The sequence below is a fragment of the Arthrobacter sp. P1_D4 genome, from assembly GCF_056406115.1.
The window spans coordinates 1-49995 of record NZ_JBFUAU010000023.1 but is presented as its reverse complement, the minus strand read 5'-3'; the positions used below and the strand labels follow the sequence as shown (position 1 = coordinate 49995).

General features: G+C 67.8%; 45 protein-coding genes. 29 read left to right on the top strand and 16 right to left on the bottom strand.

Translation table 11 applies throughout. The annotated features are described in order from the left end of the window. From AC1D0A_RS19755 to AC1D0A_RS19735, 5 genes are all read left to right on the top strand, one after another. The coding region (locus AC1D0A_RS19755) for an LCP family protein (protein ID WP_476946603.1) at positions 1 to 923 on the top strand (923 nt) is incomplete at its 5' end. Between the two features lie 27 nt (positions 924 to 950). Then, positions 951 to 3167, top strand: a complete 2217-nt coding sequence (locus AC1D0A_RS19750; RefSeq protein ID WP_476946602.1) for a S9 family peptidase — start codon at positions 951 to 953, stop codon at positions 3165 to 3167. A gap of 245 nt (positions 3168 to 3412) precedes the next feature. Continuing rightward, complete coding sequence (locus tag AC1D0A_RS19745) at positions 3413 to 4195, top strand: peptidoglycan-binding protein (protein ID WP_476946601.1); 783 nt, start codon at positions 3413 to 3415, stop codon at positions 4193 to 4195. Between the two features lie 7 nt (positions 4196 to 4202). Further along, complete coding sequence (locus AC1D0A_RS19740; RefSeq protein WP_476946600.1) at positions 4203 to 6725, top strand: hypothetical protein; 2523 nt, start codon at positions 4203 to 4205, stop codon at positions 6723 to 6725. 478 nt (positions 6726 to 7203) lie between these two features. Next, positions 7204 to 7830 (top strand): dihydrofolate reductase family protein, encoded by a 627-nt coding sequence (locus AC1D0A_RS19735; RefSeq protein WP_476946599.1) that lies wholly within the window; start codon positions 7204 to 7206, stop codon positions 7828 to 7830. A gap of 87 nt (positions 7831 to 7917) precedes the next feature. Here AC1D0A_RS19735 and AC1D0A_RS19730 read toward each other — a convergent pair whose 3' ends face one another. Together AC1D0A_RS19730 and AC1D0A_RS19725 are read right to left on the bottom strand one after the other, a co-directional pair. Further along, a complete protein-coding gene (locus AC1D0A_RS19730) occupies positions 7918 to 8481 on the bottom strand; it encodes a GNAT family N-acetyltransferase (RefSeq protein WP_079554917.1) in 564 nt (187 codons plus the stop codon). 60 nt (positions 8482 to 8541) lie between these two features. Further along, positions 8542 to 9711, bottom strand: a complete 1170-nt coding sequence (locus AC1D0A_RS19725; protein ID WP_476946598.1) for an acetate kinase — start codon at positions 9709 to 9711, stop codon at positions 8542 to 8544. Positions 9712 to 9933: 222 nt separating this feature from the next. Between AC1D0A_RS19725 and AC1D0A_RS19720 the strand changes: the two genes are divergently transcribed. Beyond that, positions 9934 to 10197, top strand: coding sequence for a hypothetical protein (locus AC1D0A_RS19720; RefSeq protein WP_028276372.1), 264 nt, complete (start codon positions 9934 to 9936; stop codon positions 10195 to 10197). A gap of 42 nt (positions 10198 to 10239) precedes the next feature. On the opposite strand, the gene pta is transcribed toward AC1D0A_RS19720, so the two are convergent. Next, positions 10240 to 12351: a phosphate acetyltransferase gene (gene pta, locus AC1D0A_RS19715; protein WP_476946597.1), complete on the bottom strand. Its 2112-nt coding sequence runs from the start codon at positions 12349 to 12351 to the stop codon at positions 10240 to 10242. A 91-nt stretch (positions 12352 to 12442) separates the two neighbouring features. Here pta and AC1D0A_RS19710 point away from each other — a divergent pair, with 91 nt between their 5' ends. The 4 genes from AC1D0A_RS19710 (at position 12443) to AC1D0A_RS19695 (ending at position 15894) form a co-directional block, all read left to right on the top strand. Then, a complete protein-coding gene (locus AC1D0A_RS19710) occupies positions 12443 to 12973 on the top strand; it encodes a hotdog fold thioesterase (RefSeq protein WP_476946596.1) in 531 nt (176 codons plus the stop codon). Positions 12974 to 12989: 16 nt separating this feature from the next. Next, positions 12990 to 14318 (top strand): phenylacetate--CoA ligase PaaK, encoded by a 1329-nt coding sequence (gene paaK, locus AC1D0A_RS19705; RefSeq protein ID WP_476946595.1) that lies wholly within the window; start codon positions 12990 to 12992, stop codon positions 14316 to 14318. Positions 14319 to 14349: 31 nt separating this feature from the next. Beyond that, positions 14350 to 14955, top strand: coding sequence for a TetR/AcrR family transcriptional regulator (locus AC1D0A_RS19700; protein ID WP_028276376.1), 606 nt, complete (start codon positions 14350 to 14352; stop codon positions 14953 to 14955). 69 nt (positions 14956 to 15024) lie between these two features. Continuing rightward, positions 15025 to 15894: a DUF427 domain-containing protein gene (locus tag AC1D0A_RS19695; RefSeq protein ID WP_476946594.1), complete on the top strand. Its 870-nt coding sequence runs from the start codon at positions 15025 to 15027 to the stop codon at positions 15892 to 15894. A 243-nt stretch (positions 15895 to 16137) separates the two neighbouring features. Here AC1D0A_RS19695 and AC1D0A_RS19690 read toward each other — a convergent pair whose 3' ends face one another. Then, a complete protein-coding gene (locus AC1D0A_RS19690; RefSeq protein ID WP_476943100.1) occupies positions 16138 to 16278 on the bottom strand; it encodes a hypothetical protein in 141 nt (46 codons plus the stop codon). Between AC1D0A_RS19690 and AC1D0A_RS19685 the strand changes: the two genes are divergently transcribed. Both AC1D0A_RS19685 and gad read left to right on the top strand, forming a co-directional pair. After that, positions 16241 to 18232: a chloride channel protein gene (locus AC1D0A_RS19685; protein ID WP_476946605.1), complete on the top strand. Its 1992-nt coding sequence runs from the start codon at positions 16241 to 16243 to the stop codon at positions 18230 to 18232. The two genes, AC1D0A_RS19690 and AC1D0A_RS19685, sit on opposite strands and share 38 nt — an antisense overlap. A gap of 31 nt (positions 18233 to 18263) precedes the next feature. Beyond that, on the top strand, positions 18264 to 19643 hold the full coding sequence (gad, locus tag AC1D0A_RS19680; protein WP_476946593.1) for a glutamate decarboxylase: 1380 nt from the start codon (positions 18264 to 18266) through the stop codon (positions 19641 to 19643). A 41-nt stretch (positions 19644 to 19684) separates the two neighbouring features. On the opposite strand, the gene AC1D0A_RS19675 is transcribed toward gad, so the two are convergent. Then, positions 19685 to 20566 carry a helix-turn-helix transcriptional regulator gene (locus AC1D0A_RS19675; RefSeq protein WP_243181917.1) on the bottom strand — a complete coding sequence of 294 codons (882 nt, stop codon included), beginning with the start codon at positions 20564 to 20566 and terminating at the stop codon, positions 19685 to 19687. 102 nt (positions 20567 to 20668) lie between these two features. Between AC1D0A_RS19675 and AC1D0A_RS19670 the strand changes: the two genes are divergently transcribed. The 5 genes from AC1D0A_RS19670 (at position 20669) to AC1D0A_RS19650 (ending at position 24416) form a co-directional block, all read left to right on the top strand. Next, entirely contained in the window at positions 20669 to 21592 is a 924-nt protein-coding gene (locus AC1D0A_RS19670; protein WP_476946592.1) for an MFS transporter, read from the top strand. Between the two features lie 78 nt (positions 21593 to 21670). Then, complete coding sequence (locus AC1D0A_RS19665) at positions 21671 to 22552, top strand: aldo/keto reductase (protein ID WP_476946604.1); 882 nt, start codon at positions 21671 to 21673, stop codon at positions 22550 to 22552. A gap of 20 nt (positions 22553 to 22572) precedes the next feature. Then, positions 22573 to 23601, top strand: a complete 1029-nt coding sequence (locus tag AC1D0A_RS19660) for an aldo/keto reductase (RefSeq protein WP_476946591.1) — start codon at positions 22573 to 22575, stop codon at positions 23599 to 23601. 72 nt (positions 23602 to 23673) lie between these two features. After that, complete coding sequence (locus AC1D0A_RS19655; RefSeq protein WP_243181921.1) at positions 23674 to 24006, top strand: carboxymuconolactone decarboxylase family protein; 333 nt, start codon at positions 23674 to 23676, stop codon at positions 24004 to 24006. Between the two features lie 8 nt (positions 24007 to 24014). Further along, complete coding sequence (locus AC1D0A_RS19650) at positions 24015 to 24416, top strand: (R)-mandelonitrile lyase (RefSeq protein WP_476870370.1); 402 nt, start codon at positions 24015 to 24017, stop codon at positions 24414 to 24416. A 107-nt stretch (positions 24417 to 24523) separates the two neighbouring features. On the opposite strand, the gene AC1D0A_RS19645 is transcribed toward AC1D0A_RS19650, so the two are convergent. Further along, a complete protein-coding gene (locus AC1D0A_RS19645; RefSeq protein WP_243181923.1) occupies positions 24524 to 24931 on the bottom strand; it encodes a VOC family protein in 408 nt (135 codons plus the stop codon). A 176-nt stretch (positions 24932 to 25107) separates the two neighbouring features. Then, the gene (gene paaZ / locus AC1D0A_RS19640; RefSeq protein ID WP_243181924.1) at positions 25108 to 27210 is read right to left on the bottom strand and encodes a phenylacetic acid degradation bifunctional protein PaaZ; all 2103 of its coding nucleotides are present in this window, start codon (positions 27208 to 27210) and stop codon (positions 25108 to 25110) included. 164 nt (positions 27211 to 27374) lie between these two features. Here paaZ and AC1D0A_RS19635 point away from each other — a divergent pair, with 164 nt between their 5' ends. Continuing rightward, positions 27375 to 27791, top strand: a complete 417-nt coding sequence (locus AC1D0A_RS19635; protein ID WP_223913660.1) for a PaaI family thioesterase — start codon at positions 27375 to 27377, stop codon at positions 27789 to 27791. Positions 27792 to 28026: 235 nt separating this feature from the next. Next, a complete protein-coding gene (locus AC1D0A_RS19630) occupies positions 28027 to 29298 on the top strand; it encodes a globin domain-containing protein (protein ID WP_476946590.1) in 1272 nt (423 codons plus the stop codon). A 114-nt stretch (positions 29299 to 29412) separates the two neighbouring features. Here AC1D0A_RS19630 and AC1D0A_RS19625 read toward each other — a convergent pair whose 3' ends face one another. After that, positions 29413 to 32295 (bottom strand): S1 family peptidase, encoded by a 2883-nt coding sequence (locus AC1D0A_RS19625; protein ID WP_476946589.1) that lies wholly within the window; start codon positions 32293 to 32295, stop codon positions 29413 to 29415. A gap of 24 nt (positions 32296 to 32319) precedes the next feature. Continuing rightward, positions 32320 to 33057 carry a tyrosine-protein phosphatase gene (locus tag AC1D0A_RS19620; protein ID WP_476946588.1) on the bottom strand — a complete coding sequence of 246 codons (738 nt, stop codon included), beginning with the start codon at positions 33055 to 33057 and terminating at the stop codon, positions 32320 to 32322. Between the two features lie 153 nt (positions 33058 to 33210). Here AC1D0A_RS19620 and AC1D0A_RS19615 point away from each other — a divergent pair, with 153 nt between their 5' ends. Next, positions 33211 to 34038, top strand: a complete 828-nt coding sequence (locus AC1D0A_RS19615; protein ID WP_476946587.1) for an SGNH/GDSL hydrolase family protein — start codon at positions 33211 to 33213, stop codon at positions 34036 to 34038. Here AC1D0A_RS19615 and AC1D0A_RS19610 read toward each other — a convergent pair. From AC1D0A_RS19610 to AC1D0A_RS19585, 6 genes are all read right to left on the bottom strand, one after another. After that, positions 34035 to 34658 carry a GNAT family N-acetyltransferase gene (locus AC1D0A_RS19610; RefSeq protein ID WP_243181929.1) on the bottom strand — a complete coding sequence of 208 codons (624 nt, stop codon included), beginning with the start codon at positions 34656 to 34658 and terminating at the stop codon, positions 34035 to 34037. The genes AC1D0A_RS19615 and AC1D0A_RS19610 overlap by 4 nt on opposite strands. 32 nt (positions 34659 to 34690) lie before the next feature. After that, on the bottom strand, positions 34691 to 35593 hold the full coding sequence (locus AC1D0A_RS19605; protein WP_476946586.1) for a 3-hydroxyacyl-CoA dehydrogenase family protein: 903 nt from the start codon (positions 35591 to 35593) through the stop codon (positions 34691 to 34693). Between the two features lie 2 nt (positions 35594 to 35595). Further along, on the bottom strand, positions 35596 to 36405 hold the full coding sequence (locus tag AC1D0A_RS19600) for an enoyl-CoA hydratase/isomerase family protein (protein WP_476946585.1): 810 nt from the start codon (positions 36403 to 36405) through the stop codon (positions 35596 to 35598). Next, entirely contained in the window at positions 36405 to 37616 is a 1212-nt protein-coding gene (locus AC1D0A_RS19595; protein WP_476946584.1) for a thiolase family protein, read from the bottom strand. Before AC1D0A_RS19595 ends, AC1D0A_RS19600 begins: the two co-directional genes overlap by 1 nt. Before the next feature lie 109 nt (positions 37617 to 37725). Further along, entirely contained in the window at positions 37726 to 38403 is a 678-nt protein-coding gene (locus AC1D0A_RS19590) for a pentapeptide repeat-containing protein (RefSeq protein ID WP_476946583.1), read from the bottom strand. Next, on the bottom strand, positions 38403 to 38876 hold the full coding sequence (locus AC1D0A_RS19585) for an SRPBCC family protein (RefSeq protein WP_476943075.1): 474 nt from the start codon (positions 38874 to 38876) through the stop codon (positions 38403 to 38405). The genes AC1D0A_RS19590 and AC1D0A_RS19585 overlap by 1 nt, the downstream gene beginning before the upstream one ends. Before the next feature lie 175 nt (positions 38877 to 39051). Between AC1D0A_RS19585 and AC1D0A_RS19580 the strand changes: the two genes are divergently transcribed. The 3 genes from AC1D0A_RS19580 to AC1D0A_RS19570 all read left to right on the top strand — a co-directional run bounded on the left by AC1D0A_RS19580 (position 39052) and on the right by AC1D0A_RS19570 (position 41047). Continuing rightward, a complete protein-coding gene (locus AC1D0A_RS19580) occupies positions 39052 to 39228 on the top strand; it encodes a CsbD family protein (RefSeq protein ID WP_043435744.1) in 177 nt (58 codons plus the stop codon). A 102-nt stretch (positions 39229 to 39330) separates the two neighbouring features. Continuing rightward, entirely contained in the window at positions 39331 to 40104 is a 774-nt protein-coding gene (locus AC1D0A_RS19575) for a dienelactone hydrolase family protein (protein WP_476946582.1), read from the top strand. An 85-nt stretch (positions 40105 to 40189) separates the two neighbouring features. After that, a complete protein-coding gene (locus tag AC1D0A_RS19570) occupies positions 40190 to 41047 on the top strand; it encodes a prephenate dehydratase (RefSeq protein WP_476943077.1) in 858 nt (285 codons plus the stop codon). A gap of 42 nt (positions 41048 to 41089) precedes the next feature. Here AC1D0A_RS19570 and AC1D0A_RS19565 read toward each other — a convergent pair whose 3' ends face one another. Then, positions 41090 to 43003 carry an FAD-binding monooxygenase gene (locus AC1D0A_RS19565; RefSeq protein ID WP_476946581.1) on the bottom strand — a complete coding sequence of 638 codons (1914 nt, stop codon included), beginning with the start codon at positions 43001 to 43003 and terminating at the stop codon, positions 41090 to 41092. A gap of 249 nt (positions 43004 to 43252) precedes the next feature. Here AC1D0A_RS19565 and AC1D0A_RS19560 point away from each other — a divergent pair, with 249 nt between their 5' ends. The 6 genes from AC1D0A_RS19560 to AC1D0A_RS19535 are packed head-to-tail and all read left to right on the top strand — an operon-like array spanning position 43253 to position 49750. After that, entirely contained in the window at positions 43253 to 44746 is a 1494-nt protein-coding gene (locus tag AC1D0A_RS19560) for a fumarylacetoacetate hydrolase family protein (RefSeq protein WP_476946580.1), read from the top strand. Beyond that, positions 44739 to 45437, top strand: a complete 699-nt coding sequence (locus tag AC1D0A_RS19555; protein ID WP_476946579.1) for a GntR family transcriptional regulator — start codon at positions 44739 to 44741, stop codon at positions 45435 to 45437. Before AC1D0A_RS19560 ends, AC1D0A_RS19555 begins: the two co-directional genes overlap by 8 nt. Positions 45438 to 45493: 56 nt before the next feature. Further along, positions 45494 to 47008, top strand: coding sequence for a 5-carboxymethyl-2-hydroxymuconate semialdehyde dehydrogenase (gene hpaE / locus AC1D0A_RS19550; protein WP_028276399.1), 1515 nt, complete (start codon positions 45494 to 45496; stop codon positions 47006 to 47008). Between the two features lie 48 nt (positions 47009 to 47056). Next, positions 47057 to 48145 carry a 3,4-dihydroxyphenylacetate 2,3-dioxygenase gene (hpaD, locus tag AC1D0A_RS19545; protein ID WP_476946578.1) on the top strand — a complete coding sequence of 363 codons (1089 nt, stop codon included), beginning with the start codon at positions 47057 to 47059 and terminating at the stop codon, positions 48143 to 48145. A 1-nt stretch (position 48146) separates the two neighbouring features. Further along, positions 48147 to 48932 carry a 2-oxo-hept-4-ene-1,7-dioate hydratase gene (hpaH, locus tag AC1D0A_RS19540; RefSeq protein WP_243181941.1) on the top strand — a complete coding sequence of 262 codons (786 nt, stop codon included), beginning with the start codon at positions 48147 to 48149 and terminating at the stop codon, positions 48930 to 48932. After that, the gene (locus AC1D0A_RS19535; protein WP_243181942.1) at positions 48917 to 49750 is read left to right on the top strand and encodes an aldolase/citrate lyase family protein; all 834 of its coding nucleotides are present in this window, start codon (positions 48917 to 48919) and stop codon (positions 49748 to 49750) included. The genes hpaH and AC1D0A_RS19535 overlap by 16 nt, the downstream gene beginning before the upstream one ends. Positions 49751 to 49995: the final 245 nt, after the last annotated feature.

Below are 49995 nucleotides of genomic sequence, written 5' to 3'. Positions count from 1 at the left end.
GAGCTACGGCACCGGCCGCCGCCCCGGCGGCCGCGACCGCGACGGCGGCCAGTCCCACGCCGGCGCCCGCCCCCMCGCCCMCCCCGGAACCACCCGCCGTCGCCCTCAACATCCTGCTGATCGGGAGCGACAGCCGGGTGAATGAGCGGGCGGCGGCGGCCAACGGCACCACCTCCGACCAGCGCGGCGACGCCCTTGTGCTGATCCACCTCCCGGCGGACCGGAAGAGCGTCTACGGCATCTCGATCATGCGCGATCTTTGGGTAGACATCCCCGGCCACGGAGCCGCGAAGGTGAATGCCGCGCTGGAACTGGGCGGCCTGCCGCTGATGACGCGGACGGTGGAGGCGCTGCTGGGTGCGCACATCGACCACACGGTGATGCTGGATTTTCAAGGGTTCGCGGCCATGACGGATGCGCTCGGCGGTGTCGACGTCAACATCAAACAGTCATTCACCGCCACAGCAGATGACAAAGTGCACTTTCCGGCGGGCGTGAACCACCTCAACGGGCTGCAGGCCCTGGCCTTTGTCCGCGAGCGCCATGCCTTCGCGGATGGCGATTACCAGCGGGTCCGGAACCAGCAGACGTTCTTGAAAGCCATGATGGCCAAGTTGGCTTCCGAAGGCGGCCTGGCGGACCGCGGCACCGTCCGCAAACTCATCAAGACGGTGCTGCCGCACGTGACCCTGGACGCAAGCTTCACCCTGGAGTCGCTGGAAAACCTCGCCTTCGGTCTGCGGAGCACGCCGCCGGGACGCGGCGTGTTCTTCACCCTGCCGACCGCCGGCACCGGGACCAGCCGGGACGGCCAGTCGATTGTCCTGAAGGACCCTGCCGCGACCGCAGCGCTCGCGGCCGCACTGCGCTCGGGAACGCTCGCCGGCTACGTGGCGGCCAACAATCTGCAGAACGGCAATTGAGGCGCCGCTCTTCGGTAGATTGGGTCCATGACCCAGACTCCCGCCCAGCCGTCCCCGCAGCCTCCCGTCGCCCGGAAAGTTCCCTCGGTGCGCACCCATCACGGCGACGCGTTCGAGGACAACTACGAGTGGCTCCGGGACAAGGAGTCCGCAGAGGTCGTGGACCTGCTCAAGGCGGAAAACTCCTACCAGGAGTCCGTGACCGCGCACCAGGAGCCGCTGCGCGAGGCGATCTTCCAGGAAATCAAGGGCCGCACCCAGGAAACTGACCTTTCCGTCCCGAACCGCAAGGACGGCTGGTGGTATTTCACCCGCTCGGTCGAGGGCAAGGAGTACGGCATCCACTGCCGCGTGCGCGGCCAGGACACCGGGGACCGCGTCGCGGACTGGACTCCCCCGGCCGTGGAGGCCGGCGTCGTCATCCCCGGCGAGGAAGTCCTCCTCGATGGCAACCTCGAGGCCGAGGGCAAGCCGTTCTTCGCCGTGGGCGGGGCCGCCACGACCATCGACGGCACCCTCTACGCCTACGCCGTGGACAACGCCGGCGACGAGCGCTTCACCCTGCGCATCAAGGACCTCCGCACCGGCGACTTGCTGCCGGATGTGATCGAGAACGTCTTCTACGGCATCTCCTTCTCCCCCGACGGCAGCCGGATCTTCTATACCGTGGTGGACGATTCGTGGCGGCCGTACCAGGTCAAGTCCCACGTGCTCGGCACACCCGTCGGCGAGGACACGGTCATCTACCAGGAGGACGACGTCGCCATGTGGCTCGGCTTCGAGCTCTCTGCCGACCGGCGGCACCTGGTGCTTAGCATCGGCTGCTCCGAGTTCGGCGAGACCCGCCTGCTGCGCTTTGATGACCCGGACGCCGGCCTGCGCACCGTGATCTCCCGCGACGAGCGCATCCTCTACGAGGCCGAGCCGTTCCTGCTGGCGGACGCCTCGGGGCGGGGCCGGGAGCGGATCCTGCTCACGCACAACAAGGACGCCATCAATTCCATGGTCTCGCTGGTGGACCCGGCCGAGCTCGCAAAGCCGCTCGCCGAGCAGTACTGGGATACCGTCGTCGCCCATTCCGACCAGGTCCGGGTCAACGGCGCCGGCGTCACGTCGACCCACGCGGTGGTTTCCGTGCGCAAGGACACCATTGAACGGGTCCAGGTCCTGCCCCTGGCAGGACTGGGCACCCCGGAGCAGGGCGCCGCCGTGGAGCCTGCGTTCACCGAAGAGCTGTATACCGCCGGCGTCGCGGGCTCCGACTACGAGGCGCCCGTGATCCGGATGGGCTACACCTCCTACTTCACCCCGTCGCGGGTCTACGACTTTGTGCTGCCCACCCCGGAGCTCCCGGCCGGTGAACTCCTGCTGCGCAAGGAAAGCCCGGTGCTGGGCGGCTACACGCCGTCGGACTACGTCGCCACCCGGGAATGGGCGGTGGCGTCCGACGGGACCCGGATTCCGCTCTCGGTCCTCCGCCACGCCTCCGTCCGGCAGGATTCGACGGCGGCCGGCCTGGTGTACGGCTACGGCTCCTACGAAATGAGCATGGATCCGGGCTTCGGGATCCCCCGGTTGTCCCTGCTGGACCGGGGCATCGTGTTTGTGATCGCCCACATCCGGGGCGGCGGCGAGCTGGGCCGGCACTGGTACGACGACGGCAAGAAGCTGCACAAGAAAAACACGTTCACCGACTTCATTGCGGCCACGGACTGGCTCGCCGGTTCCGGCTGGGTGGACCCGGCACGGATCGCGGCGATGGGCGGCTCCGCCGGCGGCCTGCTCATGGGCGCGGTCGCCAACCTGGCGCCGGAAAAGTACGCGGCGATCGTTGCCGCCGTCCCGTTCGTGGACGCATTGACCACCATCCTGGACCCCGACCTGCCGCTCTCGGCGCTGGAGTGGGAGGAATGGGGCAACCCGATCACCGACCCGGACGTGTACGCGTACATGAAGTCGTACACGCCCTACGAGAACGTCCGTGCCGTGGCGTACCCGAAGATCGCCGCGGTCACCAGCTTCAACGACACCCGCGTGCTCTACGTGGAGCCGGCCAAGTGGGTGCAGCGGCTGCGCGAGGTGAACACCGGCGGCGAACCCGTCGTTCTGAAAATCGAGATGGAAGGCGGCCACGGCGGCGCGTCGGGCCGATACGTGCAGTGGCGCGAACGGGCCTGGGACTACGCGTTCGTCGCCGATTCCCTCGGCGCCACCGAACTGCTGCCCGGGGCCGGACTGAAGTAAGAACCCCATCGGTTGCTCCGTAGCCGCCCTTTTGGACCTCCATGGGGGCAGTTACGGAGCAATCGATGCGTTTTCCGGCCGGTCAGCGGGCTTTCCGGCGTTAATCCGGGAGCCCGCTACCGATATTTGGTCATCATGCTTACTATTTACTGGCATGATGGGCACTTCGACGTGGAACCCGTCCGCTGGGGGCGGGGCGTCGTAGGGCTTTGACCGGGCACTGGGTGCCGGAGATGGAGTTTGTTATGAACGTTGAGCAGGGAATGACCCCGTTGACTGATGATGAGCTGATGGCGCAGGGCGGCACGGCTCTCCCGGACAAGGAAGTCGCCTCCGTCCTGGACCTGAACGCCGACCTGAACCTCGGGATCAGCGCCGCGGCGCCGATCGACCTCGGCATCGCGGCCAACGCCAACGTTGCCGCCCCGATTGATGCGGCTGCCTCGGCAAACGTGCTCTCTTTCGGGTCTGAGTCCCAGGCCCTCGCCGACCAGGGCACCATTATCAACCAGGGCGTCACGGGCGATGCCACGGCAGACTCCACCCAGGACAGTGTCATCGACCAGGGCACCGGTGCGGATGCCGGGACCACAGCAGGTTCTGCCGCAGCGCCTGCCGCCACCGATGCGGCCACGCCTGCCGCCACGGCCGACCTCGGCGGCGCCGTACCCGCCGGCACGGTACCCGCCGATGCCACCGGCGTCCTGCCGGATGGCACGGCCCCGGACCTGGGCGGCGCGCTGCCGACTGACGTGGGAGCCGCCGCCGGCGCCGCGGGTGCCCTCAGCGGCAACCTGCTCAACGTCGATGTGAACCTGGACGCCAACGCCGGCATCGCGGCACCGATCAATGGTGCGGTGGCCGCCAACGCCAACGTGGCCGCGCCGATCGACGCTGCCGTCGGCGCCAACATCGGCTCCATCGACAGCAACGCGTTCGCCGTCGCCCAGCAGGATGCCATCATCAACCAGGACATCCATGGCGACGCTACGGCGTCGGCTGACCAGCAGTCCGACCTGAAGCAGTAGCACCTAGATGAGCACTGTGCACGGAGGGCCGTCCGGTCAGGACGGCCCTCCGGCCCTGCCTGCCACCGGCGGCGCCACATCCGCCGCCACATCGCCCGACGCCGGCGCACGCGCACGCGGCGACGCTGCCGGCCCGCCGTCGTCCGCCGCGGTCGGCCTGCAGCCGGTTCCGGTGCGGGCCGCCGGCGTCCAGCTGATCGGCGAGGCGAAGGGATCCGGTTACAAGGAAGCCCCGTCCCTCGTACGCCGTTCCGACGGCCAGACCATCCAGCTCACCCGACTGCTGTACCTGGTGCTCGAGGCGATCGACGGCGAGCGGGGCCTGGAAGAAATCGCCGGGCACGCCAGTGACAGTTTCGGACGGCTCGTCAGTGCCGAGAACGTCCGCACCCTGATCACTTCCCAGCTGCTCCCCCTCGGCCTCCTGCAGCTGGCGGACGGCTCCGAGCCGGCGGTAAAGAAATCGAACCCGCTGCTGGGTATGCGCTTCCGGTACTCGGTGACCGATCCGGACCGCACCCGGAAGATCACCGCGCCGTTCGCCACGCTGTTCAACCCCTTGATCGTGGTGGCCGTGACCGCGGCCTTCCTGGCCACGTGCTGGTGGGTGCTGATGGTCAAGGGTCTGGCATCGGCCACGCATGAGGCCTTTGCCAACCCCGGACTGGTGCTTTTGATCCTGGTGGTCACGGTGCTCTCGGCCGGTTTCCATGAGTTCGGCCACGCCGCCGCCGCCCGCCGCGGCGGGGCCACCCCCGGCGCCATGGGGACCGGCCTGTATCTGATGTGGCCGGCCTTCTATACCGACGTCACGGATTCCTACCGGCTGGGGCGCGGCGGCCGGCTGCGCACGGACCTCGGCGGACTGTACTTCAACGCCATCGTGGCCGTCGCGATCATGGGCATCTGGTGGGCCACCGGCTTCGATGCGCTGCTGCTGGTGGTGGTCACCCAGATCCTGCAAATGGTCCGGCAGCTGATGCCGCTGGTCCGCTTCGACGGCTACCATATCCTGGCCGACGCTACCGGTGTCCCGGACCTGTTCCAGCGCATCAAGCCCACGCTGCTGGCCCTGGTGCCGTGGCGGAAGACCGATCCCGAAGCCGGGCTCCTGAAGCCCTGGGCGCGGGCCGTGGTCACCATCTGGGTGCTGGTCACGGTCCCCCTGCTGCTCTTCAGCATGGCCACCATGGTGCTCACCCTGCCGCGCGTCCTGGGCACCGCCTGGGATAACGGCCTGAAGCAGCAGGCCATGCTTTCCCACAGCGTCGCCACCGGGGACCTCGCCGACGCCGCCGTCCGGGTGATCGCGATCGCCTGCCTGGCGCTGCCGGTGCTGGGCATCTTCTACATCCTGTTGCGCCTGGTCCGCCAGCTGGCCACCGGCCTGTGGCGCAAGACCCGCGGAAAGGCCCTCCAGCGTGCCACCGCCATCGTTGCGATCGCGGCGGTGGCGGCGGGCCTCGCCTGGGCCTGGTGGCCGGGAGCTGACACCTACCGCCCGGTCCAGCCCTACGAGCGCGGCACCCTGGCCGACGCCACCACCGCCGTCTTCCCGGCCTCCGCCGCGTCCCGGATGGCCGAGGGCCAGTCGGGAACGACCGTTGCACTGTGGCCGGAGGGCGCCCGGAGGCCCACACGCGAGGACCCGCAGCTGAGCATGGTCCTGGTGCCCCGGCAGTCCGGCACGGCCAGCACGGCCGCCCCCGCGGCGGCGCCGGCTGCCCCTTCCTGGGTCTTCCCCTTCGACAAGCCGGCCGCTCCGGAGGACGACGGCAACCAGTCGCTCGCGGTCAACACCACTGACGGTTCCGTGGTCTACGACGTCGCCTTCGCCCTGGTCTGGGCCGAGGACGGTGACACCGTGGACACACGGAATGAGGCCTACGCGTTTGCCAGCTGCGCGGACTGCGCCGCCGTGGCGGTGGGCTTCCAGGTGGTCCTGATTGTGGGACAGACCGATGTGATCGTTCCGGAAAATCTCTCGGCGTCGGCGAACTATAACTGCGTCCGGTGCCTGACCTACGCCTTGGCCAGCCAACTTGTCCTGACCCTGGATGGGCCCCTGAGCAGCGACGGCACGGCCAGGCTTAACGAGCTGTGGCAGGAGATCGCCGCCTACGGCAAGGACCTGCGGAACCAGCCACTCTCGGAGATCCAGGGCCGGCTCAGCGCGTACAAGGAACAGATCATGGCGGTCATCAAGGCCGATCCGAGCGCCACCCCGGCCGGGTCCGCCGGTACAGCCCCGACGCCGGGCGGCACTCCTGCCGCCACGCCTGGTGCCGGTACCGCTGCCACGCCCGGTACGACGTCGGGAGCCACTGCCGAAACCACCCCCGGCAGCACGCAGGCCCCGGCCCCGGGGCCCACGGGAGCCACGGCGCCGGGTGACGGTACGACGTCGTCCGGTCCCGCCCCGGGCTCCGGTGCCACGGAGCCGGCAGGGCAGCAGCTGACGCAACCCGCGGCTCCCGCACCGGGCGCGGTCTCACCGGCGCCGGCATCCACCGCGCCGCCGGCGCCCTAAGGCGAGGACCGATTTTGGGTCCGAATCGGGTTCGGGTTGGGCCCGAATCGGGTTCGGCTTGGGCCCGAATCGGGTTCGGCTTGGGCCCGAATTGACGCAGATGGCCGGAATGAGGACTTCATTCCGGCCATCTGCGTCAGATCGGCGTCTCGACAGACCGCCACCGCATCAGAGCGCTTCCCCGTCAAGTCGGTACTTCCCTTAGATTGGCGCTTCCTTAGATTGACGCGTCCCTTAGATTGGGGCCTCGTTGCGCCGTCGGATGCCGGATACCTGCTGCCGGGCCTTCCATTCATCCGCGGGGATGGTGTACACCATTTCCGTGGCCCGTTCGTCCTTGTTGTGCCACTTGCCACTTGCCGTGATTCCAGGCCCAGCCCGGGCCGGTGAACCCGGCACCCGGTGAGCCCAGCCCGGGCCGGTGAACCCGGCACCCGGAGCACCCAGCACCCAGCACCCAGCACGGAGAGGCAACACGATGAGACTAACGCTGACAGAGTTCCTCACATTGGACGGCGTGGCGCAGGGTCCTGGATCGCCCGAGGAGGATACCAGCGACGGCTTCTCACAAGGAGGTTGGTTCGTCCCCTACCTTGACGAGGAATTCATCCAGCAGGCGGCGCACTGGCTGGGTGAGGCGGATGCGTTGCTGTTCGGCCGCCGGACCTACGTCAACTTTGCGAGGGACTGGCCGAGAATCACGGACCCTGATGATCCGTTCTCTGAGAAGATGAACGGTTTGCCGAAGTACGTGGTCTCGCAGAGCCTGGCGCAGGCTGGTTGGGCGCCCACGACCATCCTGTCCGGGGACGTCCCCGCACAGGTCGCTGAGTTGAAGAGGCAGCCCGGCCGGGAGTTACAGATCCACGGGAGTGCCCGGCTGGCCCAGTCGCTGCTGGCGAAGGGGCTGATCGACGAACTGAGGCTGGTGATCGCCCCTGTCGTGGTGGGTAACGGCAGGCAACTGTTTCCGGCCGGAGGCGCCCCGGCGGGCCTGCGTCTGGTCGGCAATGAGGCGACGCCGGGCGGACTCGCGATTCTTGTCTATGAGTCGGCGGGGCTTCCGACGTACGGGACCTATGAACCTGGTTCGTCCGGCACCTGAGGCCCGTGGTTGAGCTTGAGGCCGATTGTTGAGTCGGCCGCTACGCTGCACCAGGCGGAGGTGCCCGGGTTCAAGCGCCGGGCCCGGTCAGCGGGCCTTCCACTCGTCCGCGAGGATGGCGTACACCACCTCCGTGGCCCATTCGCCCTTGTAGTGCCATTTGTCCACCTGCCGTGATTCCAGGCGCATGCCGAGCCGTTCACAGAGTGCCGCCGAGGCCGTGTTCAGGGCATCGAGCTTGGCGTCAATGCGGTGGAAGCCCAGGTCCTCAAAGCCGAGCTTCAGCAGTGCCCGGGCGGCCTCGCTGGCGATGCCCCGTCCCCGCGCCTCCGGGGCCAGGCTCCAGCCGATCTCGGCCTGCCCGCACCCCTCCAGCCACTTCAGCACCACCTCGCCGAGGAGCCCGGGCGAATCCTGGGCCTCAATCGCCAGGGCCACCCAGTCACCCTCCTTCTCGAACTCGAAGTTGGCGTATCGCCCCACCGTTTCCATCGACTGGGTGTAGCTCTTGGCCTCGCGGGGCAGGAACCGGGCGGTTTCCGGGAGCGAGTGGTAGGCATGGAAGGCATCGAGGTCGGCAGCTGCAAAACGCCGCAGCACCAGCCGCTCGGTGCGGATGGGCAGCGGAGGCAGCGGCTTGGGTTCATTCATGTCCCCAACGCTACCCATCCGCTGCTCCGGAAGCGCCGTTTTGCGCGGCCAAAAGGGCGGCTACGGAGCAACGGAGGCCTGCGCGACGACGGCGGCCGTTGCCTCCGCGATCGCCCGTTCCTCGTCGGTGGGGACCACCAGGACCGGCAGGGCCGATGTCGGGGTGGAAATGACGCGGGGTTCCCTGGACCGTTCCCGGTTCAGCCCGGCGTCGAGTTCGACCCCGAGGGCACCGAGCCGCTGCGCCACCAGGTTCCGGAACTGGTGCGAGTTCTCGCCGATTCCGGCCGTGAACACAAGGGCCTTCGCGCCGCCCACGGCCACGTGGTAGCCGCCGATGTACTTCGCGAGCCGGTAGGAGGCGACCGCCAGGGCCATGGCCGCCTTGGCATCGCCGGCTTCCGCGGCCTCCACCACGGAGCGCATGTCGTTGTTGCCGGCCAGGCCTTTGAGCCCGGACTGCCGGTTCAGCATCGAATCCAGGTCCTCGGGTGACCATCCGTTCCGGCCGAGGAAGACCAGGATGGACGGGTCGAGGTCGCCGGATCGGGTGCCCATGACGAGTCCCTCGAGGGGCGTGAATCCCATGGACGTGTCGATTGACTGGCCGCCGCGGATCGCGGTGACCGAGGCGCCGTTCCCCAGGTGGGCGATCACGGCGTCGAACTCCTCGACCGGAACGTCCAGCAGCGCCGCCGCCCGGTGCGCGACGTATTCGTGCGAGGTGCCGTGGAAGCCGTAGCGGCGGATCCCGTGGTTCGTGTAGAGCTCGTCCGGCACCGCATAGCGCCAGGCGTGCTCGGGCAGGGTGCGGTGGAAGGCGGTGTCGAACACGGCCACCTGCGGCAGTTCGGGCCACTTCTTCGAGATCGCGCGGATGCCAAGGACGTTGGCGGGGTTGTGCAGCGGGGCGAGCGGGTTCAGCCGCTCAATGGCCCGGGTGATCTCGTTGTTGACCAGCACCGGCTCGGCGAAGCGCTCCCCGCCGTGCACCACGCGGTGGCCGACGGCATCCAGTACGCGGTCCCCCAGGGCGTCGTGGATGGCCGCGTCCACCTGCTCCAGCGCCTCGGCGTGGTCGCGCGGGCCCTCGATCTGGCCGTCGCCCTCACCGCCGGCACCCATGCCGATCTTCTCGATCAGGCCTTCGGTGAGCACGCTGCCGGCCTCGACGTCGCGCACCTGGTACTTGAGCGAGGACGAGCCGGAGTTGATGACGAGCACGAGCATGGGGCCTCCTAAGCCTTGGCTTCGACGCTACCCGAGGGTGCGCCGGGACTGGCATCACGCCGGAGCCTGGCCGAGCGCTCCGTGGGATCCACTATAAATTGCCGGACCAAATTGCCGGAACGCCAGTGGCGCCCATCCGTTGCGAAAGCCAGTCCGTTGCGAAAGCCGGGCCGGGCGCCTAGAGTCGGCGGACCAACTGGACAACTCACGAGGGGGATTTCCATGACTGACGACGCGACGCAGCCGGAGGGCACCGAACCAGCGGGCACCGAACCCGCCAGCGGTTCCGGTAAACCGGATCCCACCGGCGTCGTCGGCGCGAACCCGGCCTTGGACGACACAGGAAACCCCAAGGCCGCCGAGGTCGGCGAAGCGCCCGAGGCCCCCGAGAATCTGGAGGACCTGGATCTCACGCCGGCGGGCCTGGCCGATGAGCCCGCCAAGGAGGAAGACCCCGAAAGTCCGGCGAAGCCGGAAAACAGCTGACGGAAAACAGCTGAGCCGGAACAGCTGACGGAAAACAGCTGACTATGCGCGGGCAGCCGCAGGTTCCGGCTCGGTAGCGGGCTCCACGGACTGCGCCTGCACGGCGGTGATGGCCACCGTGTTCACGATGTCCTCCACGGTGCACCCGCGCGAGAGGTCGTTAACCGGCTTGCGGAGGCCCTGCAGGACCGGCCCGACGGCGACCGCACCCGAGGACTGCTGCACTGCCTTGTAGGTGTTGTTGCCGGTGTTCAGGTCCGGGAAGATGAACACGGTCGCCTGCCCTGCCACGGACGAGCCCGGCATCTTGGACGCGGCGATGGCGGCGTCGACGGCGGCGTCGTACTGGATGGGGCCTTCAACGGCGAGATCCGGCCGGCGGTCCTTCACGACTTCGGTGGCCTGCCGGACTTTGTCCACTGCTTCCCCGGTCCCGGATCCGCCGGTGGAGTAGGACAGCATGGCCACCCGCGGCTCCACGCCGAACTGGGCTGCGGTCTCGGCTGAGGCCAGCGCGATATCCGCCAGCTGCTCCGCGTTCGGGTCAGGGTTGACCGCGCAGTCGCCGTAGACCAGCACCCGGTCCGGCATCAGCATCAGGAACACCGAGGAGACGATTTTTACGCCGTCCCGGGTCTTGACGAACTCCAGCGCGGGCCGGATGGTGTGAGCCGTGGTGTGCGCGGCGCCGGACACCATGCCGTCCACCACGCCGAGCTGCACCATCATGGTGCCGAAGTAGCTGCCGTCGAGCATGACTTCCAGCGCCCGGGCCAGGTCCACGCCCTTGTGCGCCCGCAGCTCCGCGTACTTCTGGGCAAACTGCTGGCGCAGCTCCGACGTCGCGGGGTCCACGATGCTCATGCCGGAGAGGTCGATGCCCTGGGTGGACGCCAGCTCCCGGACCGCCGACTCATTGCCCAGGATCGTGAGGTCGCAGACGTCCCGCCGGTGCAGAATTTCGGCGGCCCGCAGGATCCGCACGTCGTTCCCCTCGGGCAGGACAATGTGCCGGCGCTGCAGCCGGGCCCGCTCAATGAGATCGTGCAGGAACCGCAGCGGCGTCATCCGCTCCAGCCGCGGCAGGTGCAGCCGCTCCACCAGCTCGGCCTCGTCCACGCGCTTAGCCCACAGCCCCACGGCCGAGGCCACCTTGCGGCGGTGCCCCGACCAGATCTCGCTGCGGACCTCGGACACCCGTTTGGCGGTGGTGTAGGTATCGTCCGGGGCCGCGAACACGGGGAATGGTGCCTGCGCCAGCAGCGAGTAGATGTTGGGGTCCGGGGCCAGGCCGCCGGTGAGGATGAGCGCCGACGGCACCGGAAACTCGGGCGAGAACGACGACGCGAGGCACGCGACCATCACATCCGCACGGTCACCCGGGACGATCACGAGGGCGCCGTCGTCGAGCACGTGCAGGAAGTTGGCCACGTTCATCGCCGCCACCTTAATGGAATGGACGTCGCGTTCCATGTCCTGCCGGCCGGCCACCTGGCGGATCCCGAGGGCCGAGGCCACCTCCCCGGTGGTGGGCCGTGCGATGTCGTCCAGCTCGGGGAAGACGTAGACGGGGCGGCCGGACGCGCCGGGCTTCACGGCGGCGACGATCCCGTCCACGTCCTCCGGGTCGGCGCGGTTCACCATGATGGCCAGGAGGCTGCAGCGTTCCGCCGCCAGTTCCTTGCGGGCAACCTCGACGGCGTCGGCAGCCTCCGCGACGGTCCGCCCCTTCGCGCCCACCACGGCGACGATCGAGGCGGCCAGGTTGTTCGCGAGGCGAGCGTTGAGGTCGAATTCGACGGCGGCATCCTGGCCGGTGAGGTCCGTCCCCTCCACAATCACCACGTCGCAGTGGCGGGACATTTCGGCGAAGATCTCCACGCAGCGGGCGTCGATCTCGGCCCTGCTTCCCTCGGCCAGCAGCCCGCGGACCTCGGCAAACGTCAGGCCGCCGCGGCAGCGCTGGTCATCAAGATCGAACCGGGCCTTCATCAGCGCCACCATCGGGTCCGCCGCGGCGTCGTTGCCGTGAACCACAGGCTTGAAGAAGCCGATCCGGTCCGCGTGCCGGTGGAGGGTGTCCGCCAGCCCCAGCGCTATGAGGGACTTGCCGGAGCCCGGGGTGGTCGCGCTGACGTAAATTCCTTTGGCCATGTGTCCCAGCATACTTACACCCCTTGACAGCGGGCACCCACATGGGATTACCTAATGAACATTCGGTAAATAAAGCTGGAGGCAACGACGCATGGCTGAACTGACGGTTTCCGGGGGCACCCACCCCATCCTGAAAGACGACTACGCCTCGGAATGGATGGGCATCGAAGTCCTGGCGCTGGACGACGGGCATGCCACGATCCGCATGACGCTCCGGCAGGAAATGCTCAACGGCTTCGGCATGGCCCACGGCGGAATGATCTTCGCCTTCGGCGACACCGCCTTCGCCCTCGCCTGTAACCCGGCCAACCCGCTCCCGGGCGAGGACTCCAACATCACGGTTGCTGCCGGCGTCGACATCAACTTCCTGAAGCCCGCCTTCCGCGGACAGGTGCTGACCGCCGTCGCGAACCGCCGCGCCAGCACCGGACGCAGCGGGCTGTACGACATCCAGATCTACGCCGCCGACTCTGGCGCGGGCCTCCCGGCGGCGGCACCGGCCGGCGCGGCCCCCGCAGCAACCCTTCCGGGCCAGCTCCCCACCGATACCGCTACCGACGCCCCTACGTGGGAACTCATCGCCGAGTTCCGCGGCCGCAGCCGCACCATCTCCAAGAAATAGAAACAGGGAACCACTGATGACCCAAGAAACTGCCGCCGCCACTACCGACGCTGTCCTGGACCGCGAGGAGACCATCTCCCGCGACGAGCTCGAGGCCCTTCAGCTCAGCCGCCTGCAGCACACGGTGGCCTATGCCTATGACCGCGTCCCCCTGTACAAGCGCAAGTTCGATGAGGCCGGCGTCCACCCGGCGGACCTGCGTGAACTCTCCGACCTCGGCAAGTTCCCCTTCACCACCAAGGAGGACCTGCGCCTCGAGTACCCCTTCGGCATGTTCGCCGTGCCGCAGAACGAGGTAGCGCGGATCCATGCCAGCTCCGGCACGACGGGCCGCGCCACCGTGGTGGGCTACACGAAGAAGGACCTCGCCGACTGGGCCAAGCTTGTGGCCCGCTCGCTGCGCGCCTCCGGCGTCCGGCCCGGCATGAAGGTCCACAACGCCTACGGCTACGGGTTGTTCACCGGCGGCATGGGCGCCCACGCCGGCGCCGAGGCCCTCGGCTGCACCGTCATCCCGATCTCCGGCGGCCAGACCGAGCGCCAGATCACCCTCATCCAGGACTTCAAGCCCGACGCCATCCTGGCCACCCCCACCTACCTGCTGACCATTGCCGACGCCATGATCAAGCAGGGCATCGACCCGGCCTCCACGTCGCTGAAGTACGCGGTCCTGGGCGCCGAGCCGTGGACCGAGGAAATGCGGCACGAGCTCGAGACGACCATGAACCTCAAGGCCTGCGACATCTACGGCCTCTCCGAGGTCATGGGCCCGGGCGTCGCCGGCGAAGCCGTGGAAACGCAGGACGGCAGCCACATCTGGGAGGACCACTTCCGGCCCGAGATCATCGACGCCTTCGACCCCACCGTGGTGCTGGGCGACGGCGAACCCGGTGAGCTGGTGTTCACCTCGCTCACGAAGGAAGCCCTGCCGATCATCCGGTACCGCACCAAGGACCTCACGCGGCTCCTGCCCGGCACCGCACGGCCGGCACACCGCCGCATGGGCCGCATCACCGGCCGCAGCGACGACATGATCATCCTGCGCGGGGTGAACCTGTTCCCGTCCCAAATCGAGGAGATCGCCCTGCGCATCCCCGAGCTCAGCCCGCACTTCCAGCTGGAACTGACCCGGCCCGAGGGCCATCGGATGGACCAGATGACCGTCAAGATCGAGCGCCGCGACGCCGTCAGCGTCGAGGGCGCGGCGGCGGCTGCCAAGGCCCTGCAGCAGCAGATCAAGATCCACGTCGGTTCCTCCTGCACCGTCGACGTCGTCGACCCCGGCTCGCTGGAGCGGTCCAACGGCAAGCTGCGCCGGATCTACGACATGCGCCCCAAGGGCTGAGTGAGCACCAGATCGTGAGAAACTAGCCACTATGCCCAGCACAGCAACCACCACCAAGCGCGGCCGCCCCGGCTATGACCAGCAGTCGGTGCTGGTCATCGCCGTCGACGTCTTCAACCGCCACGGCTACGATGCCACCTCGATGGGTATCCTTGCTGAGAACCTGGGCATCTCCAAGTCCGCGATCTACCACCACGTCCCGTCCAAGGGTGACCTGCTGAAGCTAGCCCTGGACCACGCCCTGGGCGGGCTCGAGGCGATCCTGGACCAGCCCGGGGCAACCTCCGGTTCGGCCGATGCCCGGCTGGAGTTCGTGGTCCGCCAGACCATCTCGGTGCTGGTGGAGCGGCTGCCCTTCGTGACGCTGCTGCTGCGCCTGCGCGGGAACACGGAGATCGAGCGGGATGCATTGGAACGGCGCCGCACCTTCGACCACAAGGTCGCCGCACTGATTTCCGAGGCCCGGGATGAGGGCTCGCTCCGCCAGGACATTGACCCCCGCACCGTCACCCGGCTGCTGTTCGGCACCATCAACTCGATCGTCGAGTGGTACAAGCCGGGCGGCTCGCTGTCCCCGGAGAAGCTGGCCGACGACGTCATCACCATGGCGTTCCACGGCCTACACGTCCCCCGCTGACCGCCCGCCGGCCGGCGGGTGGCCGGGACAGTCGTTGACGGCAGGATAACGGACGCCCACCCTGTAGTCATGGCCACGAAGATATCTGACGTCCTCTTCAGCACGTTCCCCGATTTGCGTTACCAGCCCACCGCAAAAAGGGTCCGTGCCATGGTGGGCGGGCGTGCCGTCGTCGACACTCTGGGTGCGCTCTTGGTGTGGGAGCCCAAACGCATCACCCCCATCTACGCAGTTTCCGAAGGCGACCTCCGGGCCGAACTGGCGCCGCCGGGGCAGCAGGCGGGCGATGTCCCGGAACACGGCTTCAGAGTGAGCCGGGAGGGGCCGCGGGCACTGGATCCGCGCACGGGGTTCGGCAGGCACACGGCGGCCGGTGAGGAGCTCGACGTCGTCACCCCCCATGCGAGGCTGCCCCGCGCCGCCTTCCGGCCGGCGGACCCCGACCTCGCCGGCTACGTGGTGCTGGATTTCAACGCCTTCGACTGGCTCGAGGACGACGAGGAGATCATCGGCCACCCACGTGATCCGTTCCACCGTGTGGACATCCGGGCGTCCTCGCTCACCGTTGAGGTAGGGCTCGACGGCGTCACGCTCGCCGCGACGAACGGCGCGCAGCTGCTCTACGAAACCATGCTGCCGGTGCGCTACTACATTCCGCCGTCGGATGTGCGGCTGGATCTGATGGAAGAGAGCCCCAAACGGACCATCTGCCCGTACAAGGGCCAGGCGAGCTACTGGAGCTACCCTGCTTCCGGGCAGGGCAGGAACGTCGCGTGGAGCTATGACCGGCGGCTCCTCGACGCCGCCCAGATCCACGGACTTGTCAGTTTCTTCAATGAGAGAGTGGACATCACGGTGGACGGCGTCCGGCAGGAGCGCCCGGTCACGCCGTGGTCACGCCCGGACGGAGCGGGGGCACCGGGGGCACCTGGGGTGTGAACCGCAGCGCTTTGGTTCTCTTTCACCCGCATTGGGTGACGACCGCCCCCCACTGGAAGGGTTAGCTTGGAGAACATCTGAAGGACCACCTCTATCGCTTGTGAGACCTCGCTAAAGGCTCCCGCCGTCTGGCGGAAGGAGGAGGGATGATGTTCTGCTCGTTGATCATCGGTGACCCGCGGTGTTGCCGGACGGGCACGCCACCCCGAGTTGGAAAAAGGACATTCGGGGTCACCCGAATCGTCACAGCCGCGCCGGGTTGCCGGGAATGAGCGAGCCTGCCGCATCGCCGCCCAGTTTCGATCCGGCCGTCGTCATTCGTTCCAGGGCGTACATCTCTGCGCTCGTGCTGGCTGCGGTCTTGGGCGTTCCCATCTCGGTCATTGCGTACGGCTTTCTCGCTTTGGTCGCGGTGGTCCAGCAGTACGTCTTCGTAGGCCTGCCGGAACAAGTCCTCGGGAGTCCCGTTCCTGCCTGGTGGCCGGTTCCCTGGTTGGTGCTGTGTGGGCTGTTGACGGCGTCGACCATACGGTATCTGCCGGGAACCGCGGGCCACTCACCGGCTTTCGGCTTCAAGACGGGCGGCGGTCCGCCCAGCGGCCGGGAGCTCGTGGGCATTATTCTCGCGGCACTGACCACGCTCAGCCTGGGTGCGGTGCTCGGGCCGGAGGGTCCGCTGATCGCGATCGGTGGCGGCCTCGGGGCGTTGGCGGTGCACCTGGCGAAGAAGGACGCTCCGCCGATGGCCCTGACGATCATGGCGTCGGCCGGCAGCTTCGCAGCGATCAGTACCCTGCTCGGATCCCCCGTGCTCGGTGCATTCCTGATCATGGAGGCCGCCGGGATCGGGGGAATGACGCTGAGCCTGATGGCCCTGCCCGGACTGCTCGCTTCCGGCGTCGGGGCGCTGGTGTTCGTCGGCCTGGACGGCTGGACCGGGCTGGGCAGCTTCTCGCTGGCGCTGCCCGTCGTGCCGCCTGCGGTGCCGCCGACCCTGGCGACGCTGGGCTGGGCGGTGATCATGGGCGTCGTCGGCGCGCTGTTGGGATGGTTGATCCGCTGGGTCGGGCTCTCGCTTCGTCCGGTCGTGCACCTGAACCGGATATTGGTGACCTCTGGGCTCGGCCTGCTGATCGGTCTTGCCGCGATGGCCTACCAGTTGATCTCTGGGAACAGCTTCACGCAGGTCTTGTTCTCGGGGCAGGACGCCCTTCCGGATCTGGTCGAACACGCCACGGACTACTCGCTTTCGGCGCTCCTCCTGCTGATCTCTTGTAAGGCCTTTGCCTACGGGCTCTCGCTGAGCGCATTTCGTGGTGGGCCCGTGTTCCCTTCGATGTTCATCGGTGCGGCGCTCGGTATTGTCGCGAGCGGGTTGCCCGGAATGAATCTCGCGGCAGGACTCGGCATGGGCATGGGAGCCATGTGCGCAGCCATGCTGCGGCTGCCGTTGACGTCGACCCTGCTGGCCACGCTGCTGCTGGGAGTGGACGGTGTGGCGGTAACACCGCAGGTGGTGGTGGCTGTGGCGGTGGCCTTCGTGATCTCCAACGTGCTCCCGGTCCCGGGCCCGAAAGGGCCCGTGGCGCCTGACGCTGGCGGGAAGGTCCGCCATCGGGCTGACTCGAAGTCCGGCCATGCAAGTGAGATGTCGAGCGCGGGAGGTTCGACCGGACGGGACCGGTGGATCGCGTGGTTGTTCATCATTGGCTCGAGTCTGTTCGCCTTGGGGGCGGTTCCGTCATACGCCGAGGCCGTGGGATTGCGCTTGTGCGCGATCACCTTCTTCGTCGGTTCGCTGTTCTTCACCAGTGCGTCGTTCCTGCAGTACCGCGAAGCCGTTGACGCCCTCCCGTTCCTGGGGGCCAAGCGCCGCCACTGGTTTTGGGTGTGGGCGCCACGGAATCTCGGCTGGCTCGCCTGCGCAGTTCAACTTGCCGGCACGCTGTGGTTCAACTGGAGTACGGGAAACGCATTGCGGGTCAATCTCAGTGTGGCGCTGACCGAGCAGCGGGTGTGGCGACCCGATGCGCTGGGTTCAGTCGCCTTCCTCGTTGCCAGCGGTGTGGCGTTGCGGGATGCCGGTCGCGCCATTGCCGGCAGGCCCAGGCCCCGGGTGTGGAAAATCGGCGTGATCAACCTGGCCGGCTCTGTTGCGTTCGGCGTCTCGGCTCTGGCGGCCTTTGTCATACCGTCGAGCGGCGATGTCTGGAACGCCGACCTGGCCACTCTCGGCACCCTCGTAGGAGCCCTGTGCTTCCTCACCGGCGCGATTCTGATGCTGAGTCCAGAATCCGCCGCCGTCTCGGTTCCCGCGGACCGGGGAGCTCATCCGTAACCCCCTTTCAACAGTCTCGTGAGGAGAAGTGATGTCAATAAATTCCCAGCCGGCGGACGCCGACGTGGCACTGTTCGGCAACCGATTTGTCACCCAGGAGGTTCCGAGCCGGGAGTTCCCGGAGACCGGCATTCCTGCTGAGGACGCTTTGCGGCTGGTGTCGGAGGACCTGGCGCTGGAGGGTGATCCGGCCCGGAACCTGGCCACCTTCGTAACGACATGGATGGAGCCGCAGGCCCAGCAGATCATCGCAGCGAACCTGCACCGCAATTTCATCGACCACGCCGAATATCCCCGCACGGCCGAAATCGAGCAGCGCTGCATTCGGATGCTTGCAGACCTTTTCCACGCGCCCGGCGAGACGACGGGCGCCCGGACCCAGGGATCGTCCGAGGCGATCATGCTCGGCGGCCTGTCCCTGAAGTGGAACTGGCGCAAACGCCGCGAGGCCGCCGGCGCATCGACGTCGAGCCCTAACCTGGTGTTCGGCGGCGACGTGCATGTTGTGTGGGAGAAGTTCTGCCGCTACTTCGACGTCGAGCCGCGGATCGTGCCCCTGCAGCCGGGGAAGTACACGATCGGCCCGGAGGACGTGGAGGCCCATATCGATGAGAACACCATCGGCGTCGCAGCCGTGCTGGGCACGACGTTCACCGGGCACAAAGACGACATCGCCGGCATCAACGACCTGCTGGTCCGGATCAAGGGTGAGCGGGGCCTTGATGTGCCGCTGCACGTGGACGGGGCCAGTGGGGGGTTTGTCTGGCCCTTCCTGTACCCGGACTCCAAGTGGGACTTCCGGCTCGAGCAGGTCCGCTCGATCAATGTCTCCGGACACAAGTTCGGACTGGTCTATCCCGGCATCGGCTGGCTGATCTTCCGGGAGAAGGCCGACCTGGCCAAGGACCTTGTTTTTGAGGAGAACTACCTCGGCAAGACCGACTCGACGTTCACCCTGAACTTCTCCACCGGCTCGTCGATGGTTCTCGCCCAGTACTACAACTTCGTGCGCTACGGCCGCACCGGCTACACCTACATCATGCAGAACATGCAGACCAACGCCCGCGCCCTCGCCGAGAAGTTGGAGGCCATGGGCCGGTTCGAGATCATCGGCCCCGACGAGGAGCAACTTCCCCTGGTTGCGTTCCGGCTCGCCGCCGACCCCGGGTACGACGAGTTCGACATTGCCTGGCAGCTCTCGGCCGAACGCGGCTGGATGGTGCCGGCCTACACCCTGCCGCCGAACGCCCAGAACGTGACGATCATGCGTGCGCTGGTCAAGGAAACGATGAGCCGCGAGCACGTCGACACGCTCGCCCGGGATATCGAGGAGGCGTGCTCAACGCTGGCGAAGAAGGGCGGCGCGCACGAATCCGAACGAAAGAAGATCGTCACCGGACCCGGGCATTGACAGGTTGGCGCCAACAATGAGCGCGGCGCAGGAACGGTCGGTCATTTCTTCTCCCTGACTGCGGCCGCTGCCGTCTCGCGCTGGGTGGCGGCCCAGCTGGCGAGGACTTTCAGGGCGTCCTCGGAGGGTGTCCCGGGATCTGCCGTGTAGACGTTGATGCGCAGCCCCGGGTCCGCGGGCAGTTCCAGTGCCTCGAAGCTCAGGTCCAGGTCCCCCACGATCGGGTGGTGGAGCCGTTTGCGGCCGGTGCGGTGGTACTTCACGTCGTGCCTCGCCCACCGGGTGCGGAACTCCTCGCTGCGGGTCGAAAGCTCTCCGACCAGGTCCGAGAGGTCCCTGTCGTAGGGGTTTTTCCCGGCGGTGGACCTCAGGACCGCGACGATGTCGTCCGCGCTGCGTTCCCAATCGGCGAAGAACTCCCGCGCTTTCGGGTTCAGGAAGGTGAACCGTGCACTGTTCGGCGGAGTCACCTGCTCAGCCATCATGTCCAGGTAGAGGGCACGGCCGAGTTCGTTGGCGGCAAGGACATCCCCGCGGTCGTTGCGGACCCAGGCCGGCGCCGTCGTGATCGCATCAATGACGCGTTGCACGCTCGGCCGCACCGTCTGCGGGCTGCGCTTTCGCCGCACCCGGGGAGCGGCCGTGGCCGCGCGGGCCAGGTCAAAAAGGTGGGCCGTCTCGGCGTCGTCAAGCTTCAGTGCCCGGCAGAGGGCTTCAAGGACGCTGTCCGAGGCGCCGGAGAGGTTTCCGCGCTCAAGGCGTATGTAGTAATCGATGCTCATCCCGGCGAGCATCGCGACTTCCTCGCGGCGCAGCCCGGTAACGCGGCGGTTTCCGCCGTAGACCGGGAGGCCGGCCTCCTCTGGCGTGATCCTGGCACGGCGGGAGGTCAGGAACTTCCGCACGTCGTCGCTGTGTGTCATGGCCTCCACGCTACCCGCGGCCTATGCGACGAGGGAGGCACTGGCATTACCCGGAACGTCCGTGACTCCCCGCCGTTGAGAAATCACGGTTCCATGGAAAACATGAATCCTGAACCCGCAGCTACTGGCCGCCCGGCGGCGATCCTGGCGATCATCCTCGCCAGCTACTTCATGATCCTGCTGGACAACTCGGTCATCTTCACGGCCCTGCCGAGCCTGCAGGCCGATCTCCAGCTGGGTACCGGGGAGCTTTCCTGGGTCCAGGACGCGTACACGCTGGTCTTCGGCGGCCTGCTGCTTCTCGGCGCCCGGGCCGGCGACCTCCTCGGCCGCCGGCGTGTCTTCGTGTTCGGGCTGGTGGTGTTCTCGGTCGCGTCCCTGCTGATCGGGCTGGCCCCGGCGGGCTGGTGGGCGATCGCCGGCCGGGCGATCCAGGGCATCGGGGCGGCGATCGTCGCGCCCGCCTCCCTGTCCCTGCTCACGGCGAGCTTCCCGGAAGGCCGTGAGCGCACGCGGGCCGTGGCGTTATACGGCGCCACCGCAGGGATGGGTGCCAGCCTGGGACTGGTCATCGGCGGGGCGCTGGCGCACTGGATCTCCTGGCGTGCCGGGTTCTTCGTCAACGTGCCCATCGGCGCCGCGATGATCGCACTCGCTCCGCGGTTCCTCCCGGAAACCGGCAGGGCCCGCGGCCGCTTCGACCTGTTCGGCGCGCTCAGCGCGACCCTGGGTGTCGGCGCGCTCGTGTTCGGCATCATCAACACCGCCGACGCTGGCTGGGCCTCCGCGGCCACCTGCCTCGGGCTGGGCATCGCGGTCGCGGCCGCAGCCACTGTCCCGGCCGCCGGCGCTGCCGCAGCGCACCTGGCCACGCAGGTCAGCGCTGCCCTCACCACGGGCAGTGTCCTCCTGCTCCTGGCCCTGGCTGTCACCGCGGCCCTCATTCTGCCCGCTGATCTGGCCGCCCGCCGGGCCCGGACACCGCTCGGGGCCGCACCCGCACCCCTGGCCGAGGCCGCCCGCTGACCTGTCAACATCCGAAAAGGGGGTACTCACGTGCCCTCCCACAATCCCGCACACCTGAATACCGTGAAAGGCATGAACATGGAACTTACTCTCAATAACGGCGTCACGATGCCCGCCCTCGGACTGGGCGTCTTCCAAAGCGCACCGGAGCAAACGACGGCGGCCGTCGAAACGGCGCTGGCGGCCGGCTACCGGCACATCGACACTGCCGCGGCGTACGGCAACGAGCGGGAGGTCGGTGAGGGCATCCGCAACTCGGGCCTGGACCGTTCCGACGTGTTCATCGAGACCAAAGTCTGGGTCAGCGACTACGGGTACGACCAGACGCTGCACGCCTGGGAGAAGGCTGTTGGCAAGCTGGGCGTCGACTACCTGGACCTGTTCATCCTGCATCAGCCCGCCCCCGACCGCTTCGAAAGAACTGTCGGCGCGTACAAGGCACTGGAGACCCTGCTTGCTGACGGGCGCGTCCGGGCGATCGGTGTCAGCAACTTCATGCCGCACCACCTGGTGCAGTTGCTGGCGGCCACAGACGTCGTCCCGGCGGTGAACCAGATTGAGCTGCACCCGTACTTCGCCCAGCCCGCCGTCCAGGCAAAGGACACCGAACACGGCATCCTTACCCAGGCGTGGTCACCGATCGGAGGCATCACTTTTTACCCCGGATGGGGCGAGAAGCGCAGGAACGTGATGGAAGACCCGACTATCACCGGCATCGGACAAACACACGGAAAAAGCCCCGCCCAGATCATGATCCGCTGGCACCTGCAGCAGGGCCGCTCAGCCATCCCGAAGTCGACCAACCCCGCACGCATCGCGGAGAACTTCGACGTCTTCGACTTCGAACTCGGCGCCGACGAACTCGCCGCCATCGACGCACTCGACACCGGCGTGCGCAACGGACCGGATCCCGACGAGGCCCGCGAAGAACGCTTCGCCATGGTCATCCCCGAAGCCTGAGACAGAGAGAAGGCACCATCATGGAATACCGTCCCCTTGGCCGCACCGGCGTGCGGGTCAGTCCCTTATGCCTCGGCGCGATGATGTTCGGCCCCTGGGGCAACAATGACACCGCGGACTCCATTCGAATCATCCACCGCGCCCTCGACGCGGGAATCAACTTCATCGACACCGCCGATGTCTACTCCGGCGGGGGATCCGAGGAAATCGTCGGGCAGGCACTGGAAGGCCGGCGTGAGGACGTGTTCCTCGCCACGAAGTTCTTCATGCCCATGAGCGAGGACGAACCCAACCAGCGGGGTGGATCCCGCCGCTGGATCATGCGGGCGGTCGAAGACTCCCTTCGCCGCTTGAACACCGATTACATCGACCTCTACCAGGTGCACCGGCCCAGCCCGGATACCGACGTCGAGGCGACTCTCGGCGCCCTCACCGACCTGGTCCGCCAAGGGAAGGTGCGGTACGTCGGCTCCTCGTCGTATTCCGGGTCGCAGATCGTGGAAGCCCAATGGGCATCCCGGGAACGCAACCTCGAGCGGTTTGTCACCGAGCAGCCGCCGTACTCGATCCTGGTCCGCGGTATCGAGGAGGACATCCTTCCCACGGTGCAGCGCCACGGTATGGGCACCCTGACCTACAGCCCGCTCAGCGGCGGCTGGCTCTCCGGGCGCTGGCGTAAAAACGCAGCCTCCGCGCCCACCTCAACCGCGCGGCCGAACGCCCGGTTCGACATGACGAGCCCGGCCAACCAGCGCAAGCTCGACATCGTAGAAGAACTCGCCCGCCTCGCTGAACAAGCCGGGCTGACGCTCATCGAACTGGCCATCGCCTTCGTGATCAACCACCCCGGCGTCACGGCCGCCATCGTGGGACCGCGCACCATGGAACAGCTCGAGTCTTACCTGCCCGCCGCGGACATCACCTTGGCCAGCGACGTGCTGGACCGCATCGACCAGCTCGTCGCACCCGGCGTTACCGTCAACCCGGACGACAACAGCTATGGCGCCAACGAACTCACGCCCCTGGCGCGGCGACGCAAACAACTGTGACCAACGAGGCGGTTGAAGCCCTGCATGAAGCCCTGTGCAGCAATTCCAGTTTCCACTGAAAGAAGGAAAATCATGACTGACCAACCCCAACAGATCGGCGGAGGCCGGAACATGTTCGGAGACTTCGCCCCGAAGCTCGCCGAGCTCACCGACGACGTCCTGTTCGCGGACGTCTGGAACCGCCCGGAGCTTCCGGCCCGTGACCGCAGCCTCATCACCGTCGCCGTACTCACCGCCGGCGGCAACACCGAACAGCTCGGCTTCCACCTTGGCCGCGCCCTCGAGAACGGCGTCACCCGGGAAGAACTCATCGAAGCCATCACCCATGTCACGCTCTACGCAGGCTGGCCCAAGGGCATGGCCGCCATGGGCGTCGCCAAGCGACTCTTCACCGAGAGCGAGTAAGGATCACCATGAACATCGAACCCACTGTCCCCACTGCGAAGAACCCGCCGGCCCGGTTCGCCGGCGACGTCTGGCTCGATCCGATCGCGCTCCCGCACGAGCCGGATCAGACGATGGTGGTCGCGACCGTCCGTTTTGCGCCCGGGGCCCGCACCGCCTGGCACTCCCACGAACACGGCCAGTACCTCCGCGTCACCCAGGGTGTTGGCCGGTTCGGAACCCGGGACGGCAAGATCGTCGAAGTCCACCCCGGCCAGACGCTCTACACGCCGCCCGGCGAGGAGCACTGGCACGCGGCCGCCCCTGGCTGCTTCATGGAACATATCGCCATGCTCCAGAACGGCGAGGACGCAGCGACGACCACCACGTGGGGCGAGCACATCACCGACGACGAGTACAACGGAAGCTGACCAGCCCGCGCCACCGGAAGGCGGCGAGGCGCCCTGGATGACGGCGGGCAACAGAAAAGGGCGCCCCGCTGAGCCGGAGCGCCCGAAAATCCGCCGTTGCCCGCCGTTTAGAGCTGGTAATCAGCTGCCGTGGTGATGTTCTCGTGCACGCACAGAACATTGTGCTCGGAGTCCATGAACCAGGCGCACTTCTCTGAATCCGTTGTACAAATATGGTTCTCGGTCTTGAGGTCCGGGCGATCGTAGTCCTGGAACATGACGCCCTTGGCTTCCATTTCCTGGACCGTGCGCTCGATCTCGCTGACTTCGAAGCTCAGGGTGGTGTGCTCTGAATGCATTCCATCCTTGACTGGCATCAGCTGCAGCATTGGACCGCCTTCTGAGCCGAACAATTCGCTTCCGTCATCTGCCACGCCACGGTGCGGGAGCCCCAAAGTGTCCGCGTAGAAATGCCGGGCACGCTCTGCATCATCAACTGGCAGGACTGTTGTGGCTTTATTGAGTACTAGGGTCATTTCGCCACCTCCTACGAGCAAGATTTTACGCCGGAGCGGGGTCGAAAGCCCCTACAAATTGTGCCTCCGAACAAGCAACGCTCCCCCACTCGCGGCAGAACAACAGCGGACGCTCCCGCACTAGTGAGGGAGCGTCCGCGCTGGACCCGCAGGACGTGAGGGAGCGTCGGGTGAGGCTACTTCTCGACGAGGGTCAGGACGTCGTAAGTCGCGACGATTTCGTCGTTCTGGTTGGTCAGGACGGCGTCCCAGGCCACCTCGCCGTACTCGTCGGTCTCGCGCGGGGTGATCTTCTTGGCCGTCAGGGTCACGCGGATGGAATCGCCCGCGGCCACCGGGGTGATGAACCGCAGGTTCTCCAAGCCGTAGTTGGCCAGGACCGGGCCCGGTGCAGGCTCCACGAACAGGCCGGCGGCCCAGCTGAGCAGAAGGTAGCCGTGCGCCACGATGCCCGGGAAGAAGGGGTTGGCCGCGGCAGCTTCCTGGTTGGTGTGGGCGTAGAAGGTGTCGCCGGTGGAGTTCGCGAACTTGGTGATTTCCTCCAACGAGACCTCGCGCAGCTCCGAGCGGATGGCGTCGCCGATGTGCAGGGTGGCGAGGGATTTCCGGAACGGGTGCTGGCCCTCGGTCTCGAGCGTGAAGTTGCGGTCCGCTCCGGTGTGCCAGAGCCCGGTGACGGCGGTGAGCATGTTCGGCGAGCCCTGGATGGCGGTGCGCTGCATGTGGTGCATCACCGAGCGGATCCCGCCGAGCTCTTCGCCGCCGCCGGCGCGGCCGGGACCGCCGTGGACCAGGTGCGGGACCGGGGAGCCGTGGCCGGTGGAGCTGCGGGCGTCCTCGCGGTTGAGCATGAGCACGCGGCCGTGGTGGGCCGCGATGCCGGTGACCAGCTGCTGGGCCACGGCGGGATCGTTCGTGCAGACCGTGGCGACCAGCGAGCCGCCGCCGCGGGCGGCGAGGCGGACGGCATCGGCCAGGTCCGTGTAGCCGATCACCGAGGACACCGGGCCGAATGCCTCGAGCGAGTGGACCTCCTCGGCTTCCGGGTTGGCCCAGCTCAGCAGGACCGGGGACATGAAGGCGCCGCCGTCGACGACGCCGATGCTGCCGTCCGCGCTGGTGACCTTGGGCGCGTCGAGCGTGCCGTAGGCGAGCTCCCCGCCGGCGTCGAGCATGGACTGTACGGCGGCGCGCACGTCGGCGAGCTGCTCGAGGGAGGCCAGGGCGCCCATGGTGACGCCCTCGGCGCGGGGATCACCGAGCACGACGCGTTCGCGGATGCGGTCCCCCACGGCGGCGGTGACGTCGGCGACGAGTTCCTGCGGCACGATCGCGCGGCGGATCGAGGTGCATTTCTGGCCGGCCTTGGCGGTCATCTCGGTGACGAGGGACTTGATGAAGGCGTCGAATTCCGGTGTGCCCTTGACCGCATCCGGGCCCAGGATCGCGGCATTCAGGGAGTCGGTCTCGGACGTGAAGCGGACCCCGCCCTTGACCACATTGGGGTGCGACTTGAGCGTGTTGGCGGTCGACGCGGAGCCGGTGAAGGCCACGAGGTCGCGGTAGTCCAGGTGGTCCAGCAGCGTGCGGACCGAGCCGGAAATCAGCTGCAGCGAGCCGGTGGGCAGGATGCCGGATTCGTCGATCGCCTTGACCACGGCGGCGGCCACGTACCCGGTGGGGGTGGCGGGCTTGACGATGGTGGGGACGCCGGCGAGGAAGGCCGGGGCAAGCTTCTCCAGCATGCCCCAGACCGGGAAGTTGAAGGCGTTAATCTGCACGGCGACGCCGGGGATGCGGGTGTAGATGTGCTCACCGGCGAACGAGCCGTCGCGGGACAGCACCTCCATGGGGCCATCCACCACCACCTGGGAGTTGGGCAGCTCCCGGCGGCCCTTGGACCCGAAGGTGAACAGGACGCCGATGCCGCCGTCGATGTCGATCATGGAGTCGATCTTGGTGGCGCCGGTCTGCGCCGAGAGCGCGTAGAACTCCTCGCGGCGGCCATTGAGGTACTGCGCCAGTTCCTTGAGCTTGAGCGCGCGCTGGTGGAAGGTCAGCGTGCCAAGTTCCGTCTGGCCGGTGGTGCGGCCGTAATCCACGACGGCGGCGAGGTCGAGTCCCTCGGTGCTCACCTTCGCCAGAAGCTCGCCGGTGCTGGCGTCCAGTACCGGCGCCGCGCCGGCGGCGGCGGCGTCGTCGGGAGTCCACCAGGAACCCCGGATGAAACTGGGAACGATCTCGACAGTGTCTACTGCGGGTGCGGCTGTGGTGGTCATCGTTGACGGGTCCTTCCAACGGGGGAGCAAGATCAACACGGCCGGAACATTACTGACCGTCCGTTCGGTAATATGATCTACAGTACATGAATGAGGCCTGCCGCACACTAGCCGCGGCGGCACCGACCGTCCGGGACCCGGCGGCCGGCAACAAAGGAGACGCTATGACGCCCGAGACCGGCAGCACCGAGTTGTGGAAAATCACCCTGGGGGAACTCGATGAGAAGATGGGCGTGAAGATCGTCGAGGAGTCAGTGGACCGCGTGGTCGCGACCATGCCGGTGGAGGGCAACCGGCAGTCGTTCGGGCTCCTGCACGGCGGCGCCTCACTGGCCGTGGGCGAGGCCGTGGGGTCCTGGGCCGCCGTCATCCACGCCAGCACCCTGGGCAAGACGGCGGTGGGCGTCGACGTCTCGGCCACGCACCACAAGTCGGCCCGCGAGGGACTGATCACGATCACGGCCACCCCTATCCATCTGGGCGGCACACTGACCACCCACGAGGTGCTGATCACGAACGAGACCGGCCAGCGAATCTGCACGCTGCGGATCACCAACCTGCTGCTGGACCGCAAGGCCTGACTTCTGCCCCGACCCTCGGAGTCGCCGGAACCGTGCGGGTTCGCCGTATCTTTCCGGCGACCCGGGAGCTTTCCGGCGAACTCGGGCCGAGGGCCTGAGCACCCGCCTACACCGGACCCCGCCCCCGCTGTAGGGCCGATCGGCCCGGAAGGCACGGTGCCGCGGCTGTTAGCTTGGAAGTGCTGAGTCGCCCGGCACCGCCGGGTATCACCGGTCTCACCGGAAGGGATCCACCATGCTCTCAGACACCTCACTTCCCGTCATTCAGGCAACGCTGCCCGTAGTCGGTGAGCACATCGAGGAAATCGCCAAGCGCTTCTACAAACATATGTTCGAGGCGCAGCCGGATCTCCTGGACGGGCTCTTCAACCGGGGAAACCAGGCGGACGGCCGCCAGCAGCAGGCGCTCGCCGGATCCATCGCGGCTTTCGCCGGCATGCTCGTGGAGAAACCGGACCAGGTGCCGGACCATCTGCTCTCCCGGGTGGCCCACAAACACGTCTCGCTGGGACTAAGCCCGGACCAGTACCAAATTGTCCACGACCACCTCATGTGGGCGATCGTGGATGTTCTGGGCGATGCCGTCACTCCCGAGGTCGCCGCCGCCTGGGACGAGGTCTACTGGCTGATGGCGAACCTGCTTATCAACAAGGAGCGCGGGCTGTACAACGCAGTGCACCTCTCCCCCGAGACCATTTGGCGGACGTGGCGGGTGGTGCAGCGGATCCAGGAGACCGCCGACGTCGTCTCGTTCGTCGTCGAACGGATCGACGAGCGGGACGTCAAGCCGTCCCTGCCCGGGCAGTACGTGACCCTCAAGATGACCATGCCCGACGGCGTACAGCAGCCCCGGCAATACAGCCTGACCAAGGCCGACGACGGGCAGCACCGGCAGTTCGCCGTCAAGAGGGTCCACGGGCTTCCGACTCCCGACGGCGAGATGTCCAGTCTGCTCCACAATGACGTGAAGGTAGGCGACGAGGTGGTGCTCTCGGCTCCGTTCGGCGACGTTGTGCTGGAGTACACGGACAGGCCCCTGGTCATGGCCAGCGCGGGAATCGGCATCACGCCCATGGCCGGGATGCTCTCCCACCTGGTGCAGTCCGGTTCACGACGCCAGGTGATGCTGCTGCATGCCGACGACAGCGAGGCATCCTTCCCGCTCCGCGCGCAGGTCACGGACGATCTCGCGAAACTCGCGGACGGGACCCTGAAGACGTGGTTCCTGGCTCCCGCGGAGACAGCGGGGACCGGTGAAGCGGGCGAAACCGGCGAGGCGCGCGAGACCGGCGGGGCGCGCGAGACCGGCGGGGCGTCCGGTTCCGTGCTCTCCGGTTTCATGGACGTCAGCGACGTCGAACTCCCCGACGACGCCGAGTACTACCTCTGCGGCCCCCTGCCGTTCCTGAAGTCGGTTCGGAGCGCCTTGATTGCCGGTGGCGTCCCCGCCAAGGACATTCAGTACGAGGTTTTCGGCCCGGATCTCTGGCTGGCTGACTTCCAGTAACCCGCGGCTCGCTGTTTCCTCCCGAACGCCCGGATTCGCCCAAAACTTGCGGGGTCGCCGTAGCCGTACGGCGACCCCGCGGCTTTCCGGCGAGCCCGGGCTTGAAGCCCCCGGCTAACGCACCGCCCGGCGCCGGCCGAACGCCACGAAGGCCGCGCCGAGCAGCAGGACACCGGCGCCGAGACCCGCCAAGGGCAGGAGCCCGCCTGCGCCCGTGCTCGCTAGCTGGCCTGTGGTGCCCGACGTGTTGCCTGGTGCCGTGTTGCCTGGTGCCGTGTTGTCCGGTGCTGTGCCGCCCATAGTGACGGAGGTGTCCGACGGCGGGGCGGGAGCTTGCACCGGTTTGACCGGTCCGGCGGGAGCCCCGGCCGGGTTGGCGGGCTGTTGCGGGACCGCCGGCTGGCCAGGCGTTGCCGGCTGCACGGATCCCGTTGTCCCGGCTGGCGGCCCGGCCGGAGTTTCCCCGGAAACGGGCGCGGCGTCGACGCTGAACGCCACGGCGGCCGGCGGCGATGCGGCGCCGTCAATGCTTTGCGTCACGGTCAAGGTGTGCGCACCGGCGGCCAGTTCCGCAGGGAACGCGACACTCCACCGGGCACTGCCGGCCAAGGTCTGCGCGGTCCCGGGCTCGAGCGCGGCATTGCCCGCTCCGGAACCGGAACCGGCCTGCACGGAGTCCAAGGCCACCCCGTCCACAGCCACGGCCACGCCGGCACCTCGAAGGGCCGTGCCAAAGATGGTGGCTGGCAGGGCGTCCTGGCGCAGGTGTTGGCCGTCCCTGAGGTTCGACACCGCCGGAGCCGGCGGAATGACGGTGTAGGTGCGGGTCGCCGCGGGACTGTCCATTTCTCCGGGGGCCGTGAGCACTGCCGTGACCGAAATTTTTCCGAAGACCGGCTGATCGGCCACGTTGATGCTCCAGCGGCCGTCTGCGTCGACGAGCCCGGTCCCGGTGAAGTCGCCGGAGAGCCGCACCGTGCCTCCGGCTTCTCCGGTGCCCTCGATGGTTTCGATGGCGGTGAGTCCCGGGCCGTCCGGCTGGCCGTCCACCGGTGAGGTGATGGCCGGAGCCGCGAGGCGGGAGACATCGACGGACAGGGCGACGGCGCCGGAGCCGCTGAAGCCGTTCACGGTCTCAGCCGAGAACTTGAAGGGCCCGGCCAACGGCGGTGCAGGGAGCTGCCAGTTTCCCGACGCGTCGACCGGTACTTCCAGGGGCTGGCCGTCCTTCTGGCCTGAGGTCTGGCCTGGTTTCTGGTTCAGGACGGTGATGCGGACCTTGGAATTCGGAGCCACCACGGAGGCCGGACCGGCATCGATGTGCCCGGTAATCGGTTCACCGGCCGTGACGGTTCCGTTGGAGGCCGCAGCGAGCGCTGGCTTGGCCAGGAACAGTTGCAGCTGGACACCGCCGGGGACCTGGCCCATGGCGTCCTCGAGGCTGGTCGCGATGGCCCGCGTCTGGACGCCCTGATCGGTACTTTCCGCCCCCGTGTGCAGCCCGACGGCGAAGTTCCCGCTGATCCACGGGCCGCCGGAGTCCCCGCCGCCGGAGGTGACGGACGTTGAGTCGAAGCCCCGGACCGCCCGGAGATCGTTGTCATAATCGGGCGGTAGTGAATTTGGCCCAACCATGGCCCAGATGCCGACCGAGTCCACCGTGCCGCATCTCCACCCGGTGGTCCGGCCGGACCGGCACACGGGCTGGCCCTGGAAAGGAGCCACTGTTCCCACAATCTTCACGGACGTCGGCCCCGGGTCGGCGGGCTTGTCCCATCGGGTGACGGCGGGCTGGAGGTCCAGGCCGCTCCTGATGCCGTGGAGGACGGCGATGTCCGTGCCGACGTTGGTGCCGTCCGGCGCAACTTTGGAATTGCCGGTGCCGCCGAACTGGCTGAACCCGAAGGTGCCCAGGATCCCGGCGGCCGCGCCAGAACCTGCACCCCCGGCCGCTGGCGCCCCTGCCGGATTTTCGATCTCGGCCTGCTTCGCGGAGCCGTCACCGGCGCAGTGCCCGGCGGTCAGGACCAAAGGCTCGCCCGCGGGGCTGAAGGCCCCAAACCCGGCCGAGCACAGGGCTTGGCCGTCAACGATGTAGCCCTGGCCGCCAAAGTAGTCTTCCTCGGTGGTGATCCGGGATCCTTGTTCCAGCGTCACGTTGGCGTAGCGGGCCACGAATTCGGCCGCGGACATCTTCGGCACCGGGCCCGGAGCTTTCGCCGGCTGCACACCCGTGCCGGAGGCGGGAACAGCAGCGGCGGGAACTGCGGCGGGAAGGGCGTCGGCAGCCGGAACGGACTGCGCCGTGTTGGTGCCGCCGGTGCGGATGACAAAGTGGCCGTCTGTGTAGGTGACAGCCTGCAGCCCGGCGGCCCCGACCTCGCGGACATAGGCCTCGAACAGTTGCTGGGTGCTGGAGGCCAGCAGGTCCGCGGCTGACGGGACAGCGGCGGCGGCCGCGGGGGCGGCAAGCAGGAAGTCGGCCGGGCCGGACGCGTTCAGTTCGGCCACGCGGGCCTGGAGTTCGGCGCCGCTGCCTTCAACCGCGATCTTGCCGCCGGCGAGGCTGATCCCCATATAGCCGGGAAGCGCACGCAGGGAGGGCGCGGCGTCGGCGGCCCGGCGGGCAAGCGCACCGGCGGCGTCGAATTCCGCGAGGGTCATGCCAAGGTCCCGCCGCACGGCCTCGGCGAGGCCGGCATCGCTGATCGGCGTCGCGGACGGCACCGGAGAAGAACCGGCCAAAGGCGCGTCAGCCGCCGAAGCTGCCGGCGCCGGGACCGCAGACGCAGACGCATCCGGCATCGGAACCGGCGTCGAAACCGGCGTCGCGATCGCCGACGCAGCCGGCGCCGGGTCTGCAGGGACTGGGGCGGGGGCGTTGGCTTCGGCCATGGCCGGGACCGCGGTCAGCGCAAAGGCAGGCACGGTACCGGCAAGCGCAATCGCGAGGGCAGCGGCGGCCCGCACCATCGGCTGGAACTTCGGAGTCTTCACTGGCCTACCCTAACTGCGCCCACCCTATCGGCCGAGCTTTCCGAGGATGGCCGCGAGTTCCGGGGTCGTCACGCCGTGGCGGAAGAGGTAGTCCGCGGTGTTGAGGGAGCGGACAAATTGCAGCAGGCTCTTGCCCCGGGATTCCAGCAGGGGCACCAGCACGTTCTCAGGCAAGAAACGCTCGTGGGGATGCGGGACGGCGGCGTGCCGGAGGTGCTCGTTGATGCCCCGCATGGAGCGCTGGTAGCTGCTCACAATGGCCTCGTCGCTGTCACCGGCGAGGTCCTGGAGCATCGCGGCGATCATGCCGCTCCGGTCCCGCCCCGCGGAGCAATGGATGACCACACCGCCCTCCGCGGCGGCCACCGCCTTGAAGACCCGGGCCAGCAGGTGCGGGAACAGCCTGGCGTTGTCCGCATAACAGGAGGGGTCGTTGAGGTACGGCACGCAGAGCTCGCGGAATTCGCGGTTGTCCGGGTCTTCGGTGGGGGCCAGCACGACGTCGAAACCGGCCAGGGCCTCAGCCCGCACCGGCGGATCGGTCTCCCGACGCCGGATTTCGGCTTCGTTGCGGAGGTCGATGACGGTCCGGATGCCCCGGCGGTGCACCTGCCGCCAGCCGGACTCGGTGAGCCACTCCCGCCGTCCCATGCGGAACACGTCCCCGGCCACGTGCCACGCGTTGACGGCCCCATCCCACTCCACGGTTCCGGGCACCGCCTGCCCCTTGGCTTGGCCCAGGGGCGCTGCAGGAATCATCATCCAGAAAGCTAAGCACACGCACCGGCGCGATCCGCGGCAGGATTCACAAACGTTATACACAATGGGACCATTGGCATGGTGCGGGGTTAACGCTTCGCAACACCTTTTTCACGGCACGGGCGCTGAACCCAGGGTGCCACTGAGGAGAACACCATGGGACCTCTGAAACTTCGGACGGCTCTGGCGGCCGGTCTCGCCGCTCTGGCCATGGCGGCCGGTGTGGCGGCGGTACCGGCGGAGGCGGCGGACAGGACCCGGTACGTCGCGCTCGGAGACTCCTATGCCGCCGGGCTGGGGGCAGGGCCGTACCTGGATGATTGCTACCGCAGCGAGAACAGCTATTCCGAACTCGCTGCCCACACGAGGACCATCAAACTCGTCGCCAACGCGGCCTGCAGCGGCAAGACGACCCAGGACGTCGTCAACACCCAGCTCAGGCGGTTGACCAGGACCACCGGGCTGGTCACCATCACTGCCGGCGGCAACAACCTCCGGTTTGCGGAAATCCTCGCCTCCTGCGGCGCCGCCATGGTCAATCCCGCTGCGGGTCCGCTGTGCGATGCCGCCAGTGCCTACGCCGAGGGCCAGATCTCCAGCCATCGACTGTCCGGCGACGTGACAGCGATGATCCAGCGCGTGAAGGCTGCCGCCCCCAACGCCAAGGTTGTAGTGACGGGCTACCCCTACCTCTACGATCCGGTCGCGCCCGGCCAGGCTGATCCTATGTCCCGGTTCATCTACAAGGCCACGGTCCTGGCGGACGGCCTGAACGGCTCCATCGCCGCCGCCGCCCGGGCCACCGGAGCGGAGTACGTCGATGTCCGGGCCGCTTTCGCCGGTCACGGCGTGAACTCTGCGGCCCCGTGGATCAATTTCAGCCGTACGGCCCTCGCCAGTCCCGAAAACTTCCACCCGAACGCCCGGGGCTACGAGGCGTACTTCGCATCGCTTAACGGGGCCAAGGCCTACTCGGCACGCTAGCGCCGCTTGGCCAGCCGGGATTCGAGGGAGTTCCGGACCATCGGCCATTCATGTTCCAGGATGGAATACACGACGGTGTCCCGCAGCGCCCCGTCGGCGCTGCGCGTGTGGCTGCGGAGCACGCCGTCCTGTTTGGCCCCCAGCCGCGTGATCGCCTCGCGGGACTGGTGGTTGAGCCAGTGCGTCCGGAACTCGACGGCGGGGCAGCCCAGCGTCTCGAAGGCGTGCCGCAGCAGCAGCAACTTGGAGTCCGGGTTGCTGCCGCTGCCATGCGCGGACGCCGCGTTCCAGGTGGAGCCGATCTCCACCCGGGGCGTGGCGGCGTCGATGTTCATGTAGGTGGTCATGCCGATCACCCGGCCCGGCCCGCCCGTGGCGGGGTCCAGCAGCCGCGTGGTGAAGGGCAGCATGGCGCCGCTGTCCCGCAGGGCCAGGCGACGCTCAATCTCGGCGGCCATGTGCTGCGGGGCGGGCACGCTGGTGTACCAGAGGTGCCACAGCTCGCCGTCGCGTGCCGCCTCGACAAGGCCGTCATGGTGGTCCTGGCTCAGCGGCTCAAGGACGACGTACTTGCCGGTCAGGGTGATGGGCGCAATCGCGGGGCGGTCCAGGGAGGTCACCGCACCATCCTAGGGGCAGGCACGAATGCCGGTCACTTGGTCCAGTCGAAGAAGCCCTTGCCGGACTTGCGGCCCAGTTCGCCGCGGGCGACCTTGTCGCGGAGGATCTGCGGCGGAGCGAAACGGTCACCAAGCGTGGACTGCAAGTACTCCGCGATGCCGAGGCGCACGTCCAGGCCCACAATGTCGGTGGTCCGCAGCGGTCCCGTGGGGTGCTTGTAGCCCAGCACCATGGCGTTGTCGATGTCTTCCGCGGTGGCCACGCCCTCTTCCACCATGCGCATCGCTTCGAGGGCGATCGCGACGCCCAGCCTGGAGGAGGCGAAGCCGGGCGCGTCGTTGACCACGACGGCGGTCTTGCCGAGCGCCTCGACCCACCCGCGGGCGGCCTGGGCCAGGGCGTCGGAAGTCTGCTCGCCGAGGACCACCTCGATGAGCGTCGACGCCGGCACCGGGTTGAAGAAGTGCAGGCCCAGGAAGTTCTGCGGCCGCTTCAGTTCGCGGGCCAGACCGTTGACGGAGAGCGAGGACGTGTTGGAGGCGAGGTAGGCGCCGTCGGCGAGCCGTTCCTCGATGCCGCGCAGCGCGGTGATCTTCAGGTCCCAGTCCTCCGGAACGGCCTCGACCACAAGCTGCCGGCCGACGAAGTCGTCGTAGTCCACGGTGACCTCGAGCCGGGAAACGATCTCGTCCAGGTTGCCGTCCACGGCGCCGCGCTCAATGCTCTTGGCGGCGGCGGACTCGACCCGCTCCCGGGCGGCCTCGGCCGACGCCTCGTCGCGCTCGACGACCACGACGTTGGCTCCGTTGATCAGGAAGGCGTGGGCGATGCCTGCGCCCATGCGGCCGCCACCGAGGACTCCCACGGAGTGGGGAAGGTTGCTGTTGGGAAGATCACTGGCGGGAAGGTTGGCGGGGAGTACGGAGTTGCCCATGTCTATTTCTGCTTCCCTGATTCTTTGGCTGACTTCTTTTCTGATTTCTTCGCTGATTTCTTGTCCAGAAAAGCCTGCATACGGTCGAACTTGGCCTGGGATTCGAAGAGGATCCCCTGTGCCAGCTGGTCAATGAGGGGATGCGCCTCGGCCGGGGCATGGAACACGGATTTGGTGATCCGGACGGCGAGCGGATCCTGCGTGGCAATCCGGTCGGCGACGCTGTGGGCAGCGGCCATCAGATCGGACGGTTCATGGATTTCGGTGATGAGATTGACCGCGAGGGCACGTTCTGCGCGCAGCACGGAACCGGCGAGCAGCATTTCCTTGGCGACGGGCTCCCCCACGAGTTCCTTGAGGCGCCAGCTGGCGCCGGCGGCGGCCAGGATGCCGAGTCCGGTTTCGGGATTGCCGATCCGGACGGACGGGGTGCCGATCCGGAAGTCGGCGGCGTACGCCAGTTCGGCGCCGCCGCCGAGGCAGAAGCCGTCCAGTGCCGCGATGACGGGCATCGGCAGCTTGGCAATCCGGACGAAAATGGTGGAATTGATGCCCTGCAGGGCATCGTCGCGGCGGCGTTCGCGCAGCTGGCCGATGTCGGCGCCGGAGGCGAACACCCCGTCAGTGCCGGCGATGATGAGGACTTTGGGGTGCCGCTCGAGATGGGCGCAGACGGTGTGGAGTTCATCGACCATCTGCTGGTCGATCGCGTTGCGGACCTCGGGGCGGTTGAGCACCACCACCACGCGGTCCTCGCGCTCTTCGACCAGGAGCGTGCCGAAGCCAGCCGGGTCGAGGGCCGAGGCCGCCACTAGACGCGCTCCAGCAGCATGGCCGTGCCCTGGCCGACGCCGATGCACATGGTGGCGAGGCCGATTTTGGCGTTTTCGCGTTCCATCCGGCCCAGCAGTGTGATGGCGATCCGGGATCCGGAGGACCCCAGCGGGTGACCCAGGGAGATCGCGCCGCCGTCGCGGTTCACGATCTCCGGGTCGAGGCCGAGCCGGCGCATGCTGGCCAGGGACTGGGTCGCGAACGCCTCGTTGAGCTCGACGGCGCCGAGGTCCTCGACGCTGAGCCCGGAACGGGCGAGCACCTTCTGGGTGGCCGGGACCGGGCCGATGCCCATGATCTCGGGCTCGCAGCCGGCTGAGGCGCCGTCGACGATGCGGGCGCGGGCCGTGAGGCCAAGCTTCTGGATCGCGGCCTCCGAGGCAACGATGATGGCGGAGGCGCCGTCGTTGAGGGTGGAGGAGTTGCCGGCGGTGACGATCGAGCCGCCCTTGACTACCGGCCGGAGCCCGGCGAGGACGTCCATGGAGGTGCCGGCGCGGGGGCCCTCATCGGTGTCCACCACGGTCTCGCCCTTGCGGGTCTTGACGGTCACGGGGACGATTTCCTCCGCGAAGCGGCCGGCGGCGATGGCGGCCAGGGCGCGTTCGTGGGAGCGGACGGCGAAGGCGTCGGCGTCCTCCCGCGAGATGCCGTCAACCCGCCCCACTTCTTCTGCCGTCTCCGGCATGGAGTAGGTCATTTTGCCGTCCCGGGACAGCTCGCCCTTGGTGAACTGGGGGTTGACGAAACGCCAGCCGATGGAGGTGTCGAAGATTTCGCCCGGTTTGGCGAAGGCGGTCCGGGGTTTTTCCTGGACCCAGGGGGCGCGGCTCATGGATTCGACGCCGCCGGCGATCACGATGTCCGCGGCGCCGGACTTGATCATGTGGCTGGCCATGATGATGGCGCTGAGCCCGGAGGCGCAGAGCCGGTTCACGGTGATGCCGGAGATGTGGAGGGGCAGCCCGGCAAGGAGGGTGGCCATGCGGGCCACGTTGCGGTTCTCTTCGCCGGCACCGTTGGCGTTGCCGAGGATGACCTCGTCGATGGTGTCCGGATCGATGCCGGCGCGGGCCACAGCCTCGCGGACTACCAGTGCGGCCAGGTCATCGGGGCGGACTGCGGAGAGGGCGCCGCCGTAGCGGCCCACGGGAGTGCGGGCGCCGCCAACAAGAAAAGCCTCGACCATGAGAACATCCTTCACCAAGAAAGCGGGGCCGGCAGCAGAGTAATTTACCGACCGTTCGTTCTATAAAGATTACACGGCGGAGCAAGGGGGTCAACCGGATGCCGCCGGATTACGCGACGACGACGCCCAGATGAGCCGCGAGCAATGGAGCGAGCAGGGTGAGCTGGTGATCGTCGACGACGAGGCCGGACAGACTGCCCAGACCGCTGATGGTGCGGAAGTCGGTGCCCCGGAGGTCGAAGTCCTTGAGCCGGGCTCCGGTGAAATCGAGGGTGCCGATCGTGCAGTTCTTCAAGGCGACGCGCGTGGCGGTGCAGGAGCCCAGATCCAGCTCGTTAATGATGCAGTCGCTGATCTGCAAGTCCGTGAGCTTGGATCCGCGCAGGTTCACGTAGTCGAGTTTGCCGCCGTCGATCCGCACGGACTGCCAGCCGCTTTCATAGAGCTCCGCCGATCCCCAGCGGGGGTTGCCGATCTCGACATCCCGCAGGCTGGTCCGGGCCGCCATCAGCACCGGGGCGTATGTCTCGGTCAGGATGCAGTCACGGAAAGTCGCGCCCCGCAGCTGCGTCTCATTGAAGGACACCCCGGTGAATTCGCACTCGGCAAAGTCCGTACCGCCCAGGTCCAGACCGTCTGCCGATGCGCGGCTGTAGCGGACGCCGTCGTACCGAACACCCCGACGGAACTCCGGGGCAGGGTCGTCCTGCAGATCCCCGGGCCGGACCGGCGCGAGCCGGGGGGCGGTGACCTTGGGGGTTTTCTCCGCCGCGGTGCGCCGGACCATCACTGGCACTCCGCCTTGGCCGCGATGTCCGCCAGGTCTTTTGCAAGCGCCTTGCGGGTGATGCGCATCCCGAGCGGACCGAACACGGTGAGCATGATCCTGCTGAACCGGGTCGGTTTGATGACTTCGGCGCCAAAGGTCAGCGTGAGGTCGGTTCCGCCGCCGCGCTCGGCGAGCGCGAACCTGGTGGTGTAGCCGGCGCCGCCCTGGAGGGCCTTCACGGTGGTGCTGCCGCCCCGGCCGTTCGACGGCGCCTCGGACTGGGCAACCCACATCTCCACCGTTTCCGCGCGCCCCATCATGGTGCGGGTTTCCTTCCAGCGGGTGCCCACGGCATAGGGTCCGTCGGTGAGCATCTGGATCGATTCGACGCCGGACAGGGTCGCGGCAGATCCGGGAATGTCCGACACCACCGCCCAGACCGCGTCCGCCGGAGCCTTGATGTGCTGCGTGAGAGTGGTCGTGTGGTCCATGACGTCGAGCCTAGCCCGCGGGCCGGGGGGATTTCATCCTTTTGCGAACCGCCCCGCCGCTGCCGCGGACGACGCTCCGGAGAATTACCCCGCGAGACCCCTTGAATTAGTAAGCATGCTTTGTGTTAGGCTGATCGGACAGTATTTTCAACCGGAACGAAAGGTGGCCTACACCATGGGTGTCGGAGACAAGATTCAGAACGAAGCAGAGCACCTCGGCGGCAAGGCCAAGGAAACTGCCGGAAACGCCACTGGCAACGACCAGCTGCGCGCCGAGGGCCAGAAGGACCAGGTTGTAGCCGACGCGAAGAAGGTCGGCGAAAACGTCAAGGACGCCTTCAAGAAGGACTAGTCCCTAGAACGTTGGCGGCGCCGGATCTTCCTTTGGGGGATTTCCGGCGCCGCTTTTTTGTGCCCGTGCAAGAATGGCCCCACAGCCGACGGAGGGGTCAGCATGGCACGGACACACGCAGGACGCGGTAAGCCCGCCACCCGGGATCTCAGCAATACCGACCTCAGCCGGTCCGGCGCCGCCGCCGGCGGTTCCCCGGCGCTGCGCGGCTACCTGGCGACGCCGCAGGGCGAGGGGCCGTTTCCCGCGGTCCTGATGGTCCATGAGGCGTTTGGCCTGGACGACATCACCGTCCGCCACGCCGACCGGATGGCGGCGGCCGGGTACCTGACACTGGCCGTTGACCTGTACAGCGACGGCGGGGCGCGCCGCTGCCTCGTCGCCACCATGCGCGCGCTGTCCGCGGGCGAGGGCCGGGCCTTCACCGATCTGGCCGCCGCCCGGGACTGGCTGCGCGAAACCGGCCGGACCACCGGCAAGATCGGCGTCATCGGCTTCTGCATGGGCGGCGGCTTCGCCCTGCTGCTGGCCAACGACGGCTTCGACGCCGCCGCCGTCAACTACGGACGGCGCCCGAAAGACCCCGGGGAGGCCCTCGCCGGCGCCTGCCCGATCGTGGCCAACTTCGGTGGCCGGGACCGCACCCTGCCCGGCGAAGCGGCGAAACTCGCGGCCGTGCTCGACGGGCTGGGCGTGGAGAACGACGTGAAGGAGTTCCCGCACGCCGGGCACGCCTTCCTCAACGACGTGGAGACCGGGCCGAAGGTGCTGCGGCCGCTCATGCGGGTCATGGGCATCGGCCCGGATCCGGAATCGGCCCCGGAAGCCTGGCAGCGGATCGAGGACCACTTCGCCAAGCATCTGAACCCCAGCTGAGTCGCAGCAGGGGCTTTTGGTCCTCAAACGGCCCTGCCGCGACTTACTTGGGTGAGAGGGCGCCCGGCGTGAAACCATACGGAGCATGGCCCAGAAGATTGCGTACCAGGGTGAACCGGGCGCCAACTCCAATATTGCGTGCATGCAGATGTTCCCCGAACTGGAGAGCGTTCCCTGCGCGAGTTTCGAAGACGCTTTTGAACTGGTGGCTGTCGGCACCGCCGACCTGGCCATGATTCCGATCGAAAACTCCATTGCCGGCAGGGTGGCCGATATCCATGTGCTGCTGCCACAGTCCGGGCTGCAGATCGTCGGCGAGTATTTTCTGCCCATTCACTTCGACCTGCTGGGCATCCCGGGCAGCACCATCGAGGCAGCCACCGAGGTCCACAGCCACCTCCACGCGTTGGGGCAGTGCCGGCGGCTGATCCGCTCCGCCAGCCTGCGCCCCGTGATCGCCGGCGATACCGCCGGGTCCGCCCGCGAAGTGCGCGACTGGAACGATCCCACAAAACTGTCGCTCGCTCCTCCACTCGCGGCCCAGCTCTACGGCCTGGAAGTGCTCGCCTCCGCCGTCGAGGATGACCCTTCCAACACCACGCGGTTCGTGGTTCTGGCACGGGAAGAGCCGCTGCCGGCCCGGGACATCCTGTCCGGACCGGCAGTCACCAGCTTTGTATTCCGTGTCCGGAATGTCCCCTCAGCCCTCTACAAGGCGCTGGGAGGATTCGCCACGAACGGGGTGAACATGACGCGGCTGGAAAGCTACATGGTAGGCAATGAATTTGCGGCCACGATGTTCATGGCCGACGTCGAGGGGCACCCCGAGGATTTGCCGCTCAGCCTGGCGCTGGAGGAACTGGAGTTCTTCACCACGGAGGTGCGCATCCTTGGCGTCTACCCCGCCGCGGAATACAGGTCCAGGCAGGCGGCCGGCCTCTGACCGCCAGCCTGGACAAACCTTGCGAAGAAGGCCACCCCACGGTCACACCGCCGCGGCCCGCCCTGCCCGCAGCAGGGGTGCGAAAAACGCGGCAAGCTCCGCCGTCGCCGTCAGCGGCAGGACGTTGGCCACGTACTGGTCCGGGCGCACCACCACGATGACGCCGCCGCGGTCGATGCCGCGCAACTCAAAGATGTCCGCCGCCGGGTCGGTGCCGTAGACCTTTTCGAGGTAGGGGAGCCTGAACGGCCCCACCTCCGGTTTGAACACCGCGGGGACGTTGCCGATGTCGATGCCCGTGTGATCCTGCTGGTAGATCACCTTCACGTCGAACCAGACATCACGGTCGGACCCCGCGGGGGTGGCGGCGAGCGGCGAGTCCGGCGCGGCGGCCAGCCACGCGGCGAGGTCCGAGGCGGGCGACGGGACGCCCGCCTGTTGTCCTGGCGCCGCCTGGTCCGCGAAGACGTAGATGCGCCAGCGGCCGTCCGCCGTGGCCTGGTGGCCGAGCTGGACCGGGTTGGTGTCGCAGACCCGCGCAACGGGCGCGGACTTGAAGCGCTTGCCGACGGGAAAGCCGGTGGCCAGCTGCTGGTGCGTCGCCTCGGCGACGACCATCGACGGCGAGTACTCGGTCATGAAGCCGGCAGGAAACTCGGCGGTGCGCACGTAGAAGTCCTCGAGCTCGGAGGGGTTTTCAAACTCCTCGGGCTTCTTCGCCATGAGCGTCGACCACACCTTGTCGAAGTCGATCAGGTTCTTCGCGACCACCTGCCGCTCGGCCGAGTACGTGGACAGCAGGCTCTCCGGGCTGCGTCCCTCCAGCACGTGGCCGAGCTTCCAGCCGATGTTGAAGCCGTCCTGCATGGAGACGTTCATGCCCTGGCCGGCCTTGGCGCTGTGCGTGTGGCACGCGTCGCCGGTGATGAACACTCGCGGCGTGCGGGTGCCCAACTCCTCCGGGAGGACGTCGTCGAACCTGTCGGTAAGACGGTGGCCCACCTCGTACACGCTGTGCCAGGCCACGTTGCGCACGTCGAGCGTGTAGGGGTGCATGATCGCGTTGGCCTTGGCGATGATCTGTTCGATGGTGGTCTTGCGGACCGCACCGCGGTCGTCCGCGGCGACCTCGCCGAGATCGACATACATGCGGAAGAGATGCCCGCCCTCGCGCGGGATCAGCAGGATGCTGCCGCCGTCGTGGGACTGGATGGCGCACTTGAGCCGGATGTCGGGGAAGTCCGTGGAGGCGAGCACGTCCATGACGCCCCACGCATGGTTGGCCTGGTCGCCCGCCATGGTGCAGCCGATCGAGTCGCGCACCTTGCTGCGGGCGCCGTCCGCGCCCACCACGTACTTGGCCCGCACGACGCGCTCCCGCCCCTCGTCAGGACCGGCGGTGTGCGCCAGCGTCACGGCGACCGGGTACTCGCCCTCGCCGGTGACCTCCAGGCCGCGGAACTCCAGCCCATAGTCCGGGCTCATGCGGCTCGGGGACATGGCCATGAACTCGGCGAAGTAGTCGAGCACGCGGGCCTGGTTGACGATGAGATGCGGGAACTCGCTGATCCCGCCCGGGTCATCGAGGGTGCGGGTGCTGCGGACGATGTTCGAGGGGTCCGCGGGATCCGGCTTCCAGAACGCCATCTCCGTGATGCGGTACGCCTCGGCGATGATCCGCTCGGCGAAACCGAAGGCCTGGAAGGTCTCGACGCTGCGGGCCTGGATGCCGTCGGCCTGGCCGATCGCGAGCCGGCCCGGCCGGCGTTCCACGATCCGGGTGGTGACGCCCGGGAACTGGGACAGCTGGGCCGCGGCGAGCATGCCGGCAGGGCCGGAGCCCACGATCAGCACATCAACCTCGTCGGGAAGCTGCGTGGGCCGGTCGATGCCGGTGCCGGCGGCCGGCTGGACCCGCGGGTCACCGGATACGTAGCCGTGGTGGTGGAAATGCACGGGCTTTCCTCACTTCGTTGTGTGGCGGCCTGTCGCCGACCTAGCGTGTTCGATATTAGAACGTGACGTTCGATAATAGAATTTCGGTCCCTGATCCAAAACTGTACGTCAGATATGACGCAGGTTACAAGTGCGCCAGATGGTCCCGGCAAAGGTCCCGGCGAACATCCCGGCGCAAGGGGTTGACGCTCCCCGGCTTCCGGTCCATAGTGTTTCGTATACGATTTCGTACTCGATGAGGAGTAACACTTGGAACAGGTCACCGACCACATCCTGGCCGCGGCCCGCAAGGTCATCGCGGTGCATATCAACTACCCCAGCCGGGCAGCCCAGCGCGGCCGCACACCCGAGCAGCCCTCCTACTTCCTGAAGCCGTCGTCGTCGCTGGCTCTCGGTTCGGCAGCAGCGCCTTCAACCGTGGAGCGCCCGGCCGGCTGCGAACTCCTCGGCTACGAGGGCGAGATCGCCCTGATCATCGGCAAGACCGCCCGCCGCGTGGGCCTCGAGGATGCGTGGAGCCATGTCGAATGGGTCACCGCCAGCAACGACCTCGGGGTCTACGACCTCCGCTACGCGGACAAGGGCTCCAACCTCCGTTCCAAGGGCGGTGACGGGTTCACGCCCGTGGGCCCGGGCCTGATCGCGGCAGACGCCGTCGATCCCGCCAAACTGCGGATCCGCACGTGGCACAACGGTGAACTGGTCCAGGACGACACCACCGGGGACCTGCTCTTCCCGTTCGCCCGGCTCGTGGCCGATCTGTCCCAGCTGCTCACCCTCGAAGAGGGCGACATCATCCTCACCGGCACCCCCGCCGGGGCGTCGGTGGCCACGCCGGGCGACGTCGTCGAGGTGGAAGTCAGCGCCGGCGAACTCTCCGCTCTCTCCACGGGCCGGCTGGTCACCCGGGTGGCGGAAGGCACGACGCCGTTCGCGGACTTCGGCGCCCGGCCCAAGACCGATGATCTCCACCGGGAGGAAGCGTACGGTTCCCGTGAAGCGGCCGGCCTGGCCGCCGCCCAGCCGTCAGGGATGCCGGGCCTGTCCCCGGAGCTGAAGGCCAAACTGGAGTCCGTCTGCACGGCCACCCTGTCATCCCAGCTGCGCAAGCGCGGCCTGAACAACGTCAGCATCGACGGCCTGACCTCCACCCGCCCGGAGCGGCGGATCGTGGGCCTGGCCCGGACCCTGCGCTACGTGCCCAACCGCGAGGACCTGTTCACGACCCACGGCGGCGGCTTCAACGCCCAGAAGAAGGCCATCGACTCCGTCAACGAGGGCGAGATCCTGGTGATGGAGGCCCGCGGCGAAAAGGGCACCGGCACGATCGGCGACATCCTGGCCCTGCGCGCCCAGGTCCGCGGCGCCGCCGCCATCATCACCGACGGCGGCGTCCGCGACTTCACCGCCGTGGCCGCCATGGACATGCCGACCTACTATGCCAACCCGCACCCGGCCGTCCTGGGCCGCCGGCACATCCCCTGGGACACGGACATCACCATCGCCTGCGGCGGCACCACTGTGCAGCCCGGGGACATCATCGTCGCGGACGCCGACGGGATCCTGGTGATCCCGCCGGCCCTCGCCGACGAGCTCGCGGACGACTCCATCGCGCAGGAACGCGAGGAAACCTTCATCGCCGAGATGGTGCAGCAGGGCCACAGCGTGGACGGGCTCTACCCGCTCAACGCCGCCTGGCGGACCCGGTACCAGGAATGGGAAGCAGGCAAGGCCCATGACTGACACAGCCAGGGCCGCAGCCACGCCGGCAACCTCCGGCAGCAAATCCGAGCAGGCCTATGCGGCCGTCAAGGCCCGGATCGTGGACGGGACCTACTCCCCCGGCTACCGGCTGGTGCTGGCCAAGATCGCCGAGGACCTGGGCGTCAGCGTGGTGCCGGTCCGCGAGGCGATCCGCCGGCTCGAGGCCGAGGGCCTGGTCAAGTTCGAGCGGAATGTCGGTGCCACCGTGTCCGGGATCGACCCCACCGAATACCTCTACACGATGCAGACCCTTAGCATCGTCGAGGGCGCCGCAACGGCACTCTCGGCCCCGCTGATCGGGGCGGCGGACGTGGCCCGCGCCCGGGCCGTCAACGCCGAGATGCGCGAGTGCCTGCAGCACTTCGACCCCGTCCGGTTCACCCGGCTGAACCAGGACTTCCACAGCGTCCTGTTCGAGCACTGCCCCAACCCGCACATCCTGGACCTCGTCCACCGGGGCTGGAACCGGTTGGCGTCGCTGCGCTCCTCCACGTTCCGCTTCGTTCCGGGCCGGGCCCACGAATCCGTGGACGAACACGAGGCCCTGCTGCAGCTCATCGAGACCGGCGCCAGCCCGGATGACATCGAAAAGGCCGCCCGTCGCCACCGCAGCGCCACCCTCGACGCGTACCTCGCCCAGACCAACGCGGGGTCACTTAGCGCCCATTGAGGCGCCCGGCATGGGCCGTAAGTGACCCCGCGTTGCACTATCAGTAAGGAAAAACAATGACGTTCACTGCCGCAGAAACCACCACCCACTACGTTCCGCAGGGCATTCCCACCCACATCCAGCACTACATCAACGGCGAATTCGTCGACTCCGTGGGCGGGGCAACCTTCGATGTCCTGGACCCGGTGTCCAATACCAACTACGCCACCGCCGCCGCCGGCCAGAAGGAAGACATCGACCTCGCCGTCGCCGCGGCCCGCGAGGCGTTCACCAACGGCCCATGGCCGAAGATGAAGCCGCGCGAGCGGGCCAGGATCCTAAACAGGATCGCCGACGCCGTCGAGGCCCAGGAGGCCCGCCTGGCCGAGCTCGAAACGTTCGACACCGGCCTGCCCATCACCCAGGCCAAGGGCCAGGCGCTGCGCGCGGCCGAGAACTTCCGCTTCTTCGCGGACCTGATCGTGGCCCAATTCGACGACGCCATGAAGGTCCCCGGCGCCCAGATCAACTACGTCAACCGCAAGCCCATCGGCGTCGCCGGGCTCATCACGCCGTGGAACACCCCGTTCATGCTCGAGTCCTGGAAGCTCGCCCCGGCCCTGGCCACCGGCAACACCGTGGTGCTCAAGCCGGCCGAATTCACCCCGCTCTCTGCCTCGCTCTGGGCGACGATCTTCAAGGACGCCGGCCTCCCCGACGGCGTGTTCAACCTCGTCAACGGCCTCGGCGAGGAAGCCGGCGACGCCCTGGTCAAGCACCCGGACGTCCCGCTGATCTCCTTCACCGGCGAAACCACCACCGGCCAGACGATCTTCCGCAACGCCGCGGCCAACCTCAAGGGCCTCTCCATGGAGCTCGGCGGCAAGTCACCGTGCGTCGTGTTCGCCGACGCCGACCTCGACGCCGCGATCGACTCCGCCCTCTTCGGCGTCTTCTCCCTCAACGGCGAACGCTGCACCGCCGGCTCCCGGATCCTGGTGGAGCGCGCCGTGTACGAGGAATTCTGCGACAAGTACGCCGCCCGGGCAAAAAACATCGTGGTCGGGGACCCGCACGACCCCAAGACCGAGGTCGGCGCCCTGGTCCACCCTGAGCACTACGCCAAGGTGGCCTCCTACGTGGAAATCGGCAAGACCGAAGGCCGGCTCCTGGCCGGCGGCGGCCGCCCCGACCACCTGCCCGAAGGCAACTACATCGCCCCCACCGTGTTCGCCGACGTCGCCCCGGACGCGCGGATCTTCCAGGAGGAAATCTTCGGCCCCGTCGTCGCCATCACACCGTTTGATACCGACGACGAAGCCCTCGCCCTGGCGAACAACACCAGGTACGGGCTCGCGGCGTACATCTGGACCCAGAACCTGACCCGCGCGCACAACTTCTCCCAAAACGTCGAGGCCGGCATGGTCTGGCTCAACAGCCACAACGTCCGCGACCTCCGCACCCCGTTCGGCGGCGTCAAGGCCTCCGGCCTGGGCCACGAGGGCGGCTACCGCTCGATCGACTTCTACACCGACCAGCAGGCCGTCCACATCACCCTCGGCACCGTTCACACGCCCAAATTCGGCGCCTAAGTTTCCCGCCGGCGCCACCCAGACCCCTTTCAAAGAAGAGAGAGCACCATGACCAACTTCGTCCCCACCCCCACTGTCCCGGCCCCGGACATCGTCCGCTGCGCCTACCTGGAACTCGTGGTCACGGACCTCGCCAAGTCCCGCCAGTTCTATGTGGACCTGCTGGGCCTGCACGTCACCGAGGAAGACGAAAACACCATCTACCTGCGCTCCCTGGAAGAGTTCATCCACCACAACCTGGTGCTGCGCAAGGGGCCCGTGGCCGCCGCGGCCGCCTTCGCCTACCGGGTGAAGTCGCCGGCAGAGGTGGACGCGGCCGAGGCCTATTACAAGGAACTGGGCTGCCGCACCGAGCGCCGCAGGGAAGGCTTCACCAAGGGCATCGGCGACGCCGTCCGCGTCGAGGATCCGCTGGGCTTCCCCTACGAATTCTTCTACGAGACCGAACACGTCGAGCGTCTCACCCAGCGCTACGACCTCTACTCCGCCGGCGAACTGGTCCGGCTGGACCACTTCAACCAGGTCACCCCGGACGTCCCGCGCGGCCGGGCGTACCTCGAGGACCTGGGCTTCCGCGTCTCCGAGGACATCAAGGACTCCGACGGCGTCACGTACGCCGCGTGGATGCACCGCAAGCAGACTGTGCACGACACCGCCCTGACCGGCGGCAACGGCCCGCGGCTGCACCACATTGCCTTCGCCACGCACGAGAAGCACAACATCATCCAGATCTGCGACAAGATGGGCGCCCTGCGCATCTCAGACCGGATCGAACGCGGCCCCGGCCGGCACGGCGTCTCCAACGCCTTCTACCTCTACATCCTGGACCCGGACGGCCACCGCATCGAGATCTACACCCAGGACTACTACACCGGCGACCCGGACAACCCCACCATCACCTGGGACGTCCACGACAACCAGCGCCGCGACTGGTGGGGCAACCCCGTGGTCCCCTCCTGGTACACCGAAGCCTCCCTGGTCCTGGACCTCGACGGCAACCCCCAGCCCGTGATCGTCCGCGAGGAAAAGAGCGAGATGGCCGTGACCGTGGGCGCCGACGGGTTCTCCTACACCCGCAAGGAAGAGGACGGCTCCGCCGGAGAAGCGACGGGCTTCAAGCTCGGGGCGCAGGTTTAGCGTGCTGGATTCCGCGACGATCGAGGCCATCGCAGACGAACTGCTGGAAGCCGGCCGGAACCGCAAACCGGTCCCCCGCCTGACCACCCGCTACCCGGGGATGACGGTGGAGGACTCCTACGCAGTCCAACGGCTGTGGCGGCGGCGCAACGAGGACGCCGGACGCCGGCTCGTGGGCCGCAAGATCGGCCTCACGTCCAAGGCGATGCAGGCCGCGACCGGCATCACCGAGCCGGACTACGGCGCCATCTTCGATGACATGGTGCTGGAAACCGGCTGCTCCGTGGACTGGGACCGGTACACCCATCCCCGGGTGGAGGTGGAGCTCGCGTTCGTGTTGAAGACCGACCTCGCCGGTCCCGGCTGCACCATCTTCGACGTCCTGACCGCCACGGACTACGTGGTCCCGGCCCTGGAGATCCTGGACTCCCGGATCGAAATGGAGGGCCGGACCATCGTGGACACCATCGCGGACAACGCGGCGATGGGCGCCATGGTGATCGGCGGCAACCCCGTCCGCCCGGACGCCGTGGACCTGCGCTGGGTCTCCGCCATCCTCTACAAGAACCAGACCGTGGAGGAAACCGGCGTCGCGGCAGGGGTCCTGGACCACCCGGCCAACGGCGTGCACTGGCTGGCCAACAAGATTGCCGCCCACGGCGATGGCATGAAAGCCGGCGACATCATCCTCGCCGGCTCCTTCACCCGGCCCCTCTGGGTCTACAAGGGTGACACCGTGCACGCCGACTACGGACCCCTGGGGAGCATCACATGCCGCTTCGAGTAGAACCCGACGCAACCTTCAAGCACGCCCTGCGCAACCAAACCGGCGCTGCCGGCCGGCCGCTGGCCGGGATGTGGGTGTGTTCGGGCAGTCCCCTGGTAGCCGAGCTTTGCGCCGGGTCCGGTCTGGACTGGCTCCTGATCGACGCCGAGCACAGCCCCAACGGACTCGAATCCATACTGGCCCAACTGCAGGCCGTGCACGGCTACCCGGTCCATCCGGTGGTCCGGCCGCCGGTGAATGACACGGTGCTCATCAAGCAGTACCTGGACCTGGGCGTCCAGAACCTGCTGATCCCCATGGTGAACTCGGCAGCCGAGGCGGAGGCCGCCGTGGCCGCCACCCGCTACCCGCCCCACGGCGTCCGCGGGGTGGGCTCGGCCCTTGCCCGGGCCGCGCGCTGGAACCGGATCCCGGACTACCTCGCCCGCGCCTCCGACACCGTCAGCGTCACCGTCCAGATTGAATCCGAAGCCGCGGTTGCCGCCGTGGAGAACATCCTGGCGGTGGAGGGCGTGGACGCGATCTTCCTGGGGCCCTCCGACCTCGCCGCCTCCATGGGCCTGTTGGGCCAGCAGGAACACCCACGGGTGCGCGCCGCCGTCGAACACTGCCTTGCCGCCGCCACAGCGGCCGGGAAGCCTGCCGGCGTGAACGCTTTCAACCCGGCAACGGCCCGCGGCTACATGGCCGCCGGCGCGGCGTTCGTTCTGGTGGGGGCCGATGTGTCCATCCTGGCTCGCGGCTCCGAGGCCCTTGCCGCCGACTTCATCCCACCGGACGCAATGGCTGAGCCCGGCGGCACCCCCGCCAGCTACTGAAGGCCCTCCGCATTATGCTCGGTTAAACTCGACGGCGGCAGCCCCCTTGCCAGGTGGCTGCCGCCGTCGCATTTCTGCGTGCCGGGACCGGTGGGTCCTAGCTGGCTATAGGTCGTGTCAAGTGCATGCTCCGGGCATGACAGTGCGCGCCGCATGTTTGGCCGGGCGTTCTGACGTGTCTGTGGGGTGGCGGTTTGGTTGGCTGGCCCGGCGTGATTCCAAGGGCGCCCACGCTGACTTATTCG

Coding starts and splice junctions, on each gene's coding strand:
- AC1D0A_RS19750 (WP_476946602.1), top strand. CDS start 951: ATGACCCAGACTCCCGCCCAGCCGTCCCCGCAGCCTCCCGTCGCCCGG.
- AC1D0A_RS19745 (WP_476946601.1), top strand. CDS start 3,413: ATGAACGTTGAGCAGGGAATGACCCCGTTGACTGATGATGAGCTGATG.
- AC1D0A_RS19740 (WP_476946600.1), top strand. CDS start 4,203: ATGAGCACTGTGCACGGAGGGCCGTCCGGTCAGGACGGCCCTCCGGCC.
- AC1D0A_RS19735 (WP_476946599.1), top strand. CDS start 7,204: ATGAGACTAACGCTGACAGAGTTCCTCACATTGGACGGCGTGGCGCAG.
- AC1D0A_RS19730 (WP_079554917.1), bottom strand. CDS start 8,481: ATGAATGAACCCAAGCCGCTGCCTCCGCTGCCCATCCGCACCGAGCGG.
- AC1D0A_RS19725 (WP_476946598.1), bottom strand. CDS start 9,711: ATGCTCGTGCTCGTCATCAACTCCGGCTCGTCCTCGCTCAAGTACCAG.
- AC1D0A_RS19720 (WP_028276372.1), top strand. CDS start 9,934: ATGACTGACGACGCGACGCAGCCGGAGGGCACCGAACCAGCGGGCACC.
- pta (WP_476946597.1), bottom strand. CDS start 12,351: ATGGCCAAAGGAATTTACGTCAGCGCGACCACCCCGGGCTCCGGCAAG.
- AC1D0A_RS19710 (WP_476946596.1), top strand. CDS start 12,443: ATGGCTGAACTGACGGTTTCCGGGGGCACCCACCCCATCCTGAAAGAC.
- paaK (WP_476946595.1), top strand. CDS start 12,990: ATGACCCAAGAAACTGCCGCCGCCACTACCGACGCTGTCCTGGACCGC.
- AC1D0A_RS19700 (WP_028276376.1), top strand. CDS start 14,350: ATGCCCAGCACAGCAACCACCACCAAGCGCGGCCGCCCCGGCTATGAC.
- AC1D0A_RS19695 (WP_476946594.1), top strand. CDS start 15,025: ATGGCCACGAAGATATCTGACGTCCTCTTCAGCACGTTCCCCGATTTG.
- AC1D0A_RS19690 (WP_476943100.1), bottom strand. CDS start 16,278: ATGACCGAGATGGGAACGCCCAAGACCGCAGCCAGCACGAGCGCAGAG.
- gad (WP_476946593.1), top strand. CDS start 18,264: ATGTCAATAAATTCCCAGCCGGCGGACGCCGACGTGGCACTGTTCGGC.
- AC1D0A_RS19675 (WP_243181917.1), bottom strand. CDS start 20,566: ATGACACACAGCGACGACGTGCGGAAGTTCCTGACCTCCCGCCGTGCC.
- AC1D0A_RS19670 (WP_476946592.1), top strand. CDS start 20,669: ATGAATCCTGAACCCGCAGCTACTGGCCGCCCGGCGGCGATCCTGGCG.
- AC1D0A_RS19665 (WP_476946604.1), top strand. CDS start 21,671: ATGGAACTTACTCTCAATAACGGCGTCACGATGCCCGCCCTCGGACTG.
- AC1D0A_RS19660 (WP_476946591.1), top strand. CDS start 22,573: ATGGAATACCGTCCCCTTGGCCGCACCGGCGTGCGGGTCAGTCCCTTA.
- AC1D0A_RS19655 (WP_243181921.1), top strand. CDS start 23,674: ATGACTGACCAACCCCAACAGATCGGCGGAGGCCGGAACATGTTCGGA.
- AC1D0A_RS19650 (WP_476870370.1), top strand. CDS start 24,015: ATGAACATCGAACCCACTGTCCCCACTGCGAAGAACCCGCCGGCCCGG.
- AC1D0A_RS19645 (WP_243181923.1), bottom strand. CDS start 24,931: ATGACCCTAGTACTCAATAAAGCCACAACAGTCCTGCCAGTTGATGAT.
- paaZ (WP_243181924.1), bottom strand. CDS start 27,210: ATGACCACCACAGCCGCACCCGCAGTAGACACTGTCGAGATCGTTCCC.
- AC1D0A_RS19635 (WP_223913660.1), top strand. CDS start 27,375: ATGACGCCCGAGACCGGCAGCACCGAGTTGTGGAAAATCACCCTGGGG.
- AC1D0A_RS19630 (WP_476946590.1), top strand. CDS start 28,027: ATGCTCTCAGACACCTCACTTCCCGTCATTCAGGCAACGCTGCCCGTA.
- AC1D0A_RS19620 (WP_476946588.1), bottom strand. CDS start 33,057: ATGATGATTCCTGCAGCGCCCCTGGGCCAAGCCAAGGGGCAGGCGGTG.
- AC1D0A_RS19615 (WP_476946587.1), top strand. CDS start 33,211: ATGGGACCTCTGAAACTTCGGACGGCTCTGGCGGCCGGTCTCGCCGCT.
- AC1D0A_RS19605 (WP_476946586.1), bottom strand. CDS start 35,593: ATGGGCAACTCCGTACTCCCCGCCAACCTTCCCGCCAGTGATCTTCCC.
- AC1D0A_RS19595 (WP_476946584.1), bottom strand. CDS start 37,616: ATGGTCGAGGCTTTTCTTGTTGGCGGCGCCCGCACTCCCGTGGGCCGC.
- AC1D0A_RS19590 (WP_476946583.1), bottom strand. CDS start 38,403: ATGGTCCGGCGCACCGCGGCGGAGAAAACCCCCAAGGTCACCGCCCCC.
- AC1D0A_RS19585 (WP_476943075.1), bottom strand. CDS start 38,876: ATGGACCACACGACCACTCTCACGCAGCACATCAAGGCTCCGGCGGAC.
- AC1D0A_RS19580 (WP_043435744.1), top strand. CDS start 39,052: ATGGGTGTCGGAGACAAGATTCAGAACGAAGCAGAGCACCTCGGCGGC.
- AC1D0A_RS19575 (WP_476946582.1), top strand. CDS start 39,331: ATGGCACGGACACACGCAGGACGCGGTAAGCCCGCCACCCGGGATCTC.
- AC1D0A_RS19570 (WP_476943077.1), top strand. CDS start 40,190: ATGGCCCAGAAGATTGCGTACCAGGGTGAACCGGGCGCCAACTCCAAT.
- AC1D0A_RS19555 (WP_476946579.1), top strand. CDS start 44,739: ATGACTGACACAGCCAGGGCCGCAGCCACGCCGGCAACCTCCGGCAGC.
- hpaE (WP_028276399.1), top strand. CDS start 45,494: ATGACGTTCACTGCCGCAGAAACCACCACCCACTACGTTCCGCAGGGC.
- hpaD (WP_476946578.1), top strand. CDS start 47,057: ATGACCAACTTCGTCCCCACCCCCACTGTCCCGGCCCCGGACATCGTC.
- AC1D0A_RS19535 (WP_243181942.1), top strand. CDS start 48,917: ATGCCGCTTCGAGTAGAACCCGACGCAACCTTCAAGCACGCCCTGCGC.